This window comes from Nonomuraea sp. NPDC005650 (assembly GCF_040605375.1).
In the GTDB taxonomy this organism is placed as follows: domain Bacteria; phylum Actinomycetota; class Actinomycetes; order Streptosporangiales; family Streptosporangiaceae; genus Nonomuraea.
This window is the reverse complement of the sequence record NZ_JBEXCR010000064.1, coordinates 1-55,820: the sequence shown is the minus strand read 5'-3', so window position 1 is coordinate 55,820 and position 55,820 is coordinate 1. Positions and strand designations below refer to the sequence as shown.

The window sequence follows — 55,820 nt, the reverse complement described above, 5'->3', positions numbered from 1 at the left end:
CGGGTGCTGAGGCTCGACCGCATCGGTGAGCCGGTCTTCGACCGCAAATACCTGCTCACCGACCACGGAGGCACGCCGCAGCTCGCCCAGCCGCGCCAGCTCTACTGCGGCTTCAGCACCGTCACCTTCCTCGACGGCGCCGGCCGCGACGGGCGGGGGCTGGTGCGCCTGTCGAGCCTGCCCGACGTCTACTACGCGCCGCGCGTGGGGGCGCCGACGCCCGCGGAGTTCTACGACGACGAGAGCCTGGAGAGCAACCGGCTGTGGGGGCAGGGCATCTCGATCCAGGTCGATCACGTGTCCGTCACGCTCCGGCACGGCCACTGAGGGGGCGGCGATGTCAGACGTTCCGAGCACGACGGTACGAGCCCCCGCCACGACCGTCCTGCGGTTGCTGACCGACGTGGCAGCCTGGCCGCGGGTCTTCCCGTCAGTGGTACACGCCGAGCCGATCGACGGCGGGAGCGCCCGCGTGTGGTGGCTGCGCGACGACGAGATCGCCGAGGCCGTCGTCGGGTACGACCGCGGCACCGGCTCCGTGAGGTTCCAGAGTGACGGCCTCGGGCCGCCGATCGGCGGGACCTGGACGGCCGAGCCGCTGGGCGAGGGCGAGAGCAGGCTGCGCGGCGAGGCCGATCTCGAACCCGTCCGGATCGCGGCCGAGGAGGAGACCGGGCAGCCGGAGGTGCACCTGGAGTTCGCCGACACCGTACGGATCGCGGGCGCGGCGAGCGACGTCTACGCCTTCCTGCACCGGGTGGAGGAGTGGCCGCGGGTCGTCCCGCACGTCGCGGCGGCCTCCGCCCGGCCCGCTGGCCCGCACGGCCGGTTCGTCGAGATCGACAACGCCGGTCCCGACGGCCCGGTCCGCACCACCGAGGCGGTGCGGGTCGGCTTCCCGCACCGCGCCATCGTGGAGAAGCATCGGTTGCTGCCGCCGCTGGCCACGCTCCACGTGCTGCGCTGGACGATCGAGGAGTCCGGCGGGTCCGTGTCGGTGACCGCGGCGCACACGGTCGTGATCCGGCCCTCCGGCGTCACGGCCGTGCTCGGCGAGGGGACGACCGTGGCCGGCGCGCGGGAGTGGATCCGCAAGGCACTGGGCGGGAACAGCGTCGTGGTGGCCGAACGCGCCCGCGCCTACGCCGAGGAACGCGCGGGCACGGGGGTTCCTCGGCCTTGAAAGAACAGCGGGCCGGATGATCCGGCCCGTGGCGGCTACGGCTGCCCGGCCGCCAGATACTCGGGCACAACGAGCGTGGTGTCGCGGAAGGCGGGCAGCGCGTACAGGTCCTGGAGGTAACCGAGCAGCCGCGGCCACGACGGCAGCGGCCGCCCGGTGATGACCGACAGCGCGTTCGCGCCCTGGTCGAAGCGGACCAAGGTCGTGTAGAAGCGCAGATCCGCCTCGCTGATCGCGGCGCCGAGCAGGTAGCGGTGCGTCGACAGGCGCGCCTCGAACTGATCCAGCGCCGCGATCACCTGCGGGCGCACGTCCTCGTGGCGCTTGTCGGTGGCCGACAGGGCCAGCGAGATCTCCTCGTAGACGAGGGTGTTGATCGCGTCGATGCGCGCGGCGAGCTCCGGCGGGTACAGCCGGACCTCGCTCGTCGCGTACGCGCCGAACCGGGTGCCGAGGTCGCGAAGGATGTGGAAGTACTCGTTGCTCAGGATGCGTCCCTCGTGCCGGTCCCACAGCACCGGGACCGAGATGTGCCCGGAGTAACCGGGCTGGGTGGCCTCGTACGCCTGGCTGAGCAGGGTGAAGCCGTTGACCTCGTCGGGGCCCCGGCGCTCTCTGAAGGCCCAGCCGCGGCCGTCCCGCTCGTCGTCCACGACCGAGACGCCGATCACCTTCTCCAGGCCGAGCAGCAGCCGGGCGATCCTGGCGAGCTGGGCCACCGGGCATGACAGCGCCACGTAGAGGTGATACCTGCCGGGCTCGGCCCGGTGGGCGTCGTCGCCGATGCGGCCGTCGAAGACGTACACGGGGGGCGCGCTGCGGTCGGGCAGCCCGCGGAACGGGTCGTACCTGCCGTGAACGTCGAGGTCCACGGGGCTGGCGAACGCTGGGACGGAGGTCATGCGGGCTCCTCGATGGTCGGTTCTGCGGGGACGGGGACGGGGACGGCGTCGAGCAGCGTCCGGGTGTAGGCGTGCCGGGGCTCGCGCAGGACTTCGGCGGCGGGGCCGCTCTCGACGATCCGCCCGGACCGCATCACGGCCACCCGGTCGGCTATCTGCCGTACCACCGCCAGGTCATGGGAGATGAACAGGTAGCTGAGGCCGAGCTCGGCCTGCAGATCGGTGAGCAGGTCGAGCACCTGAGCCTGCACGGTCACGTCCAGCGCCGAGACCGGCTCGTCGCAGACGACCAGCTCCGCGCCGAGCGCCAGGGCACGTGCGATGGCCACCCGCTGCCGCTGGCCGCCGGACAGCTCCGCGGGCCGCCGCCGCGCGAGCGAGGCGGGCAGCGCGACCCGGTCGAGCAACTCGGCGACGCGAGCCCGGCGACCGGCACGGTCGCCCACACCGAACGCGCGCAGAGGCTCGGCCACGCTGTCGCCGACGCTCCGCCGCGGGTCGAGCGAGGAGTACGGGTCCTGGAACACCGGTTGCACCCGGCGGCGGAACCGCCGCAGGCCGGCGCGCCCGCCCGCGGCCACGTCGTCCCCGTCGAACACGATCCGGCCCCGCGTCGGCGGGAGCAGGCACAGCGCCATCAGCGCCAGCGTGGACTTGCCCGAGCCCGACTCGCCGACCAGGGCCAGCGTCTCGCCCCGCCGCACGCTCAGCGTCACGTCGTCCACGGCGACCACCGCCTCGCCGGGCGCGCCGAATACCTTGGTGACGCCCTCCACCGACAGCAGGGGCTCGTCAGGAGCGGAGGCGGCGGGCCGCGGCGGCGGGGGAGCGAGGCTCGGGGCGTTCGCGATCAGGCGGCGCGTGTACGGATGGTCCGGCGCGCGCAGGATCCTGGCCGCCGTCCCGCTCTCCACCGACCGCCCCTCGTGCAGCACGACCACCCTGTCGGCCCGCTCGGCCGCCAGCGCCAGATCGTGGGTGACGAGGAGGACGGCCGTGCCCGACCGGTGGGTGAGCGCGGTGAGATGGTCGAGGATCTGGCGTTGCACGGTGACGTCGAGCGCGCTCGTCGGCTCGTCGGCGATCAGCAGCCGGGGCCCGGCGGCGAGCGCGACGGCGATCAGCACACGCTGGCGCATGCCGCCGGACAGCTCGTGGGGATAGCGGCGGGCGCAGGCCGCGGGATCGGGCAGGCCGACCTCGCGGAGCAACTGCACGGCCCGCTCCCGCGCCTGCCGCCGCTCGGCCAGGCCGTGGACCAGCAGCGTCTCGGCGACTTGCGCGCCCACCCGCGTGACGGGGTTGAGCGAGACCATCGGGTCCTGCGGTACCAGGCCGATCTCCCTGCCGCGGATCTGACGCATCCGCCGATGACCGGCGCGGACCAGGTCCTCGCCGCGGAACAACACCCGGCCACCGCCGATCCGCCCTCCGGCGGGCAGCAGCCCGAGCACGGCGTGCGCCGTGGTGCTCTTGCCGGAGCCGGACTCGCCGACGACCGCGACGATCTCGCCCTCGCCGACGACGAGGTCGACGCCCTCGACGGCAGGGCCGCTCCGGTAGGAGACCCGCAGGTCCGTGACACGCAGCAACTCCTCCCCGCCGCTCACCTGGGCACCGCCGCGGTGCCCTCGGGACGGGTCTGGCTGAGCCCCGTCGCGGCCAGCACGGTGAGCACCACCATGAGACCGGGGAACGTCGTCAGCCACCAGCACGTGCCCACGAAGTCGCGGCCCGCGGCGGCCAGGGCTCCCCATTCGGCGTTCGGCGGCGGGGCGCCGAAACCGAGGAAGCCGAGCCCGGAGGTGGCCAGCAGGGATCCGCCGACGGCCAGCACCGCGTATGCGAGGACCGGCGCGGCGGCGTTGGGCACGACGTGGCGGAGCAGCACGACCGGCGTGCGCACCCCCGCGGCGATGGCGGCCTTGACGTAGAGCCGGGTGCGGACGCGCAGCACCTCGGCCCGCATGAGCCGGGCGAATGTGGGCACCGTGGCCAGCGCCACCGCGATGGCGATGTTGGTGGTGCCGCTGCCGAGCACGGCGATGACGACGAGGATCATCAGCATGGTGGGAACGGCCATCAGCACGTCCACCGCCCGCATGACGAGCCCGTCGAGCAGCCCGCCCACGTAACCGGCCACCAGCCCGAGCAGCACGCCGGCGACCAGCGCCAGTGCCGTGGCCAGCAGGCTCACCTGCAGCGAGGGGCGGGCGCCCCAGACGATCTCGCTGAGCAGGTCGCGGCCGAGCTGGTCGGTCCCGAACGGGTGAGCGCCGCCCGGGGGCAGGAGGGCCCGCACGGGGTCGCCCTCGTGCGGCCCGTAGGGCGCCACGACGGAGGGGAACAGTGCGCAGAACCCGATGGCGACGGCGGCCAGCGCGGACAGAACCGTCGCCGGCCGCCGGATGAACGACGGCATCAGGTGGTCCTCCCGGCCGGGCGGCCCGCGGTCACCCGCGGGTCGAGCCACGAGTAGAGCAGGTCGATGAGCAGGTTGAGCACGATGTAGGCGGCGCCGACGAAGACGACCATCGCCTGGACGACCGTCATGTCCCGGTGGGCGATGGCCGTCACCAGCAACCGGCCCAGCCCGGCCCGCCCGAACACGATCTCCGCCACGGTCGCGCCCCCGATCAGCCCGCCGGTCAGCATGCCGACGACAGTGACCGCGGGCAGGGCCGCGTTACGAAGGGCGTGGCGCAGGTTCACCCGGACCGGGCTCGCGCCCTTGGCGAGGGCGGTGGTGACGTACGGCTCGGCGAGCGCGTGGCGCAGGCTGCCGCGCAACACCTGGGCGATCATCCCCGCGCTGGGCACCGCCAGGGTGACGGCCGGCAGCACCAGGCTGCGCACGCCCTCGTTGCCGGTGGCGGGGAAGAGCGGCAGCCGGAACGACAGCCCCTCGATCAGCAGGATGCCCAGCCAATAGCCCGGCATCGATACGCCCAGCACGGCCAGCCCCGCGAGCGCGCCGCTCAGGACGCGCCGGCGCGTCAGCGTGGCGGCCACCGCGACGGCCACGCCGGCCAGCAGCGACAGCGGGAGCGCGAGCGCCAGCAGAGCGAGGCTGGCGGGCGCCGCCTCGGCGATGGCCAGGACCGCAGGCTGGCCGGAGGCGATGCTCCTGCCGAAGTCGCCGGTCAGCGCGTTGCCGAGGAAGGCCAGGTACTGCTCCGCGATCGGCCGGTCCAGCCCGAGCTCGTGACGCAGCGCGGCCTCCTGCTCCGGCGTGGCCTGCAACCCGCCGAGATTCCCGTCGAGCATCAGCTCCACGGGGTCTCCCGGGAGGAGGTGCACGAGTGCGAACGAGAGCGACACCGCGACGAGCAGGACCAGGGCCAGGGAGAGCAGGCGCTGAAGGAGATACCGGCTCACCGGCGCGGCGGAGAGGACAAGACGATCATGATCTCCACGTTAACAACGGCATCGCTCCCGCCACTCGAGTCGCGCTGGAGCGCCGGTGGAGTGCTGGCGGAGCGGCCTGGCTCGAACCGTATTCGAGCCCCGGCGGCGAAAATCCCCCCATCCGGCCGCCGGCCCCTGCCACGAGGAGATCACATGCCCGAAGGGACGCAGCTCTACCTGGAACTGCTCAAGAAGATCCTGACGAATGTCATCTACCAGGACCCGACCTTCCCCGACCCCGCCGCCGAGCACGGCATCTCGGGCTACCGCGACGACATCCGGGAGATCGGGCTCGACTGGCCCACCGTGGCCCACACGATGGTGGGCCGCAAGCGCCTGGACAACGTGCACTGGGCGGTGGAGAAGGTCCTTGAGGACGAGGTGCCGGGCGACTTCGTCGAGACCGGCGTGTGGCGCGGCGGCGTGTGCATTCTGATCCGCGCGATCTTGCAGGCCCACGGAGTCACCGACCGCACGGTGTGGCTGGCCGACTCCTTCGAGGGCATGCCGGTGACGGGGGAGGAGAGTCACGAGGCCGACCGCAGGCTGGCGGTGCACCGCTACAACCACGTGCTCGCGGTGTCGCTGGAGACGGTGAAGGAGAACTTCGCGCGGTACGGGCTGCTCGACGACAAGGTCAAGTTCCTGAAGGGCTGGTTCAAGGACACGCTGCCCACGGCGCCTCCCGGGCCGCTGGCCGTCATCCGGCTCGACGGCGACCTGTACGAGTCGACCACCGACGCGTTGGTGAACCTCTACCCGAGGCTGTCGCCCGGCGGCTTCGCCATCATCGACGACTATGCCATCGGAGCCTGCCGGGAGGCGGTGCACGACTACCGGGCGACGTTCGGGATCAAGGACGAGATCGTGCCGATCGACACCTTCGGCGTCTACTGGCGGCGGACGGACTGAGCGGGCCGTCGCCGGCCCGCACGGGCGGTCAGCAGACGTAGGGGCGGGCCGCCCGCGCCGCCCGCAGCGCCTCGCCCCACCAGCCGAGCTGGTCGAGCAGGAGCTTGGCGGCGGCGTTGACGCTCTCGGCGTCGTGCGGCCTGCCGGTCTCGTCGAACTGGGTGTAGGCCATGTGGAAGCTGACCGTCTCGCGGATCGTGGTGGCGTGCAGCTCGGCGAAGACGAGCCGGAGCTGCTCGACGGCGCGCAGGCCGCCCGCGTAGCCGCCGTAGGAGACGAAGGCCACGGGCTTGGCCCACCACTCGGGGTGGACGGAGTCGATGGCGAGCTTCAGCGAGGCGGGATAACCGTGGTTGTACTCCGGGGTGACCACGACGAAGGCGTCGGCGGCGCCGATGCGGGCGGCGAAGTCGCGTACTTCCCGCTCGGGGTACTCACCGGTGCTGACCGGGTGTTTCTGCTGGATGATCGGCAGGGACACCTCGGCCAGGTCGATGACGTCGAGCTCGAAGCCACCGTGATCGCGGACCTGGTCGACGAGCCACTTCCCCACGATGGAGCCGAAGCGGCCCTCGCGGGTGCTGCCGATGATCACGGCCAGTTTCAGGGGAGCGCCGGACAATGGGAATTCCCTTCTGGGCGGCGGATTGGAGGGCATCGTAACATTAAATGGAGCGGTGCGCTCCGTTCGGAGCGGATCGTTCCACATAGCGCGGTCCAGCGGCCGTGTAGCCGGAATCGAGCGGCCCCGCCCATGGTGACGGCATGACCGACACCACTTCACGGCCGCGCCGCTGGCTCGTCACGGGAGCCTCACGGGGCCTCGGCCGAGCGGTTGCCGAGGCGGCCCTGGCGGCCGGCGACACCGTGATCGCCACCGCGCGCAAGCCGGCCGCGCTCAACGACCTCGTCGCCGCTCACGGGGACCGCGCCGTCGTCCTGCCGCTCGACGTCACCGACCGGCAGGCCGTCTTCGCCGCCGTCGAACGGGCGATGGAGCCGGCGGACGGCATCGACGTCCTGGTCAACAACGCCGGTCACGGTCTGGCGGGGGCCGTGGAGGAGGTCTCCGAGACCCAGGCGCGCGAGGAGCTGGAGGTCAACTTCTTCGGCGCGCTGTGGTGCGTCCAGGCGGTGCTGCCGGTGCTGCGCCGCCAGGGCGGGGGCCACATCTTCCAGATGTCGAGCATCGCCGGCGTCACCACCTACCCCAACCTCGGCCTCTACTGCGCGAGCAAGTGGGCGCTGGAAGGGCTGAGCGAGACGCTGGCCCAGGAGGTGGCCGGCTTCGGCATCCGGGTGACGATCGTGGAGCCGGGCGAGTTCCGCACCGAGTGGAGCGCGGGCAGCATGGTCAGGGCCGTGCCGCTGGCCGCCTATGACGACGTGCTGGCCAAACGGCGGCACGGGCTGTCGGGGGCGTACGCGTACCTGCAGCCAGGCGATCCGGCCAGGCTCGGGCAGGCGCTGCTGGAGGTCCTCGACGCCGACCCGCCGCCGCTGCGCCTGCTGCTCGGCCGCGGTGCGGCCGAGCTCGCCCCGCGCGTTCTGCGCGAGCGCGTCGCAGGCTGGGAACCGTGGCGCGAGCTGGCCGAGAAGGCGGACTTCGATGCATGAGACCGGACGCGGGCGGTCTTGGATTCGTGAGGTGACGTGCGGCGTGGAGAAGGGAGCAGGAGCATGAGGGTCATGGTCGTCGTACTGCCGGCGCTCGGTCACCTCTTCCCGGTCGTGCCGCTCGCCTGGGCGTTGCGCGCGGCGGGGCACGATGTGCTGGTGGCCACCTCGGACGGCGCGGTGGACGCCGCGGTCCGCGCCGGGCTGCCGGTCGTGGACGCGGCGCCCGGCGTGGACATCGCCGCCACGGTCTTCGGGCAGGGTCAGGGCACCCAGGAGGAACGCGCCCGCACCCTGCGCGAGCGCGGCAAGAAGATCGCCGAGGCCGGCGCCACCACGCCCGACCTGGTCTTCGAGCGCTTCGCGCGGGTCTCCACGCTGATGGCGGACGAGACCCTGCGGGTGGCCCGCGACTGGGGCCCCGAGCTGGTGGTGTACTCCCGGCTGCAGGGGGCGGGCCTGCTCGTCGCCGCCGCGCTGGGCGTGCCGGCCGTCGAGCATGGCTTCAACTTCGTCGCCGAGCCCGGCTTCGCCCGCCGCTACCTGCCGCACCTCGCCGAGCTGTTTTCCCGCAACGGCGTGCCGCCACGCGAGCCGCGCGTCCAGCCGGTCCACGTCGCACCGCCGGAGCTGATGATCGGCGGCGGGGAGGGCTGGTCCGCGCGGTACGTCCCGTACAACGCGGGTGGTGAGCTGCCGGGCCGGCTCTGGGAGCCCGCCGGGCGGCCCCGGGTGCTGGTCACGCTGGGCACCGTGGTGCCGAAGATGGCCGGGCTCGGCGGGCTGGCTCCGCTGCTGGCCGCCGCGGCGGAGACGGACGCAGAGTTCCTGCTGGCGCTGGGCGGTCAGCCGGAGCCCGGCGCGCTCGGGCCGCTGCCCGCCAACGTACGGGAGGTGCCCTGGGTGCCCCTGCATCTGGTGCTCACCCGCTGCGCGGCCGTCGTCCACCACGGCGGGTCGGGCACGACGCTGACCGCCCTGGCCGCCGGGGTGCCGCAGCTCGTCCTGCCGCATGGCGCGGACCAGTACCTCAACGCGGGCGTCGTCGACAGCGCGGGGCTGGGGCTGCGCCGCGAGCCCGCGGAGGCCGACCAGAAGGTCCTGGCCGAGCTGCTGGAGGACGGCCCCGTACGCGCCGCCGCGCGGGCGGCGGCGCGGCGCGTACGTGAGCTGCCCGCCCCGGCCGCGCTGGTGCCGAGGCTGGAGGCCCTGGCCGCGGCGGAGGGCTGAGCGCGGCTCACCCCTGGGGCTTGCGCGCGGGACCGGGCTCGTCGTTGTAACCCTTCTCGATGAACGCGATGTTGTGGTAGAGGTGCACGCCGGTCACGTGGGCGTCGGTGTAAGACGGCTCGTGACCGGGCCCGTGGTCGTACTCCTTGTGGTGCAGGCCGTCGATCAGGGACCTGAGCAGGCCCATCGTGGTGCCCGGTGCGGAGGGGCCGCCGCCGTAGGAGGGCCAGTAGGAGGTCTGCAGGTCCTCGATGACGTACCAGCCGCCCGGGCGTACGTGCGGGAAGAGCGCCGCGAACGAGGTCAGCACGTGCCCGTTGACGTGACTGCCGTCGTCGATGACGATGTCCAGCCCGCCGAGCCCGGAGCCCAGGCGGTCCAGGAAGGCGCTGTCGCTCTGGTCCCCCCTGATCGTGCGGACGCGGGGCTCGTCCAGCCGCTTGTCGTGCACGTCGAGCCCGTAGATCAGGCCCCGGCGGAAGTACCGCTGCCACATGCGCAGCGAACCGCCGCCGGCGCGGGGGTCGTCGTAGCCGCCGATGCCGATCTCCAGCAGGTGCACCGGAGCGTCGCGCAGCGGCGCGAAATGGCGTTCGTAGTGCGGTGTGTACCAGTGCACACCTCCCCACTTGTCGGAGCCGAAGGTCACGGCCAGGTCGTCGAGGGCCGGGGGCACGGGCCGGAGCTCGCGCAGCAGCGCGTGGCCGGCTCGCACGCCGCGCCGCCTGCGCGCCAGCAGCGGCGGCACCTCCGCAGGGTCGGGGTCGTCCGGCCAGCGGGCCAGCAGCTCGTGCTGCCTGCGCAGCCCGGTGGCGCGCGTGCCGTACAGCGCCCGCGCCAGGTCGGCGATCGGGTACGTGATCCGCACGTCGGCCCCGCTCGTTTCACCCTCCACCACGGCCGCGCCCTCGGGCCCGAAGCCGATGTCGAAGGCAATACCGGAGACCGGGCCGGTGTCGTCGGCGTCAGGACCGGTCAGCTCCAGCCGGACCACCGACTCCTCGGCGGCGGGCCCGCAGCGGCTGAGCAGCTCGGTGACCAGCACGCCTGCCACCTTCTCCGGCCCGATCTCCGCGATCACGCGCTCGTGGCCGCCGTCCAGGTCGCTCGCTCCGACCAGCGACGCCACCACGCCCCACGGTTCCGCATCCGTCATTCGAAGCACCCCTTTCTCGTCCCGTCTACCGGCCGAGAGTGGCCGGTGGGCGCGGAGGCGGCGTCCACGCGTGCTGGAGAAGGACTGGAGACGGCCCGTCCCCGCCGCCGGCACGGGCGGCCGGATCCGCCCGCGCTTGAGCGCCGGTAGAGGGACGCCGGTGACAGTGAGTTCGGCGCGCCCCGGCGGGTGCGCCGCGAGACGGAGGTGACCGGAATGAACGTCAGGACACCCGGGCCGGCCGCGGAGCCTGCGGCGCGAGGCGTTGCGGCGGGCGAGCGGGCCGTGCGCGAGCTGGCCGAAGTCGCCGGGCGGCACGCCGAGCGGGCGGACGCGTCGGGGGAGCCGGCCCATGAGGCGGTGTCCGGCATCGTGGCCGCCGGTTTCGCCCGCCACTTCGTCCCCGAACGGCACGGCGGGGCGGCGGGCGGGTTCGCCGCGCTGCTCGGTGCTGTCGCGGACGTGGGGGAGCGGTGCGCGTCCGTCGCATGGTGCGCCTCGCTGGCGGCGGGGTCCGCGCGGCTCGGGGCGTACCTGCCGGAGCGCGGGCAGGCGGACCTGTGGGGCGGCGGGCCCGACGTGCTGGTCGCGGCGGGGCTCATTCCCTCCGGGCGGGCGGTGCGGCAGCGCGACGGCTGGAGGCTGACCGGGGAGTGGGCCTACACCAGCGGCGCCGATTTCTCCGACTGGGTCCTGCTGTGCGCGCCGACCGGTCCGGGCGACGGCGACGGCGTCGGAGGCAACGCGGCGCGGTTCTTCGCCGTCCCGCGCGCCGGGTACACGGTGCGGCGTACCTGGCGGGCGCTCGGCATGCGGGCCACCGCCAGCGACACGGTGGCGGTGACGGACGGGTTCGTCCCGGAGCACCGGTCGGTGCCGCGCGAGCGGATCTACCAGGGCGCGGCGGCGCACCCGGCGGCGCACCCGGCGGCGCACCCGGCGGCGCGGTGTCACGCCGTGCCGCTGCGGCTGGTCAGCGGGCTTCTGTTCGCCGCGCCCGCGCTCGGGGCCGCGACGGCCGCCGTACACGCCTGGAGGGAACGCCTGCGCGCGGAGGCGGCCGCGGGCGAGAGCGCCCGGCTGGTGCTCGCGCGGTCCGCGACCGAGGTGGAGACGGCCCGGCTGCTGCTGACCCGGGCCGCCGAGACGGCCGATCGCGCACCGCTGGGCGGCCCGCAGGATGCCGCCGCGGACGAGGCACGCAACGCGCGTGACTGCGCGTACGCCGTCGAGCTGCTGCGGGAGGCCACCGATCGGCTGTTCCGCGCCGCGGGCACCCGCGTCCAGGCCGCCGGGAATCCCCTCCAACGGGCCTGGCGGGACGTCTCGTGCGTGGCCGGCCACGTGGCCCTGCGCTTCGAGCCCGCCGCCCTCCAGTACGCCGCCCATCTGCTCACCTCCTCCCCCGAGGACCGGTTCGAGCGCGAGTCGAGCCAGGCGGCAGCCGGGCTCCAGGCCCGGGTGTGACCGTCGGGGTGGGACAGCGCGAAAGCGAGGAGACGGCATGACCGAACAGCACAGCACCGGGGACGCGGGGGCCACGGTCGCACGGCGTGGGCTGGCGCTGGTGACCGGCGGGACCAGCGGCATCGGCCTGGCCGTGACCAGGTCGCTGGCCGCCACCGGCTACCAGGTCTTCATCTGCGCCCGCAGGGCGGACCAGCTCGCTCTGGTGGTCAAAGGGCTGCAAGAGGAGGGGCTGGCGGTGGACGGAGTCCCGGCCGATGTGCGCGATCCCGGCGACGTGCGCACCTTCGTCGAGACCGCGGTGCGGCGCCACGGCCCCGTGGACGTCCTGGTCAACAACGCCGGGCGCAACGGCGGCGGCGTGACCGCCGAGATCACCGACGAGCTCTGGTTCGACGTCATCAACACCAACCTGAACAGCGTCTTCCTGGTCACGCGCGAGGTGTTGACCAACGGCGGCATGGCGGCTCGGGGGCAGGGCCGGATCATCAACATCGCCTCCACGGGTGGCAAGCAGGGCGTCGTCCTCGGTGCCCCGTACTCGGCCTCGAAGCACGGCGTGATCGGCCTGACCAAGGCGCTCGGCCTGGAACTGGCCAAGTCCGGCATCACCGTGAACGCCGTCTGCCCCGGGTACGTCGAGACCCCGATGGCCGAGCGCGTCAGGAACGGCTACGCCGAGGTCTGGGGGACCACGCCGGACGAGGTGCTCACCAGGTTCAACGCCAAGATCCCGCTGGGCCGTTACTCCACCCCCGGCGAGGTGGCCGGTCTGGTCGGCTATCTGGTCACCGACACGGCGGCGTCGATCACCGCGCAGGCGCTGAACGTGTGCGGCGGCCTGGGCAACTACTGAGAGGAGAGTGAGATGGCCAACCCGCGCACCCACCGGGCCGAGCACCGCGTCACGGTGCGGGCTCCGGCGGAGAAGGTCTACGAGCTGATCGCCGACGTGACCGCCTGGCCGCGCGTGTTCCCGCCGACCGTCCACGTCGAGCGGCTGGAGTCGGACGGAGCAGCCGAGCGGCTGGGGACTGACGGGGCCGCCGAGCGGATCACCATCTGGGCGACCGCCAACGACACGGTCAAGTCCTGGACGTCCCGCCGCGAGCTGGAGCGGGCCGGGCTGCGGATCTCGTTCCGCCAGGAGGTGTCGCAGCCTCCGGTCGCCGAGATGGGCGGCCGGTGGGAGATCGAGCCGCTGCCGGGCGGCGAGTCGCTCATCCGGCTGCATCACGACTACCGGGCGGTCGGCGACGATCCGGACGGAGCCGAGTGGATCGCGCGAGCGGTCGACCGCAACAGCGAGGCGGAGCTGGCCGCGCTCAAGCGGGTCGCCGAGCGTGAGGCGGCCCAGGACCGGTTGCTGCTGGTCTTCGCCGACAGCGTCGAGATCGCCGGCTCCGCCCAGGACGTCTTCGACTTCATCGACCAGGCGCAGCACTGGGCCGAACGGCTGCCGCACGTGGCCCGCGTCTCGCTGCGCGAAGTGCAGCCCCACGTCCAGGTGCTCCGCCTGGACACGCGTACGGCCAAGGGCGACCTGCACACCACCGAGTCCGTACGGGTGACCTTCCCCCATCGCTCCATCGTCTACAAGCAGCAGGTGCTCCCCGCGCTGCTGTCGGTGCACAACGGCCGGTGGACCTTCGCCGAGCACGACGGCCGCACCACCGCGACGAGCGAGCACACGGTGGTCATCAAGGAGGAGGCCATCGCCTCCGTCCTCGGCGAGGACGCCGACGTGGAGACGGCCCGCGCATGGGTCCGGCGGGCGCTGAGCGGCAACAGCCTGGCCACGCTGGAGCACGCGAAGAAGTACGCGGAGACCACCGTGGGAGCGGCGTCGTGAGCCGTCCCCTCTCCCCGGGCGGCCTGTACGGCGAGATCCAGGCGTTCTACGCCAGGCAGACCCGCCTGCTCGACCGCGGCAGGACCGACGAATGGGCGGCCACCTTCACCGAGGACGGCGTCTTCGAGGAGGTCGTCAAGGGCGAGCGGCTGGAAGGCCGCGAGGCCATCGCCGCCTCCGCCCGTAAGCGCGCCGACGCCACCGCCGCGGAGGGGGTGCAGCGCCGGCACTGGTTCGGCATGCTGGAGGTCGATCACGAGGCCGACGGCAGGCTCGGCGCCACCTACTACGCCCTGGTGATGTCCACGCCGACCGGCGGCGGGCTCGCCGTCTACCTCAGCGCGGAGGCGCACGACGTGCTGGTCCCGCACGACGACGGCTGGCTGGTCAGCCACCGGAGCATCCGTCACGACGCGGCCGGGCCGCTGGAGAGCGAGGCGCCGTGGAGTTCGGCGTAGTCTTCTTCCCCACCGTCGGTCCCGGCGACAAGCCGGCCTCGCAATACTTCGACGAGTGCCTCTACCTCGCGGAGCTGGCGGAAGATCTGGGCTTCCTGCACGTCAAGACGGTCGAGCACTACTTCTTTCCCTACGGCGGCTACAGCCCCGACCCGGTGACCTTCCTCGCCGCCGTGGCCGCCCGCACCAGCAGGATCCGGCTCGGGACCAGCGCGGCCATCCCCGCCTTCACCCATCCGGTCAAACTCGCCGGCAAGCTCGCCATGCTGGACAACCTGTCCCACGGGCGGCTGGACGCCGCGTTCGGGCGGGCGTTCCTGCCGGACGAGTTCGCCGCCTTCGGCATCCCGCTGGACGAGAGCAGGGACAGGTTCACCGAGGGGGTGACGGCCTGCGTACGGCTGTGGAGTGAGGAGGACGTACGGTTCGAGGGGCGCTTCCACCAGTTCGGCCCCGTCACGCTGCTGCCCAGGGTCGTGCAGCGGCCGCACCCGCCGGTGTTCGTCACCAGCGCGCGCAGCGCGGAGTCGGTCGAGCGGGCCGGCACCGACGGCTACAACCTGCAGACGGTGCCGAACGTGATGTCGCGCGAGGTGCTCCAGGAACGCCTGTCGATCTACCGGGGCGCCTGGGCGGCGGCCGGCCATCCTGAGGGCGCGGCGCGTGTCCACTTCAGCTATCCCTGCGTGGTGGCGGAGGACGGCGCTCAGGCCGTCCTCAAGGGGCGCTTCGACGAGGAGCGGAACACCGCGGCCATCGCCGCCGCCGTTCGCGCCTGGAGCGGCACCACCAGCGCGGCCTACCCGGGCTACGAGAAACTGGCCGACCTCGCCACGCGGACGACCTTCGACGACCGGCTCAAGGACGACAAGGTGCTGGTGGGCGACCCCGAACAGGTCCGCGGCCAGCTCGAGCGCATCGCCGGCTGGTACGGCGACGACGTGACGATCAGCCTGGGCATCCATTCCGGGCACCTGGACGTCCAGGACGCGGCGCGCACCCTGCGCCTGCTGGCCGACCGGGTGCTGCCCAAGCTGCATGCCTGACGAGGCGGCGCCGCAGGCCGGCCCGCCCCGCGTGGACGGCCGGCTGCTGCGCGTCGGGCTGATCCTCCAGCTCGGCGCGCTGGCACCGCTGCTGGACACCACGATCGTCAGCGTCGCGATCCCCGACCTGGGCCGGGCCTTCGGGGCACCGGTCGCCGCCATCCAGCTCGTCAGCACCGGTTACCTGCTGGCCTTCGCCATGGTGGTGCCGCTCGTCGGCTGGGCGATCGAGCGCTATGGTGGGCGGCCCGTCTGGACGGTGTCGCTGCTGCTGTTCCTGGCCGGGTCGGTGCTGTGCGGGGTGGCCTGGTCGCTGCCCGTCCTGGTGGCGGCCAGGGTGGCGCAGGGGGCGGCGGGCGGGATGATCTTCCCGGTCATGCAGACAGTCCTGGCCCAGGTCGCGGGGGAGCGGCGGGCCGGGCGGGCCATGGCGATCCTGGCGGTGCCTGGCCAGCTCGCCCCCATCGCGGGGCCCACACTCGGCGGGGTGCTCGTCGCGACGCTCGGGTGGCGCTGGATCTTCTTCGTCAACCTGCCGATCTGCCTGGTCGCGCTGGTGGCCGGCCATCGCGGGCTGCCACGGGGCGTCCGCGATGCCGGGCGCCGGCTCGACGTGGCCGGTCTGGTGCTGCTCGCGCCCGCGATGGCGCTGCTGGTCTACGGCCTGACGCGGGTCGGCGAGGCTCCCGAGGGCCTGGACGTGGTGGCGTCCGGGTGCGCCGGAGCGGGGATTCTCCTGCTGCTGGCCTTCGTCATCCGCGCGTGGCGCCGGCCCGCGTCGCTCGTGAACGTGCGCCTGTTACGGGTGCGCTCGCTGTCGTCGGCCTCGGCCGTGGTCTTCTGCACCCAGGCCGCGCTGCTCGGGACGATGTTCGTGCTGCCCCTGTTCTACGAGCGGATCCACGGGGCGGACGCGCTGCGGGCCGGGCTGCTGCTGGCTCCCCAGGGGATCGGCGCGATGCTCGCGATGCCGCTGGTCGGGCTGCTGGTGGACCGGATCGGCCCGCGGCCCCTCGTGCTGGCGGGGATCGCTCTGGCCGTCGCCGGCACGCTCCCGTTCGCGCTCGCCGGCCCGTCGGCCGGCCCGGCGGTGCTGGAGCTGGGCCTCGGGGTGCGCGGGCTCGGACTGGGGGCGGCGGTCATCCCCGTCGTCTCGGCGGCCTACTACGGGGTCCCGGAGCGGGACTATCCGGGCGCGACGACCGTGTTCAACATCGTCCAGCGGCTCGGCGGGTCGTTCGGCACCGCCGTGCTCGCGGTGGTGCTGCAGTGCCGGCTGGGCAGTTCGGGCGGCGCCGCCGACGCCTACTCCGGGACCTTCTGGTGGGCCGTCGGGTTCACCGTGCTGACGCTCCTGCCGGCACTCCTCATGGCAGGCCGCCGCCGTTCTGAGTGATCTGTCCTGGTTCGTCCCGGACTTGAGCGCACCGCGAGGAGAGCCGGTGATGCTGACGGGTGTACAGCAACCGAAACGATCGGGGATGGTGACGGCCCATGGCCGCTGAGGCGACAATCATCGGCGCGGGGACCATAGGGCTCGGGTGGACCGCCCTGTTCCTCGCCCGCGGGCTCCGGGTACGCGTGAACAGCCGCCGCGCGGACGCCGAGCGCGTCGTACTTGAGGGCCTCGAACTCTTCGCGCCCACGATCCCGGGCGGCGGCGCCGACCCGGAGGAGCTGGTCACGCGGCTGCGGATCGAGCCGGACCTGGACCGCGCGCTCGACGGCGCCGACGTCGTGCAGGAGAACGCGCCGGAGAACCTGGAGCTCAAGCGGGAGCTGTTCGGCAAGATCGCCGCGGCGGCGCCGCCCGACGCACTGCTGCTCAGCTCCACCTCGACCTTCCTGCCCGAGGACATCGGCGCCGACCTGCCCGACCCCCGCAGGGTCCTGGTCGGCCATCCGTTCAACCCGGCGCACCTCATCCCGCTGGTGGAGGTCGTCGCCGCGGAAGGGGCCGATCCCCGACTCGCCGAGCGGGCCGTGGCGTTCTACCGGGAGCTGGGTAAGACGCCGATCGTGCTGGACCACGGCATCAACGGGTTCGTGGCCAACCGGCTGCAGTCGGCGCTGCTGCGCGAGAGCATCCACCTGGTCCGCTCGGGTGTGGTCACGGTGGAGCAGCTCGACGCCGTGGTGGTCAACTCGATCGGGCTGCGCTGGTCCACCGTCGGGCCCTTCCAGTCCTTCCACCTCGGCGGCGGTCCCGGCGGACTGCGCCACTGGCTCAGCCATCTGGGCGCGGGGCTGGAGAAGGGCTGGGCCGGGCTCGGCCACCCGCCGATGGACGAGCAGACCGTGCGAACGCTCATCGACCAGGCCGATCAAGCGTTCGCGGGCCGGACGTACGAGCAGCTCGCCGCCGAGCGGGACACCAGGCACACGGCGGTGCTGCGCGCGCTGGCCGAGCTCGGCGAGGGGGACGCGACCCAATGAGCCGCACCGCCGTGATCACCGGCATCGGCGTCGTCTCACCCGGCGGCGTCGGCGTCAAACCCTTCTGGGACCTGCTCGTCTCCGGCCGCACGGCCACCCGGACGATCACGCACTTCGACGCCTCGCCGTTCCGCTCCACCGTCGCCGCCGAATGCGACTTCGACGGGGTCGCCGAGGGCCTGACGCCGCAGGAGCTGCGCAGGATGGACCGCGCGACCCAGTTCGCCGTCGTGTCGGCTCGCCAGGCGCTGGCCGACAGCGGGCTCGCGCCGCAGGAGCTCGACCCGTTCAGGACCGGCGTCGCCATCGGCAGCGCCGTGGGGTGCACCACCAGCCTGGAACGTGAGTACGTGGTCGTCAGCGACGGCGGACGCGAATGGCATGTGAATCCCGACTACGCGGTGCCGCACCTTTACGACTACTACGTGCCGAGTTCGATCGCGGCGGAGGTCGGCTGGGCGGTGGAGGCGCAGGGCCCGTGCACCGTCGTATCCACCGGCTGCACCTCGGGCCTCGACGCGGTCGGTCACGCCGTCCGGCTGATCGAGGAGGGCTCCGCCGACACCATGATCGCCGGCGCGTCGGACGCCCCGATCTCCCCCATCACCCTGGCCTGCTTCGACGCCATCAGGGCCACCACCCCGCGCAACGACGAGCCCACCACGGCCTCCAGACCCTTCGACAACACCCGCAACGGGTTCGTCCTGGGCGAGGGCTCGGCGGTGTTCGTCCTGGAGGAGCGCGAGCGGGCCCTGGCCAGGGGCGCTTACGTGTACGCCGCCGTCGAGGGGTTCGCCTCCCGCTGCAACGCCTTCCACATGACCGGCTTGCGACCCGACGGCAAGGAGATGGCGGCGGCGATCAGCGCCGCGCTCGACGAGGCCCGGGTCGCGCCGGACGAGGTCGGTTACGTCAACGCCCACGGCTCCAGCACCCGCCAGAACGACCGGCACGAGACCGCCGCCTTCAAACGCGCCCTCGGGGACTCCGCCTACCGGACGCCGGTCAGCTCGATCAAGTCCATGATTGGCCACTCCCTCGGCGCGATCGGCTCGCTGGAGATCGCCGCCTGCGCGCTGGCGATCGAGCACGGCGCGATCCCGCCCACCGCCAACCTCCACGAGCCCGATCCCGAGTGCGACCTCGACTACGTCCCGCTGGTCGCCAGGAACGCCGCCGGTCTCGACACCGTGCTCACCGTGGGCAGCGGCTTCGGCGGGTTCCAGAGCGCGATGGTGCTCACCGGGCCGCAGCGGGCGGGCCGCCGATGAGGGGGACGACGGCCGCACCGGCGACCGGCACGACGGAGAGGACGGTGGCGGGGACGGTGATCACCGGCATCGGCGTCGTCGCGCCGATCGGCCTGGGCATCGCCGACTACTGGGCCGCGACCCTGGCCGGCCGGTCCGGCATCGGGCGCGTCACCCGGTTCGACCCCGCCGGATACCCCGTGGTCCTGGCAGGCGAGGTCTCCGGGTTCGTCCCCGCCGACCACCTGCCCGGCCGGCTCATCCCGCAGACCGACCACATGACCAGGCTCTCGCTCGTGGCGGCCGAGGAGGCGCTGGACGACGCCGGCCTCACCCAGGAGACCCAGCCCGAGTACGGCGTCGGCGTGGTGACCGCAGCCGGAGCGGGCGGTTTCGAGTTCGGCCACCGAGAGCTGGAGAAACTGTGGCGCGACGGCCCCGGGCACGTCAGCGCGTACCAGTCGTTCGCCTGGTTCTACGCCGTCAACACCGGCCAGATCTCGATCAGGCACGGTTTCCGCGGCCCGAGCGGCGTGCTCGTCTCCGACCAGGCGGGCGGCCTGGACGCCATCGCCCAGGCCCGCAGGCACGTGCGCGGCGGTGTGCCCGCGGTCGTGACGGGCGCGGTGGACGGCTCGCTGTGCCCATGGGGCTGGATCGCCCAGGTGAGCACCGGGCAGCTCAGCCGGGCCGCCGACCCGGCCGACGCCTACCGCCCCTTCGACGCGGCCGCCTCGGGGTTCGTGCCCGGCGAGGGCGGCGCCATCCTGATCGCCGAGGACGCCGCCGCGGCCGCGGCCCGCGGCGCCCGCGTCTACGGGCGCGTCCTCGGTCACGCGGCCACCTTCGACAGGCGGCCCCGTCCCGGCGCGCCCGCCGACTCGCTCGGCCTGCGCCGGGCGATCGAATCGGCCCTGGCCGAAGCCGGCCGCGCGCCCGGCGACATCGATGTGATCTTCGCGGACGGGGCCGGCGTCCCGGACCTCGACCGCGCCGAGGCGGAGGCGCTCGTGGCCGTCTTCGGGCCCCGCTCGGTGCCCGTCTCCATCCCCAAGACCATGACCGGACGGTTGTGCGCCGGCGCGGGACCGCTCGACGTGGCGGCCGCGCTGCTGTCGATCAGGGACGGCCTCGTCCCGCCCGCCGTGCACGTCCGGCCGAGCCCCGACTACTGGCTCGACCTCGTCGTAGGTGAGCCGCGTCCGCGGCGCGTCCGCACCGCCCTGGTCGTGGCCAGGGGCCTGCGCGGCTTCAACACCGCGATGGTGGTGGGCGGGCCGGTATGAGCCGCGCCCGACAACATTCCAGGATTCCAGGAGGGATTGTCATGAAACCGCTCACGCTGGCCGGCCTGGCCACGATCCTGCGGGAAGTCGCGGGCGAGGACGACGCCGCGCCCCTGGAGGGTGACTTCGCCGACGTCCCGTTCGCCGAGCTGGGCTACGACTCCATCGCCGTTCTGGAGATGGCGGCGTGCCTGAGCAGGGACTACGGCGTGCACCTGTCCGACGAGGACGTTCTCGGCACCGGCACGCCCAGGAAGGTACTGGAGCTGGCGGGCGCCGAGATCGCGCCGGCGCCGTGACCGCGACCACGTTCCGCCCCGCCGCGACCGCCTCATGGTGGCGTTGCGACGGCTGCGGTTACCTCCTCTACGCCAAGCGGCTGGCCCGCTCGCACGGTGTGTGCCCCGAGTGCGGGCACCACCGGCGCGTCCCCGCCAGCGAGCGGGTCGAGCTGCTGCTGGATCCGGGCACGGCCGAGCCGATGGACGTGCCATACCCGGCCGACGACCCGCTTGGCTTCGCCGACACGCGGCCGTACCGGGAGCGGCTGGCCGAGGCGCGGGCCCGTACCGGGCTGAGTGAGGCGGCCATCGCGGCGCGCGGCCGGATCGGCGGCGTGCCCGCGATGCTCGTCGTCATGGAGTTCGACTTCCTGGGTGGCAGCCTGGGCGGCGCGGTGGGCGAGCTGATCACGGTCGCCGCCGAGACCGCACTCGCCGAGCGGCGGCCGCTCGTCATCGTGGCCGCGTCCGGCGGCGCCCGCATGCAGGAGGGCGCGCTCGCGCTCATGCAGATGGCCAAGACCAGCCAGGCGCTGCTGGCGCTGGACCAGGCGGGCCTGCCGACCATCTCAGTGATCACCGACCCGACCTACGGCGGCGTGGCAGCCTCCTTCGCCACCCTCTGCGACGTCATCGTGGCCGAGCCGGGGGCGCGGATGGGGTTCGCCGGGCCGCGGGTGATCGAGCGCACGATCGGCGAGCGGCTGCCACCCGGCTTTCAGACGGCGGAGTTCCTGCTGCGCCACGGGCAGATCGACGCCATCAGGTCCCGCGACGAGCTGCGCCCCACCCTCCGCCGCCTGCTCCGCACTCTCGGCCCCGCGCAGACCCGGCCGTCCCTCGCGGAGGCGATCGCCCGGCCGTCCCCCGGCGAGCTCTCCGCTCTCCTGACCGACCCGGACCGACTGGCCACCACCGACCCCTACCAGGTCGTACGCCTGGCCAGAAGTCTCGACAGGCCCACCGCGCTCGACTACGTGCACTGGCTCGTGGACGACTTCGAGGAGTTGCGCGGCGACCGCCTGGGCGGCGACTGCCCCGCCACGGTCGGCGGCATCGGCACTCTCGACGGGCAGCCCATCGTCGTGATCGGCCAGCAGAAGGGCCACGACGCCGCCGAGCTCAGGGAGCGCAACTTCGGCATGCCCGCCCCCGCCGGGTACCGCAAGGCCGCCCGGCTCATGCGGCTGGCCGCCAAGGTCGGCATCCCCGTTCTCACGCTGGTGGACACAGGAGGGGCGTACCCGGGAGTTTCGGCGGAACGCGAGGGACAGGCCGTCGCGATCGCCGAGAACCTGCGCCTCATGGCCGGGCTGCCGGTGCCGATCGTGTCCGTGGTGATCTCCGAGGGCGGCAGCGGCGGGGCGCTGGGACTGGCGGTCGCGGATCGCGTCCTGATGCTGAGCAACGCCGTCTACTCGGTGATCAGCCCCGAGGGCTGCGCCGCGATCCTGTGGCGCGACGGGGCGGCTGCGCCGAGCGCGGCCCGTGCGCTGGGTCTGGACGCGCGCGAGCTGCTGGCCCGCGGCGTGGTGGACGCGGTCCTGCCCGAGCCCGACGGCGGCGCCCAGGCCGACCCGGAGGGAACGGCACGCCTGCTGGGCGAGGCCGTCGGCGCGACCCTGGCCGAGCTGCGCGCGTTGCCCGCCGCGGAGCTGACGGCCCGCAGGAGAGCCCGGTTCCGACGGCTCGGGTCCCGGGCGGTGGTGGGGTGAGACGGGAAGGGGACACGTTCGACGGCGTGCTGGTCACCGAGCGTCGGGACGGGCCGTCGGACGAGCGGCGAGATGCCCTCCTGGACGGGCGGCGCAACGGTCTGCCGGAGGACGTGCCGCCGGAGGGGCTGCCTGATCTGCTGGCCGCGGCGCGGGCCGGCGTACTCGACCTCCTGGCCGGCCTGCCCCGGCAGCCGCGTACGCTGCGGCTGGCCGTGGGACCGGTGACCATCGAGCTCGACTGGCCCGAGGGACCGGCACCACCCTCGCCGTCGCCGGCCCCCGCGCCCGCCCCGGCCGGCGCACCGCGGGACGAGGAGACCGTCCCCCTCGTCGCGCCGTCCGTGGGCGTCTTCTACCGCGCGCCAGAGCCGGGCGCCCCACCGTTCGTGGCCGAGGGCGACACCGTCGTACCCGGCCAGAAGGTGGGGCTGATCGAGGCCATGAAGCTCATGATCCCCGTCGAGGCCGACCGGCACGGCCGCATCGTCGCCTGCCTCCAGCCGGACGGGACCGCGGTCGAGTACGGACATCCGCTGTTCGCCGTCGCACCGGCACAGGGCGGGTGAGCGGCATGTTCGACACCGTCCTCATCGCCAACCGCGGCGAGATCGCGCTGCGCGTCGCGCGGGCCTGCCGAGAACTGGGCGTCAAAGTGGCCGTCGTGTACTCGACCGAGGACGCCGGCGGCGAGGTGGTCCGCTACGCCGACCGGGCGGTGTGCGTCGGCCCCGGAGCCGCCAAGCACAGCTACCTCAACATCCCGGCGGTGCTGGAGGCCGCCCGCATGGTCGGCGCGGACGCCGTGCATCCCGGCTACGGCTTCCTGTCGGAGAACGCCGACTTCGCCGAGCTCTGCGCCGCAGAGGGGCTGACGTTCATCGGTCCGCCGCCCCACGTCATCGAGGCGCTGGGCGACAAGTCGTCCTGCCGCTCCCTCATGGCGCGGGCGGGCCTGCCGATGCTGCCCGGCACGCTGGAACCCGTCGAGACCCTGGCCGATGCGCAGGAGGCTGCCGCGGCCATCGGCTGGCCCCTGGTGGTCAAGGCCGTCGCGGGCGGCGGCGGACGCGGCATCGGGGTGAGCCGTACGCCCGAGGACCTGTCGTCCGTCTACCGCGAGACCAGGCGGCACGCGAGCGCTCTGTTCGGCGACGGACGCGTCTATTTGGAGCGCTACCTCAGCCCCGCCAGGCATGTCGAGATCCAGGTGCTGGCCGACCGGCACGGCAACGTCCTGCACCTCGGCGAACGCGACTGCTCGGTGCAGCGCCGCCACCAGAAACTCGTGGAGGAGACGCCGGCGCCCGCGCTCGGCCGCGACCTGCTCGACGAGATGGCCGCGCACGCCGTGCGAGGCGCCAGGGCCGCGGGTTACGTCGGTGCCGGCACCTTCGAGTTCCTCGTGGACGCCGCGGGCCGCTTCTCGTTCATGGAGGTCAACTGCAGGATCCAGGTCGAACATCCGGTCACCGAACTCGTCACGGGCATCGACCTGGTGCAGGAGCAGATCCGGATCGCGGCGGGTCATCCCCTGCGGCTGCGTCAGGAGGACGTCGTGCCGCGTGGGGTGGCCATCGAGTGCCGGGTCAACGCCGAGGACGCCGTGCGTGACTTCGCGCCCACGCCGGGCCGCCTCGAACAGTTCGCCGTGCCCGCGGGCCCCTTCGTCAGGGTGGACACGCACGCGGGCGCGGGCGGTACGGTGTCGGCCTTCTACGACTCCCTGCTTGCGAAGGTGTCGGTGTGGGCGCCCGACCGTGACGGGGCGCTGGCCAGGATGCGGCGGGCGCTGGGCGAGGTCCGGATCGCGGGCCCCGGCGTGCGCACCACGACCGCCTTCCTGGAATCGGTCCTCGCCAGCCCGGACTTCCGCGCCGGACGCTATGACACCGGCCTGGTCGAACGCCTGCGGCAGGAGGACCCGCGTTGAAGGCTCTCTTGCTCGCCGGGGGGTCGGGCACCAGGTTGCGGCCCATCACGCACACCTCGGCCAAGCAGCTGGTGCCGGTGGCGAACAAGCCGGTTCTCTTCTATGGTCTGGAGGCCATCGCGGCGGCGGGGATCCGGGAGTTGGGCCTGGTGGTGGGGGACACGCATGCGGAGATCGAGGCGGCGGTGGGTGACGGGTCGGCGTTCGGGCTGCGGGTGACGTACCTGCGACAGGAGGCGCCGCTGGGGTTGGCGCACGCGGTGCTGATCGCCCGGGAGTTCCTGGGTGACGAGGACTTCGTGATGTATCTGGGTGACAACTTCATCGTGGGTGGGATCAACGAGGTGGTCGAGCGGTTCGTGAGGGAGCGGCCGGCCGCGCAGATCATGCTGACGAAGGTCGCGGAGCCGCAGGCGTTCGGGGTGGCGGAGTTGGACGCGGGTGGCCGGGTGGTGGGGCTGGAGGAGAAGCCGGCGCGGCCGAAGAGTGATCTGGCGCTGGTCGGGGTGTATCTGTTCAGCGCGGCGGTGCACGCGGTGGTGGGGGAGTTGAAGCCGTCGTGGCGGGGTGAGCTGGAGATCACGGATGCGATTCAGGGGTTGATCGAGGCGGGGTTGCGGGTGGAGTCGTCGGTGATCTCCGGTTATTGGAAGGACACCGGGAACGTGACGGACATGCTGGAGGTGAACCGGCTGGTTCTGGAGTCGGTGGAGCCTCGTGTGCTGGGGCGGGTGGACGGGGCCAGTGAGCTGATCGGGCGGGTGGCGGTGGAGGCGGGGGCGGTGGTCGAGCGGTCTCGCGTGGTGGGCCCGGCGATCGTGGGCGCGGGGGCGAGGGTGCGCGACAGTTATGTCGGTCCGTACACCTCCATCGGGGCTTCGTGTGTCATCACGGGCAGTGAGATCGAGTATTCGATCGTGCTGCCGAGGGCTTCCATCGCCGGTGTCGGGCGCATCGAGTCGTCGCTCATCGGCCGGGACGTGGAGGTCACCCCTGCGCCGCAGACGCCCAAGGCGCATCGCCTGCTGCTGGGCGATCACAGCAAGGTGCAGATCGGGTCATGAGCCGCATTCTGGTAACCGGGGGAGCCGGGTTCATCGGCTCGCATTTCGTCCGGAGCCTTCACGAAGGGTTTGTCACGGTTCTCGACAAGCTGACCTATGCCGGGAATCGGGCCAATCTGGATGGGGTGCGGCACGAGTTCGTGCGTGGAGACATTTGTGATGCCGGTCTGCTGGCGGAGGTCGTACCGGGTCATGACCTCGTGGTGAACTTCGCGGCCGAGTCGCACGTGGACCGGTCGATCGCCGGTGCGGGGGAGTTCGTACGCACCAACACTCTCGGGACGCAGACGCTGCTGCAGGCGTGCCTGGAGGCGGGGGTGCCGAAGGTGGTGCAGGTGTCGACCGACGAGGTGTACGGGTCGATCGACGTGGGCTCGTGGGACGAGGCGGCCCCGCTGCGGCCCCGCTCACCGTACGCGGCGTCCAAGGCGGGCGGTGACCTGATCGCCCGCGCGTACGCGATCACGTACGGGCTGGACGTGTCGATCACGCGTTGTGGCAACAACTACGGGCCGCGGCAGTATCCGGAGAAGCTGATCCCGCTGTTCGTCACGAACCTTCTGCGGGGCAGGAAGGTACCGCTCTATGGCGATGGCGGCAACGTGCGGGATTGGATCCACGTCGAGGATCACTGTGCGGGCATTCGCCTGGTCGCGGAGAAGGGCGAGCCGGGCGAGGTCTATCACATCGCGGGCACGGCGGAGCTGACGAACAAGGAGTTGACGGCGCGCCTGCTCGAAGCCTGCGGCCGGGATTGGGAACTGGTCGAGCACGTGGCCGATCGCAAGGGCCACGACCGCAGGTATTCCCTGGACGACTCGAAGCTGCGGGCGCTGGGCTACCGCCCCCGGGTGCCGTTCGAGTGGGGGCTGAAGGACACGGTCCGCTGGTACGCCGAGCATCGGGACCGGTGGAGGACATGAGCTGGCTGATCACGGGAGCGGGCGGGATGCTGGCCGCCGACGTGCTCGATCGCACGGCGCTGACCGGCGAGCCGGTGCACGCGCTGGGCCGCGCCGAGCTGGACGTGCGCGACCGGCGCGCGGTGCGCGACCACATGGCCGCCCACCGGCCCAAGGTGGTGGTCAACTGTGCCGCATGGACCGCGGTGGACGACGCGGAGGCGAAGGAGGACCAGGCGCTGGCGGTCAACGGCACCGCGGTGCGCTGGCTTGCCGAGGCGTGCGACCTGGCCGGAGCCCGGCTCGTGCACATGTCCACCGACTACGTCTTCGACGGGACCAGCGCCGAGCCCTATCTGGAGGACGCGCCGACCGCACCGCTGAACGCCTACGGCCGCACCAAACTGGCCGGAGAACGGGCCGCACTTGAGCACGGCCACTATGTGGTGCGCTCCGCCTGGCTGTACGGGACACATGGCGCCGACAACTTCGTGCGCACGATGATCCGCATGGCGGGTGAACGGCCGTACCTCGACGTCGTGGACGACCAGCGCGGCCAGCCCACCTGGACCGCCGACCTGGCCGACTACCTGGTCCGGTTGGTGCAGTCCGACCTGCCGCCGGGCGTCTACCACGGCACCAGCGCGGGCGAGACGACCTGGCACGGATTCGCCAGAGAGATCTTCACTCTGCTGGGCGAGGACCCCGCCCGGGTACGCCCCGTGCCGACCTCCGCCCACCCCCGCCCGGCGATGCGCCCCGCCAACAGCGTGCTGGCCCACACGCGCTGGGATCCGATCCGCCACTGGCACACGGCCCTGCGAGCCGCCTGGCCCGCCCTCGCCCGCCCCGCCGAAACCCACGACCACGGCACCATCGGCGTGACCCCGCACGTGCGGCCATGATGGTGCCGCCTCTCCCCCTTCCGCGAAGTACGGCACAGAAGCCGTTCGCCTCGGACGCCCGCTTCGTCACGCGTGGCGGCGATGAACGCCTGGCGGACCTGCTCCTGCCGCGGGCCTTCCCGGCAAGTGGCCTCCTCCCGTAGGCCCTCCGAACTCGAGCAGATCTTCATCGGCTCTCCAGCCGGATGGCGGACCGTTGTTGTTCACACCCTGAGGAGGTACGGCCATGCGACAGACGGTCGCCGAGCCCGAGGTGCACGAGGTCGCCGACGGCGTCTTCGCCTATGTCCAGCCCGACGGCGGCTGGTGCCTGAACAACGCCGGGCTGGTGGTGAGCGAGTCCGGTGCGTTACTGGTCGACACGGCGGCGACCGAGGCACGTGCCCGCCGGTTGAAGGACACGGTGAGCCGCATCGGCGGCGGCCCGCCCCGCCTGGTGGTCAACACCCACCATCACAGCGACCACACCTTCGGCAACTTCGTCTTCGCGCCGGACTCCCTCATCCTGGCCCAGGAACGGTGCCGGGAGGAGATGTCCGCCTCCGGTTTCGGGCTGTGCGGGTTGTTCCCCGGCGTCGATTGGGGCGACCTCGCGCTGGCCCTGCCCGAGGCCACTTACCAAGACCGGCTGACCGTGCACCTGGGAGAGCTGCGGGTGGAGCTCATCCATCCGCCGGTGCCCGCGCACACCACCAACGACACCGTGGTGTGGGTGCCGGAGCGTGGCGTGCTGTTCACCGGGGACGTGGTGATGTCGGGGGTGACGCCGTTCTGCCTGATGGGCTCGATCGACGGGTCGCTGCGTGCGCTGGAGTGGCTGCGCACGCTCGGAGCCACTGTCGTGGTGGCCGGGCACGGGCGGGTGGCCGGACCCGAGGTGCTGGACGAGGCCGAGGCGTACCTGAGGTGGGTGCGGAAGGTGGCGGCGGAGGGCGTGCGTGCGGGCCTGCCGCCGCTGCTGGCCGCCAAGGAGGCCGACCTCGGCGGCTTCGGCGCGCTGCGCGACTCGGAGCGGCTGACGGCCAACCTGCACCGCGCCTATGCCGAACAGCTCGGCGGTGCCCCTGGCGTCCCGCTGGACGTGCTGGACATCTTCCAGGAGATGGTCGCCTTCCACGGCGGGCCGCTAACCTGCCACGCCTGACGATCGCCCCGATACCTGGGATCAGCCGGGGGTCGAGCCTTCATGGAGGGCGCCCGGAAAAGGCGGGATCGGCCGCGCCCGGCCGGCGTGACCGTGAGGCCGCCCCCGCGTGGCACGGGGGCGGCCGGTGGGTTCGGCCCGCTGACCGAGGCGACCGCGGCGGTGGGGCGTCAACAGCCGATGAGCCCGCAGGCCGGGCGGCAGGAGTCGCGCCAGCGCGGCGAGGACGGCCCCTCCACCGCCTCCGGCAGGCAGGGACGGGCCGTTCCCTTCAGCGGGGGGACGACGGCCCGAACGGCCGGTCGCCGCGCAGCGTGATGCGGTGCATGACCCGGTGGGCGGTGCCGTAGTCGCGGTTGGCGTAATGGGCGGTCGCGCGGTTGTCCCACATGGCCACGTCGCCGAGGCGCCAGCGGTGGCGGATGACGTGCTCCGGCTTGGTCAGGTGGGCGTAGAGCAGGTCAAGGATGTTGCGGCTCTCGGCCTCCGAGACACCGACGATGTGCGAGGTGAAGCCGGGGTTGACGAAGATGCCCCTGCGCCCGGTCTCGGGGTGGACGCGTACGACGGGGTGCTCCACCGGGTCCAGCCGGGTCACGACCTCGCCCTCCCAGACGCTGCCCTGGCCGCCGCGCCGCTGGGCCAGGTAGTAGCCGAACTCGCGGTTGCCGTCGTGCACCGCGGTGAGCTGGTCGGCCAGTTCCCGTACGGGCGCGGCCAGTGAGTCGTAGGCGAGCTGGCTGTCGGCCCAGCTGGTGTCCCCGCCGGTGGGAGGCAGCACCACGGCGCGCAGGATCGAGCCTAGCGGCGGGCGCGGCATGAAGGTGACGTCGGTGTGCCAGACGTCGGCGAAGCCGTTGTCGGCGCTGTCGAGCGCGTAGATCTCCGGGTGCGCCTCGTCCACGCCGCCGACGACGGGGTGGGAGGCGGTCAACTCGCCGAGGCGGCGGCCCAGGGCGACCTGGCCGTCCTCGTCGAGGCTCTGCCCGGAGAAGAATAGTGCCTTCCACTCGACGAGGGCGGCTCGTACCGCGGCCAGCTCCTCGTCGTCCGCGGTGGCCAGGTCGAGCCCGTCTACCCGGGCGCCGAAGTGCGGTCCGAGCGGGCGCAGGGTGAGCGTGGCGGCCAGGGGTGTGGACATGTGCGCTCCTGTTCTGTGGTGGTCATCCGGCGGCCTCGCGGACGGCGTGGCTGACGGTGGCACGCAGGGCCGTGTACTCGGGGAGGGCGCGGAGTTCGTCGGGCTCAAGGCCGGTGCGGGGCAGGGGGATGTCGAGGTCGAGGGCGATCTGGCCGGGCCTGCTGGTGAGCACGACGACGCGGCTGCCGAGGAAGACGGCCTCTTCGACGCTGTGGGTGACGAACACGGAGGTGCGGCCCGTCTGCTCACTGACCCGGCGCAGATCCTCCTGCAGCCGTTCGCGGGTGAGCGCGTCCAGGGCCGCGAACGGCTCGTCGAGCAGCAGCAGCAGCGGATCGTCGCCCGCCAGCGCCCTGGCGATGGCCACGCGCTGTTGCTGACCGCCGGACAGCTGCCAGGTCCGGCGGTGGGCCACGTCGTGCAGGCCGACCCGTTCGAGGAGCTCCGGCACCCGGCGGGCGCGCTCCTCGCGGGGGACGCCGGCGTAGCGCAGGGCCAGCTCCACGTTGCCGCCCACGCTCTTCCAGGGGAACAGCCGGGGCTGCTGGAACACGATCCCGGCGCCGGTGCCGGGCACCGGCGCGGCCCCGGCGGTGCGGACGACGCCGGCGCTGGGCCGTTCGAAGCCGGCGATCAGGCGCAGCAGCGTGCTCTTGCCGCAGCCGGACGCTCCGACGATCACGAGGAACGAGCCGCGGGGGACGTCGAGCGAGATCGGGCCGAGCGCGGTCACGATGTCCGTGCCCGTCCCGTACACGTGCACGACATCCTTCACGTGGACGGCGGTCTGCGTGCCGGTCTCAAGGGGTGAGGACACTGGGTAGCCCCTTGTTGTAGATGGCGTTCCGCACGGTCGCCAGGTCGGGTACGGCTTCGATCTTCTGCTGGTCCTTGAGGAACTGCGCGGCGCTGACGAGGTTCTGGGCCAGGGCGCCGGGCCGCTCGGGGGTGCCGAGCCACTCGGGGGAGGCCAGGTCGGCGGGCTTGAGGAAGACGCCCTGGGTGAGCTGGTCCGCGGCGTCCTCCTTGGTGAGGTTGAGCTCGGTGGCGACGGCGGCGGCGGCCTCGGCGCGGTTGTCGGCGATGAGCTGCAGGGCCCTTGCCTCGGCCTTGCGCCAGGCGTCCACCGCCTCCGGGTGCGCCTTGAGGAACGCGGTGGACACCACTCCGAGATCTAGCGTGGGCTTGCCGGCCGTGGCCAGTTCCCGGCTGGCGATCAGAACCTTGCCGTTCTTCTTCAGCTCCTTCAGGGTGGGCAGCCAGGTGTAGGCGGCGTCGATGTCGCCGCGCGTCCAGGAGGCGAGGATGTCCTGCGGTTCGAGGTCGACGATGGTCAGCTCCGACTCGCGCACGCCCGCCTGGCCGAGCGCGGCCAGCAGGCTGTAATGGGAGGTCGAGGCGAACGACGTGGCGACCTTCTTGCCGCGCAGGCCCTCGATCGCCGACACGCCGCTGTCGTTCCTGACGACCAGGGCCTCGTTGTCGCCGGCCACGTCGAGCACGAAAGCCACCTGGTACGGGATGTTCAGCGGGGCCGACAGCCCGCGGGCCACCGGGCTGGAGCCGATGGCGGCGATGTCCACGCTGCCGGCCACGAAGGCGGTGTTGATGCTGGCGCCCGAGTCGAACTTCGTCCACTGGATCTGGTAACCGGGCAGCGCCTCCTCCAGCCACCTGTTGTTCTTGACGATGAGGTCGCCGCTGGGGAAGGCCTGGTAGGCGAGGCGGATGCGGTTGGCCGCCGTGCCGGTACCGCCTCCCCGGGACGCGGTGCCGTCACCGCAGGCGGCCAGGACCGCGATCAGCACGAAGGACAGCAGGAATCTCAGACGCATGGCGGCTTCCTCATGAGGGACGTGCGGCGGGTCACGAGCGGCCCCGCCAGGGGATGAGCCGTTTCTCCGCGACCCGCAGCAGACCGTCGATGAGCAGGCCTGACAGTCCGATGGCCAGCAGTCCCAGCACCACGACGTCGGTCTGCAGGTAACGCTGGGCGTCCCGGACCATGCCGCCGATGCCGGGCACGCCGTTGACCGTCTCGGCGGCGACCACGGACGAGTACGCGATGCCGACGGCCAGGCGGACGCCGGTGAAGATCTCCGGCAGCGCGTTGGGCAGCACCACGTCCCGGATGACGTCCCGCCGCGAGGCGCCCAGCGCCCTGGCCGCCTCGACCAGGTGGGACGGCGCGCCGTGCACGGCGGCGGCGGTGGCCACCGCGACCGGTGGCAGCGCCGCGATCGCCAGCAGCCACAGCTTGGGCGTCTCGTCGATGCCGAACCAGATGATGAGCAGGCTGAAGTACGCCAGCGGCGGCAGCGCCCGGACGAACGTGACCACCGGCTCGGCCACGACGCGGATCCACGGCACGGTGCCGAGCACGACGCCCACGACGAGCCCGCCGGCCACGCCGATCGCGGATCCGATGAGGATGCGCCGCAGGCTGATGCCCAGGTGCTCGACGAGCAGGCTGCCGCTGTAGCCGCGGATGCCGTCGTGCGTCGTGGACAACCGCAGGAACTGCTCCCACACGGCGCCGGGGGAGGGGATGAAGGAGGGATTGGCCGCCGCGGCCGCGGCGAGTTGCCACAGGCCGAGGAGCGCGGCCCCGGCGAGCACGCGCACCATGATCCTGCGGGTCGCCGGCCGCCATCGCCGGGTGACGGACGCCGGTCCGCCGTCGGGAACGGCGGTCGAGGGGGCGGCCGTCGAGGTGGGCGAGGTCACCGCCTCGGACGCCTGGTCGGGGGGCTCATGACCACGAAGCTACGGCGACGCTCGCCTAAAGTCAACATTTCCTACTAGCTATATCGGATATACGTAGCCGGGCGTCGGTGACGTCCCGGTGCGCCCGTCACCGGAGCGATGGCCAGGATCCGCTGATCGTCGGATCCTGGCCGGGCCGCCGTGCGCGCTCAGAACCCGATCGGCTCACGCACGAGCACGACCGTGGCCCGCTCCGGCAGGGCCTCGCGCTCCACGATGAGGATTTTGCCGATGAACGATGACTGCCTGAACTCCTGGAGGCGCCGGTGCTCGCGCGGCAGGCTGTAGGAGCGGACCCGCCGCAGCGCCGTCTCCAGGTCCGGCACCACCTTCTGGGCGCCGGCCACCCAGACGACCTTGCGCGCCCCCGACGCGTACGGCGCGAGCTGGCTGCCGCTGGCCGAGGCGATGACCAGGTGGCCCTCCTCCGTCACCGCGTGCACGCTGCCCACGACGTACTCGGCCGTGGCGCCGAGGCGGATGACAGCCTGCACGTCTCCCTTGGGGTCCTCGGCTGCGGCCCGGACGGAGGCGAACCGGCCCGACTCGTCGAGGTCGGCGGCGATGCCGGACAGCCGGAGAGTCTCGCTGGACGTGGTGAAGACGCTCTCGTCGCCGGGGATCAGCCCGGTGACGAGCTCGCGGGCCTCGGCGGCGCTGTCCACGACGTGCACGATGAAGCCGTTGTCGCGCAACGCGGCGGTCGCGCGGTCCAGTTGCGTGGCGGGCGCGGGGGCGGCGAACGTCTCGTCGGGCACGACAGTTTGCACGGACATGATGTATCCCCTGAGATGAGAGGTGGTTCCGACTGGTAACCGGCACCATTCTGAGTAACGCTGAATCCCTACCGGAAGTAGGCACTTTTTCCTGCCTCAGTGAAGTGGAGGGAACCCTTGCACGTCGACAGACCCGCCAGCGGCGCGAGCTCCGTGCTCAAGGCGCGCGACGAGATGACCTGCCAGGTCCGCGACATCCTGAACCGCGTGGGGGACAAGTGGACCCTGTCGGTCGTCAACGAGCTCGGAGCCGGCCCGCGCCGCTTCAACGAGCTCAGGCGAGCCGTTCCCGGTATCAGCCAGCGCATGCTGACCGCCACCCTGCGCCTGCTCGAACGCGATGGGCTGGCCACGCGCAGCGTCTACGCCGAGGTGCCGCCTCGCGTCGACTACGAGCTGACGCCGCTCGGCCGCACGTTGCTCGAGCGCGTCTGGGGACTGGTCGACTGGGCCGTGGAGCACCACGACGACATCGAGGGCGCCCGCGGCCGCTACGATGCCCGGCGCCCGCCCGAAGTGCGGCTCGGCCTGGCCCAGGGCCCGCTGCCCCTCGCCCAAGATCCCGGGTGACGAACGGCGTCAGGCGACCGCGCGCAGCGGGACCGCGTTCACCTCGTCGGCCAGCTCGCGAAGCCGGGGCCGCAGCTCCTCGGCCAGCGGGGTGATCTGCGTGTCCAGCACGAACAGCCCCCGCGTCACGTGCCGCGCCCCCAGCACGCTGAGCACCGGACGCAGTGCGTAGTCCACCGCCAGCAGATGCGCCTGCGTGCCCCCGGTGGCGATGGGCACCACGGTCTTGCCGGCGAACGCCTTCTGCGGCAGCCCGTCGAGGAAGGCCTTGACCAGGCCGGTGTAGGCGGCCTTGTAGATGGGCGTGGCCAGGACGATCACGTCGGCTTCGGCCACGGAGCGCTCCGCCGCCACGATGTCCGGATGGTCGCGGCCGAGCAGGAGCGGCTCGGCGGGCAGGTCGCGTAGGTGTAGCAGGGAGACCGCGCCGTTCAGGAGCTCGGCCACGTGGTCGAGGAGTCGTCCGGTGCGGGAGGTCGCGGAGGGGCTGCCCGAAATCAGAAGCACGGGGGTCATGACGGAGGAATCCCTTTCAGAACAGGCCGTTCAGCGGCGGCTGCGTGCCGGTGAGGTGGTAGGCGCCGACCACGGCGGCCTTCCAGGCGCGGGGGTTGTGGTTGGCGACGGTCCTGGCGTTGCGCCAGTGCCGGTCGAGGTTGTGGCGGCGCGCGACCGCGGAGCCGCCGCCCACGTCGAACAGCAGCTCGGCGGCCTTCAGCGCCGACTCCGCGGCGACGAACTGCGCCTGGGCCACCTCGACGGCCGCGTCTGTGAGCAGGCCAGGCTCCAGGTCGCCGCCCCAGGCCCGGTCGATCGTGACGGCGGCCCGCAGGACCGCGGATTCGGCGGCGTAGGCGCGGGCGGCGATCTCGCCGACGGCGTGGCGCACGTACGGGTCGTCCACGGAGCGGGCGGCGCTGCTGTGCTGGATGGGGCGGGCGCGCTCGCGGGTGAAGGCGACGGCGTCGGTCAGGGCGCCCCGCGCGATCCCGGCGAGCACGGCGGCCAGGTAGAGCTGCATGAACGCGCTGACGGGGGAGCGGGCGCCGTTCCCGGGACGTTCGGCGATCTCCTCCTGCAGCACCTTGACCCCGTTCAGCCGGGTCGTGCCGCTGGCCGTGAGCCGCTGCCCGATCCCGTCGAAGTCGTCGAGCAGTTCCAACCCCTCCCGGTCGCGCGGCAGCGTGAAGAACACCCGCTCGCCGGAGTCGTCCACGGCGGACGCGCTGACCCAGTCCGCGTACAGCGCGCCTGTGCTGTAGTACTTGCTGCCGTTCACGACGCCGTCGCGGTCGATGCGGGTGCGCACCTCCCCGCTGGCGCCGCCGATCTCCCAGCCCGCGTTGCCGAACACGTCCCCGGCCAGGAAGCGCGGGAACCAGCGTTCGCGTTCCTGCTCGGAGGCGGTGAGCAGGTGCTCGACCCGGCCGAAGCCGGGGCGGACCGCCTGGGCGATGTTGGAGTCGGCGGCGGCCAGGGAGATGAGGAAGTCGAACACCTCGGCCACGCTGGAGCCGCCTCCGCCGTACGAGGTGGGAATGCGGAAGGTGAGCAGGCCCGCGGCGGCCAGGGCGCGGATTTCACCCTTTGGGAGCTCGCGGGCGAGCTCCCGCTGCCCGGCCCCGGCCGCCAGCTCGGGAAGCAGCTCGGCGGCGCGCCGCCGCAGCTCCGTCAGCGTGCTCACTGCGCTCCCGCCGTGGCGAACGGGATCGAGGCCGGTTCGGCGGACGCCGGCTCCGCGGGATGCCGCCACAGGCCGCGCTCGCGCAGTATGGGAAGGACGCCTTCGCCGAACCAGTACGCCTCCTCCAGGTGTGGATAACCGGACAGCACGAACTCGGTGAGCCCGAGCCGGTGGTACTCCTCGATGCGGTCGGCGACCTCGGCGTGGCTGCCGACCAGCGCCGTGCCCGCCCCGCCGCGCACCAGGCCGACGCCCGCCCACAGGTTCGGGTAGATCTCCAGGTCGTCGCGCCTGCCGCCGTGCAGGGCCAGCATGCGCTTCTGCCCCTCGGACTCGCTACGGCCCAGGCCGGCCTGCACCTTCTCCAGAGTCGCCTGGTCGATGCCGTCGAGCAGTCTGCGCGCCTGCGCCCACGCCTGCTCGCTGGTGTCGCGGGTGATGACGTGCAGCCTGATGCCGTGCCTGAGCGTGCGGCCCTCGGCGGCGGCCAGCCCGTTCACCCACGCGATCTTCCGGGCCACGGCGTCCGGCGGCTCGCCCCAGGTGAGGTAGGCGTCCACGTGCCGCGCGGCCACCCGGCCCGCGGCGGGAGAGGAGCCGCCGAAGTACACGTCGGGCACCGGATCGGGCAGCCGGTTGAGCCGGGCGTCCTCGACCTGGAGATGATCACCGGACAGGCTCACCGTCTCGCCCCGCCACAGCGCCCGTACCACCTGCAGGAACTCGTCGGTACGCGCGTAGCGGGCGTCCTTGTCCAGGAAGTCGCCGTACGCGCGCTGCTCGTGGCTCTCCCCGCCCGTCACCACGTTCAGCAGCAGCCGCCCCCGCGAGTGCCACTGGAAGGTGGCCGCCATCTGCGCGGCCAGCGTGGGGGAGACCAGCCCGGGGCGGAAGGCCACCAGGAACTTCAGCCGCTCGGTGGTGTCGGCCAGCATCGCGGTGGTCAGCCACGCGTCCTCGCACCACGCGCCGGTGGGCGTCAGCGCGCCGACGAAGCCGACCTGTTCGGCCGCGTGCACGATCTGGCGCAGGTAGGACAGGGTCGCGGGGCGGGCGCCGGACGCCGCGCCCGCCGGGAGCCCGTGGCCACCGCCCACGACGTCGCGGCTGTCGCCGTACGTGGGCAGGAACCAGTGGAACGTCAAAGTCATCGTCTCTCCTAGAGCAGGCCGTGCCGGGGCGGAAGCTGGCCGTTGAGCACGTAGCGGCCGATGTGCTGGAGCTTCCAGCGAGCCGGGTCGTGCAGGGTATGGGTGCGAGCGTTGCGCCAGTGGCGGTGCAGGTTGAGCCTGTCGAGGCTGGACCGGGTGCCGCCCAGCTCGAAGATCGCGCCGCCCAGCTCCACAGCCACCGGGTCGGCGAACGCCTTGGCCGCGGCCACGGCGATGGAGGCGGCGGCGGCCGTCTCGTCGGTCAGGTCGTCCCGGGCGGCGTCCACGGCCTGTGCGGCCCGGTCGAGCAGTGCCTCGGCGGCGCGTACCTTGACGACAAGCTCGCCGGCTCGCTGGATGACGAGCGGATCGTCGGCCGCGCGGTCCTGACCGCTCTCGAACCACGGCCTGGCCTTGGTCCGGACGAACTCCAGCGCCTCCTCCAGCGCTCCGCCTGCGATGCCCACGTCGATCGCGGCGTGCAGGAGCTGGGCGTACGCCCCGTGGAGCTGCGGACCGGTGAACGTGAGGTGGTGCGGCACCACCCGGTCCTCGGGCACGCGCACGTCCTCCAGCCGGACCGTGCCGCTGGCGGTGGTGCGCTGGCCCATGCCGTCCCAGTCGTCCACGACGGTCAGGCCGGGGGCGTCTCGCGGCACGTACGCCACGTGCAGCGTCCGGTCCTCCCGCCGTGCCAGCACCGGGATCCAGTGCGCGAACAGCGCGCCCGTGCTGTAGTGCTTGATGCCGTTCAGCAGGAAGCCCCCTGCGGGGGCGGTGGTCAGTGAGGTCCGGTAGTCCTGGACGTGCTTGGTGCCCGCCTCGGACTGCGCGTTGCCGAAGCGTCTGCCGTCCAGCACCTCGCCGAAGAAGAACTTGCGCTGCATGTCCGTGCCCTGCTGCCGCAGGACGTTGACGTAGACGAAGTGGCTGTGCGGGATCTGCGCGAGGTTCGGGTCGGCCGCGGCCAGCAGCCGGAACACCTCGGCGAGGGTGCGCGCGCTCACGTCGGCACCGCCGTACGCGCGCGGCACGGTGATGGCGAGCAGACCGCTGGCCGACAGCCTGTCGAGCTCGGGCTCCGGCAGGCGGCGTTCGGCGTCGCGGGCCGACGCCTCCGCCGCGAACCCGGCGGCGAGCTCGCGCGCCGCCGCAAGCGCCTCGGCGTCGCCGGCGATCACGTGGGTCATGTGTTTCGTCCGTTCTGCGTGTTACGTTATGGTTCACCGTAATCCCTGCAATGCAGGTAGGCAATACCTGTTTAAGGACCCCCATGCTGACCCGCTTCACAATGCTGCTCGTCACGGCCCTGCTGGTGGCCGGTTGCGGCGCTGACGCCACGCCGCAACCGGTCGTCGGCGACGCCGGCCCGAAGTCCGGAGGCACGCTCGTGCTCGGGGAGAACGCCGACGAGCCCGCCTGCCTCGACCCCCACCAGCTGTCCACCACGAACACCACGGTCGTGGGCCGCCCGATCTTCGACTCCCTGCTGTGGCAGGACGCCGAGGGCAACCTGAAGCCCTGGCTGGCCTCCGCCTGGAAGATCTCCGACGACGGCCTGACCTACACCTTCACTCTCCGGAACGGCGTGACGTTCCACGACGGGTCGGCCTGGAACGCCGAGGCACTGAAGCTCAACCTGGAGCACATGCGCGACCCGGCGACCAAGTCGCCGCTGGCCGCCTCGTACATCGCGCCGTACAAGGACGCGAAGGTCGTGGACGAGCACACCTTGGAAGTGCGCCTGAGCTCGCCGTACTCGGCGTTCCTGAACGTGCTCGCGCAGTCGTACCTGGCCATGATCTCGCCCAAGCAGCTCAAGGAGGACCCGGCGAGCACCTGCGAGCACCCGATCGGCTCCGGCCCGTTCGTCTTCGGCAAGTGGGCCAAGGGGCAGAGCATCACCTACCGCAAGAATCCCCGCTACGCGTGGGGGCCGACCGGCCGCACGGGTCCCGCGTACCTGGACGGTCTGGAGATCCGCTTCCTGGCCGAGGACGCGACCCGCTACAACGCGCTGCTCGCCGGCGAGGTCAATGTGATCGACAACACCCCGCCGACCAGCGCCGAGGACGTCAAAGCCAACCCCGACCTCGCCTTCACCACCATCGACCGGCCGGGACACCCGTTCTCGGTCTGGCTCAACACCGGCCGCGCCCCGTTCGGCGACCAGAAGGTACGCCAGGCGCTCACGCTGGCCGTGGACCGCAAGGCCATCATCGACAGCGTCTCCTTCGGACAGTGGAGTGTGGCCACGGGCTTCGTCACCCCCTCCACCCCCGACCACGCCCAGGCGGGCCAGATCTCCTACGACCCCGCCAAGGCTGCACAACTCCTCGACGAGGCCGGCTGGATGCAGAAGGACAAGGACGGCATCCGGCTCAAGGACGGCAAGCGCCTGACCGCCGTCGCCCTCGACACGGGCGTGAACCCGCAGAACACGCAGATCCTGGTCCAGACCCAGGCCGCCGCCGCCAAGGCGGGCATCGAAATCAAGATCGAGAACGTCACGGCGCAGGAGTCCCAGGACCGCACCGGCAAGGGCGACTTCGACGTGTCCGTCGGCATCTGGACCACGAACACCGCCGACGTGCTCTGGATCCAGTACTCCTCCAAGAACATCACCACCGCCGAGCGGCGCGGCCAGAACACCACCAGGCTCTCCGACGACGACCTCGACAAACTGCTCGAAGAGGCCAGGGCCAGCACCGACCCCGCCCAGCGGGCCGGACTCTACGGCAAGGCGCAGGCCCGGCTGCTCCAACTGGCGCCCGCCATTCCGCTCTACAACAGGCCCAGCCTCGTCTCCTCGCAGAAACGGGTGCACGGCCTGACCTGGGACTACGCCTACGGCGCCGTCACCTTCCACGACGCATGGGTGAGCTGACACATGACCAAGACACCCCTCGCCGTCCTCACCCTCGCGCTGCTGCTCGCCGGATGCGGCAGCGCGGCCGGGACCTTGGGCGGCACCACGAACACCCCCAAGTCCGGCGGCACCCTAATCCTGGGCGAGAACGGGCAGGAGCCGACCTGCCTCGACCCGCACGGCAACGCCAGCTCCGACGGCCCGGTGAGCACGGTCCCGGTGGCCGACTCGCTGGTGTGGTTCGACGCGGACGGGACGATCCAGCCATGGCTGGCGGACAGCTGGGAGATCTCCAACGACGGCAGGACCTATACGTTCAATCTCCGCCAGGGCGTGAAATTTCATGACGGGGCGGTCTGGAACGCCGAGGCCCTCAAGGTCAACTTCGAGCACATGCGCGACCCGGCGACCAAGTCACCGCTGGCCGCCTCGTACATCGCGCCCTACAAGGACGCGAAGATCGTGGACGACTACACGCTCGAAGTGCACCTGAGCTCGCCGTACCGGCCCTTCCTCGACATCCTCGCCCAGGGCTACCTCGGCATGATCTCCCCCAAGCAGATCAAGGAGTCACCGCAGACCATCTGCGAGCACCCGATCGGCTCCGGCCCGTTCGTCTTCGACAATTGGACCAAGGGCCAGAGCATCGCCTACCACCGCAACCCCGACTACAACTGGGGCCCGAAGAGCGCCAGGCACACCGGCCCCGCCTACCTGGAGAAGCTGGAGATCCGCTTCCTCGCCGAGGACGCCACCCGCTACAACGCGCTGGCCGCCGGCGAGGTGCACGCCATCGACTTCACCCCGCCGCAGAACGTCGAGGACGTCAAGGCCAACCCCGATCTCGGCTTCCTCACCGCGATCCGGCCCGGCCACCCGATGTCGTTCTGGCTGAACACCGCCCGCCCGCCGTTCGACGACGTCCGGGTGCGCCAGGCGCTGCTGGCCGCCGTGGACCGCGAGTCCATCATCAAGGGCATCTCCTTCGGCCAGTACCAGGTGGCCCAGGGCTTCGTCACCTCCTCCACGCCCGGCTACGCCCAGGGCCTGGCCGGCACCATCGCCTACGACCCGGCCAAGGCGAACAAGCTGCTCGACGAGGCCGGCTGGACGGCCAGGGACAAGGACGGCATCCGGCTCAAGGACGGCAAGCGGCTGACCGCCTACTTCCCGATCGCGGCGAACTTCCCGGCCCAGCGCATGCAGATTGCCGTGCAGACGCAGGCCACGGCCAGGAAGATCGGCCTGGACATCCAGATCCAGACGCCGCCCGAGCAGGAGCTCACGGACCGCTCGATCAAGGGCGACTACGACCTGTCCTCGGGCCTGTGGGCCACGAACACGGCCGACGTGCTGTGGATCCAGTACTCCTCCAAGAACATCACCACCGCCGAGCGACGCGGCCAAAACGTCGCCCGCCTGTCCGACTCCAAGCTCGACGACCTCCTGGAGAAGGCGAGAGGCACCGAGGACCCGGCCGAGCTGTACAACCAGGCGCAGGCCAGGCTGCTCGAACTCGTCCCCGCCATCCCCTTCTACGACGACCCGCGCCCGGTCGCCTACCAGAAGAAGGTCCGCGACCTGGCCTTCACGCCCGCCTACCCGTCGCCGTACTTCTACGACACCTGGCTGGACGAATGAAGACCCTGAAGTTCATCGGATGGCGCCTGCTGGCCGGGGTCGGCGTGTTGTGGGGTGCGGCGACCCTGACCTTCCTGGTGGTGCACTTCACCCCCGGCGACCCGGCCGAGGCCGTCGTCGGGGGTGAAGGCGCCGCGCCCACCCCGGAGGTGCTCGCCCAGGTCAGGGCCGAGTACGGGCTCGACCGCCCCTGGTACGAGCAGTACGCCGCCCACCTGTGGCGCATCGCGCACGGCGACTTCGGCACCTCCTACCGCCTGCACACCCCGGTCACCCGGGCCATCGGCGAGCAGGCCGCCGCCACCGTGGAGCTGGCCGTGGCCGCCGCCGTCACGGGGCTGCTCCTGGCGATCGCGGTCGCGCTGGCCACCGCCGGGCGCCGCCGGTGGCGCGGTCTGGCTTCGGCGGCGGAGCTGGTGGCGGCCTCGACGCCGACGTTCTGGCTGGGCATCGTGCTGCTGACCGTCTTCTCCTTCGGTCTGGGACTGTTCCCCTCGACCGGCGGCCAGGGCCTGGCCTCGCTGGTGCTGCCCGCGCTGTGCCTGGCGTTGCCGATCGCGGGCGTGCTCGGCCACGTGCTGCGCGAGGCGCTGGAGGAGGTGCTGGACGAGCCGTTCATCGTCAGCGCCCGCGCCCGCGGCCTGGGCGACACCTCCGTGCGGCTGCGTCACGCGCTCCGGCACGCCTTGACCCCGCTGGTCACGATGACCGGCTTCTGGCTGGGCGCGCTGCTCGGCGGCGCCGTCGTCACCGAGACGCTCTTCACCCGCCAGGGCATCGGCCGCCTGCTCGTCTCGGCCGTGAACGCCAAGGACCTGCCGCTCGTGCTCGGCGTGGTGCTGCTGTCCGCGCTGGTCTACGTCCTGGTCAACCTCCTGGTCGACCTGCTCTACCTGGTCATCGACCCCCGTCTGAAGGAGGCCGCGTGAACCGGCTCGGCGTATGGCTCGCCGCGGCGGTCCTGGCTGTGCTGGTGCTGTCCGCGCTGGCGCCGGGCCTGTTCACCGGCCAGGACCCGCTCGCCGTGGACAGCGGCGCCACCCTCCAGGCCCCCAGCGCCGCGCACCTGCTCGGCACCGACGAGAACGGCCGCGACGTGCTGGCCCGCATCGTGCACGGCACGCGCGCCTCGCTGCTGCTCGGCTTCGGCGCGATCGCCGTCGCGCTCGTCTTCGGCGGGCTGCTCGGCCTGGCCGCCGGGCTGGGCAACCGGCTCGTCGAGAACGTCATCATGCGCCTGTCCGACGTCGGCATGGCCTTCCCCGAACTGCTGCTCGCACTCGTCGTCATCACCGTGGCGGGCGGCGGCACCGCCAACGCCATCCTCGCCATCGGCGTGGCCAACATCCCTTCCTACGCCCGCCTCGTCCGCGCTCAGACGCTGGCCATCCGCCGGTCGAGCTACGTCGAGGCGGCGTACGCGCTGGGACTGTCCGGGCCGCGCGTGATCCTGCGCCACGTGCTGCCGAACGCCGTCAAGCCGGTGCTGGTCCTGGCCACCATCGGCGTCGGCACGGCCCTGGTGGCCGGCTCCGCGCTGAGCTTCCTGGGGCTCGGCACGCCGCCTCCGGAGCCCGAGTGGGGCTCCATGCTGTCCACCGCCCGCAACTTCATCTCGCGGGCCTGGTGGTACGGCGTCTTCCCCGGCCTGGCGATCACGCTGACGGTGATCAGCGTGACCGTGGTCGGCCGGGCACTCAGATTGCGATCGGAAGGGAGGACCGGATGAGCCTGGTCAAGGTGGACGACCTGCGCGTCGCCTTCGGCGCGACACCGGTCGTGCACGGGGTGTCGTTCGAGATCGGGGCGGGAGAGTGCCTGGCCCTGGTAGGGGAGTCCGGCTCCGGCAAGAGCGTCACCGCACGCACCCTGGTCGGCCTCACCGGAGGCGGCGCTCGCGTCGCCGCCGGCGAGCTGACCTTCGACGGACAGGACCTCACCCGCCTGCGCGAGCGCGGCTGGCGGCGCCTGCGCGGCGGCCGGATCGGCTTCGTGCTCCAGGACGCCCTGGTCTCGCTGGACCCGCTGCGCAAGGTCGGCAAGGAGATCGAGGAGGTCCTGACGGCCCACACCGGCCTGTCCGGCGCGCGCCGCCGGGCCCGGGTGGTGGAGTTGCTGACCGCCGTCGGCGTACCGGAGCCCGAGCTGCGCGCCGGGCAGCTCCCGTACGAGCTGTCGGGCGGGCTGCGGCAGCGCGCGCTGATCGCCGCCGCGCTGGCCGCCGACCCCGAGCTCGTCATCGCGGACGAGCCCACCACGGCCCTGGACGTCACGATCCAGGCGCAGGTGCTGGACCTGCTGGCCGGGATCAAAGCCGAGGGCAGGTCGCTGCTGGTGATCAGCCACGACCTGGCCGTGGTGGCCCGGCTGGCCGACCGGGTGGCCGTCATGAAGGACGGAGTGATCGTCGAGCAGGGGCCGACCGGCGAGGTGCTCACCCGTCCTGCTCACGGGTACACCCGGCGCCTGTTGCGGGCGATCCCGGCCGAGCACACCAAGGGCACCCGCCTGTCCAGCACCGCCCCCGCGGGCCCGCGCCCCGCCCCCGGCGAGGTCGTGGTGCGAGCCGACAGCGTCGGCAAGTCATTCGGCGGCCGGGTCGCGGTGCAGGGGGTGTCGTTCGAACTGCGCGCGGGCGAGACCCTGGGGATCGTCGGCGAGTCGGGCTCAGGCAAGACCACCACCGCCCGCATCGCCCTCGGGCTCACCAGGCCCGACACCGGCACGGTCGAGGTGCACGGCCGCCCCTGGACCGGACACGACCCGGGCCTGCGCCGCGATGTCCAGGTTGTCTACCAGGACACCCTCGCCTCCTTCGACCCCCGCTACACCGTTGCCAAGGTGCTCGCCGAGGCCCTGGCTGTGGCGGGCGTGCCGCGCGAGCGCCGCCGCGCCCGCTCCGTCGAGCTGCTGGAACTGGTGGGGCTCGGCGAGGAGCACCTGGCGCGCCGGCCGCTGAAGCTGTCCGGCGGGCAGCGGCAGCGCGTGGCCATCGCGCGGGCCCTGGCCCCGTCGCCGTCGATGATCGTGTGCGACGAGCCGGTCTCGGCGCTCGACGTGTCGGTGCAGGCGCAGGTCCTCGACCTGCTGGAGGACGTGCAGCGGGAGACGGGCGTGGCCTACCTGTTCATCTCCCACGACCTGGGCGTGGTCCACCACCTGTGCGACCGGGTGCTGGTCATGAAGGACGGGAGCGTGGTCGAGGAAGGGCCGGTCGGGACGGTCTTCCGCGGGCCCGCGCACCCGTACACGAAGGAACTTGTGGCGGCGATCCCGAGACTGGCGGCGGCGTGACATGGCACATGTGATCAAAACCGACGAGGAGGCGATCGCGGTCGCCCGCGATCTGGCCGCGAGCTTCGGGGCAGGGGCGGCGCGGCGTGACACCGAGCGCGTCCTGCCCGTGGCCGAGATCGAGGCGCTGTCGGACAGCGGCCTGCTCGGCATCACCGTCCCCGCCGAGCACGGCGGCGCCGGGGTGCGCACCGCCACGCTCGGCTCCGTCATCAGGGAGCTGTCGGCCGCCGACGCCAGCATCGGGCAGATCCCCCAGAACCACTTCTGGTACCTCGACTCGCTGCGCGAGCACGGCACCCCCGGCCAGCAGGCGTTCTTCCACGCCGAGGTCCTCGCCGGGCGCCGCCTCGGCAACGCCGCGGTGGACGCCCGCGGCCCCGACGGCGAACGCGAGCGCGCCACCCTGCGCCCGCACGACGGCGGCTACCTCATCTCCGGCCGGAAGATCTACTCGACCGGGGCGCTGTTCGCCCACTGGATCCCGGTGACCGCGCTCGACGAGGACTCGCACAGTGTGGCGTTCGTGCCCCGCGACACCCCCGGCCTCACGGTCGTGGACGACTGGGACGGCTTCGGCCAGCGCACCACGGCCAGCGGCACCGTCCTGCTTCATGACGTGTTCGTGCCCGCCGACCGCGTCATGCCGGTGCGGCGCGATGACGTCAGCACGTTTCGCAGCTTCGGCCTGCTCATCCACGCGGCCATCGACACGGGCATCGCGGAGGGGGCGCTCGCCGACGCCGCCGCCTTCCTGCGCGGGTACGTCAAGGGCGGCTGGCCAGGCGCCCAGGCGGAGAAGGTGGTCGAGGACCCGGTCGTCGTACAGCTCTTCGGCGAGCTGGCCGTGCTGACCAGGGCCGCCCGCGCGCTGCTGGAGAGTGCCGGCGACGCCGTGGACCGGGCCAGATCGGCCCCGCCCGAAGAGCTGCCCGCGCTCGCGGCGGAGGCGGCCGTCGCGATGGCCGCCGCCCGCGCGCAGGCCGACCGCGCCGCCAACCGGGTGAGCGCCGAGTGGTTCGAGCTGGCCGGGGCCAGCGCCGCTCGGCTCCCGCTCGGCCTGGACCGGCACTGGCGCAACGCCCGCACCCACACCGTCCACGACCCGCGGCGCGCCAAGGTGCACGACGTCGGCGACTACCACCTCAACGGCATCGCCCCCGGGAGCTTTCCTAGATGAGCGGCATCATCCACTTCAACCTGTTCGAGATGAACTGCGTCGGCCACATCCAGCACGGCCTGTGGACCCACCCCGCCAACAACCGCCACCGCTACACCGACCTGGAGTACTGGACGGACCTGGCCAGGCTGCTGGAGCGCGGCCTGTTCGACGCCGTCTTCCTGGCCGACGTCGTGGGCGCCTATGACCGCTACCGCGGTGGCCCCGAGACCGCCATCCGGGAGGCCGTGCAGATCCCCGCCAACGACCCGCTGCTTGTGGTGCCCGCCATGGCCGCCGTGACCGAGCACCTGGGGTTCGCGGTGACGTTCTCGACCACGTACGAGCCGCCGTTCGCGCATGCCCGCCGCATGTCCACCCTCGACCACCTCACCAAGGGCCGCGTCGCCTGGAACGTCGTCACCTCCTACCTGCGCGGCGCCGCCCGTAACTTCGGGCTCGACGACGAGATCGAGCACGACCTGCGCTACGAGATCGCCGAGGAGTACCTGGAGGTGCTCTACAAGCTGTGGGAGGGCAGCTGGGAGGATGACGCCGTGGTCCGCGACCGGGAGCGGCACGTCTACACCGATCCCGACAAGGTGCACGCCATCGACCACGTGGGCAAGCACTTCAGGGTGGCCGGGCCGCACCTGTCGGAGCCGTCGCCGCAGCGCACGCCCGTCCTCTACCAGGCGGGCAACTCCGACCGGGGCAAGGACTTCGCGGCCAGGCACGCCGAGGCCGTCTTCACCGGCGCCGCGTCCCTGGAGGCGCTGCGCGACGACATCGCCGACACCCGCCGCCGCGCTGCGGCGTACGGCCGCGATCCCTCACACATCACGTTCTTCCCCAGCGCGTCGGTGATCGTGGCGCACACGCAGCAGGAGGTGGACGCCAAGATCGCCGACCTGCAGCGGCACATCCGCCCCGAAGGCTTCCTCGCGCAGCGGGGCAGCGGCATCGACCTGGCCGCCTACGACCCGGACGAGCTCATCGACGACATCGTGGCCCGGGGCGGCGACTTCACCGAGCGGGCCGTGCGCCCGCTGGCCGGCCGTGGCCTGCGGGTGCGCGACGTGCTCGACTCCGTGGGCCGCATCGGGCAGGGCGGCCCGTTCTTCGTCGCGGGCACGCCCGAGCGGGTCGCGGACGAGATCGAACGCTGGGCCGACGAGACCGGCGCGACCGGGTTCAACCTCATGCAGTACCTGTCACCGGGCACCGCCGAGGACTTCATCGAACTGGTCGTGCCCGAGCTGCAGCGCAGGGGCCGCTACCGGACCTCCTACGAGGACTCGACGCTGCGCGAGCGGCTGCTCGGCCCGGGCGTCCACCGGTTGCCCGTCACCCATCCGGGGGCCGCCCACCGCCGAGGTTGACGGGCCGGGGTTGTCGGGGCGGACCGCCGTATTCGGCGATCCGCGCGCCTGCTCGTTGATCACCCCGAACTGGCACCAGAATCGCCGCCGACGGCAAGCCCACCGTCGGCTTCAGCGCTGGCGGCTCGCCCCCCGCTGGTGTCCCCGGCCACCGACGACCCGCCGACATCGCCGGGCTGCGCGTGTCTGTCGGCTCCGGCACCAACCAGGAGATGTTGCTCGACCGGGACCGGCAGAACCGCGCCGCTGCCATGACCAAGAAGGGCAACGGTCTGGTCCAGCCGCCGCAGGAGGTGCTGACCACGCGAGCGCGCCCCTGGCGCAAGGACCGTGCGCGCGCCCGCGGCGGCGTAGGCGCGCAGGAAGTGGCCTGTGCCGGACGGCATCTCAGCCACCGTCGTCCCCGGGTGCAGGAGCCCGTCCAGCAGGCGTGGCGGCGCTAGCGACGCAATCTCCGCCGCGTAGGCGGCGGCCCGTTCCTCATAACCACTTTCGGCCAGGCCCCGACCGGCCATAACGGCGGCGGCGGGGGCGGTGCTGGTGGCGGTCATGGCTGCATCCCGTAGAAGCGGGCGTGCTGGAGGAGCACCGGGTGCGTCAGCTATCCGGCGCGGGAGATCTGCGCGGCCTGGACGACCGGGTCCTCTTCTCCCAGGAGCACAACGCGGGCGAGCCTTACCAGGTATGGGGCAGCGTTGCTGGTGTAGGCGGCGGTAGCGGTCACCGGCACCAGCGCTGGCCACGTGTCGACCTTGATGTGGAGGATGCCTCCCACCAAGCGGGGTTCATCGCCAGGCCGCTGGACCGGCCCCGCGGTCGGCAGGTAGCCGGGCCCGTAGCCGCAGGTGGCGTCGACGATGACCGCGCCGGGCCGCATCAGCCCCAAGTCCGCTTCAGTGATCATGGGCGAGGTGTCGTAGGTGGAGACCAGGACCGCGCCCACCAGCAGGTCGGCGTCCTTTAACTGTTCCAGCAAGTACGTCGCGGCAGTTGACCAGCACCCGGACCCCGGCCGGGGCTTTCCGCTCGTAGTCGACGTGTGAGGCTTCGCATCTGGCCAGCACAACGACCTGCGCGCCGAGCGCGGCGGCGGTGCGAGCAGCGGCAGCACCCACGTTGCCGCTGCCGATAACGACGATGCGGGCCGCCTCGGCGCCGTCCACGCCGCCGAGCAAGACGCCGCGCCCGGCCGGGTGCTGCAGCGCCTGGGCGCCGGCCAGCACCGCCTGGATACCGGCGATCTGCCCGCCGGCCTTGCTGAGCGGGAAGCGGCCGCCCTCGGCCATGAACTCGTAGCTCCACGCGGTCACCTTGCGCGCCTGCAGAGCGGCCAGCAGGTCGGCGTCACCTTCGGCGTGGAAGAGCGCGCCGATGTGCTGTCCCGGACGGAGGCGAGCCAGATCGGCAGGGTCGGGCGACTTGTAACGCAGCACCAGCGGCGCCGACCACACCCGGTCGGCTCCGGCCAGTCGGACTCCGGCCGCGGTGTAGGCGTCATCGGTGATGCCGACGCCCGCTCCGATACCGGGCTCGGCGATGAGACCGAATCCAGCGTGCGCCAGGTCGGCGGCGAGCGCGGGCGTGCAGATGGTGCGACGTTCAGGTCCCGTTTCACGCGGGAACCCGATCGTCAGATCAGGGGGACGATGCTCCACGCGACCTCCCAGGTGATGGTGGTGTTGCTTGCACCATCGCCCGGAGCATGGCGGCCGACCAGCGCACCGGTTGGTGGCCGCTTGTCTGCCACTTGTCGGCCAGTTGTCGACGCGGAGCGCGTCGTCCCAGTTCAGGCGGGATGCAGGAGGGTGAGCAGCGCGTGATGGTAGGCGGCTTGGACCGGCGGGATCGAGTCGAGGCGGACACGTTCGTCGGTGGCGTGGAGCCCGATGTAGTCGACGCCGAACCCGGCGGTAGCCTCGATCCCGAGGCCTGCCAGGTAGTTGCCGATGTTCGATGGGCCGGCCACTTTCGCTTCGGTGTCCAGCCCGGCGGCCGAGGCCGCCTCCAGCAGCGCGGCCTTCAGCGGCGACGCGTCGTTCAGCCGGTACGGCGGCCAGCGGGTGGTGATCTCCACGTGGGACGGCTGGGTGCCCGGCCACCCGGCGTCCACCCGGGTCACGCAGCCGCGCAGCAGATCCTCTGCGGCGCTGTCGTCCAGGGACGGGGTGAGCCGTATATCTACACTGAGTATGCACAGATCCGGCGTGACCGAATAGCCGTCACCACCGCGGATCGCAGTCACCGTCAGCTTCGCAGCCGGCGGGAATCCTTCCCCGTCTCCGGCGGGCAGGGGGACCTGGCCCAATGCGCTGACCAGTTCGGCGGCCTTGGCGATGGCTGACGGAGTGGTTCTGCTGCCACCGGAATGGCTTGCCACCCCGTGCACGTGCACGCGGGCGCGCAGTACTCCCCGCCCGCCGATCACCAGGTGGTCGATGCCGGGGTAGCCGATCATGACGCCGTCTACACGGTCGGGCGCGGCGGGTCCCTCGAAGTAGGTTTTCGCGCCGCCGAATCTGCCGGTGTGCTCGTCCACGTCCAGCAGCAGCACCACACTGCCATGCAGATCGTGTCGTGCCTGCTGGAGCCTGGCCAGAACATGCGCGAAGATCGCCGCACCCGCTTTGGAGTCGGCGCTGCCTCGCCCATGCAACCACCCACCGGTGATCTCGCCGGAGGCCGGCGGGTACGACCAGGCCGCCTCGTCACCGTACGGCGCGGTGTCCAAGCACGCGTCCAGCACGTAGCGGGGGCCAGGGTGGGCGCCCGCAACCTCGCATATCAACGCGACCGTCGCCCCGGACTCGGTCAGCCGGCGCGGATGCAGGCCGTGCCCGGCCAGCCACGCCGCGGTGTAGTCCAGTACCGGATCGTAGGAGTCAACGCCACCGCGGCTGGGGATGCGCACCAGCTCGCGGGTCAACTTCACCACCGCCTGATGATCGTCGTGGGCGCCGTGGAGCGCGATCGTGTGCATGGTGGCGTTCATGGGCGGTCCTCTCGCATTCGCAGCACCGGCAGGTCGCTCACCTGCTGGCGTGTCTCGACCCGGCGGGAAGCCGCGTACGCCTGCCGACCGTGGTCCAACAGCCGTCGTGCCTCGGCCGTGCCCAGCTCCACGCCGGAGTCGAACGCCTCATGCGAGGTCAGGCTGGGGATGGGCACGACCGCCTGGCGCTCGCTGGCCACGAAAAACCGCTCGGGCGCCATCGGGCCCTTCACAACCCCCAGATGCAGCCGTTTGACCCCCAGACTACGGTCTTCGGGATCACGCAGCTCCAGCAGCCGCAGCAGATGCGCGGTGAGCACCCGGTGATGTGGCGGCCCGTACAGAGCCTGTCGCGCAGAGGAGCTGCTCCTGCTGGAGATCTCCGTCGCGGTGCCGTTCACCGGTTGTGAGAGCCGTTCGGTCGGTCGCGGCGGATCAGGGCGATGTCCTCGCTGCAGAAGAGGAGGTCGCCGGTGCGGATCTTCGCGCGGGCGAAGGGAGCCGGATCTGTCATGCGGGCAGTATTGCCCTGCGCATGCCCGGGGAGGCGGTGAACGCCGAGCCTCCTCAGGCGAGCGTAGGGTCGTTCCCGTCTTAGACCGCGGGAAGCAGATCTGGCAGGGCCATGGCGGCGCGGTCCTGCCGGAGGGATTGGTGCTCTACCTCGACTCCGGTCAAGGTGCTTCCTCACGCTGGACCGGGAGATCCAGACGGGTGGGCGGCAAGAACCGAACGTGCGGCCCTCACAGAGCTTGAAGGCCGTGATGCGGCTGAAGAACGTGGAATCGGCACCACAGCCCCATCGCAGCCGTTTCTGTCGACCAAGGTCCACTTTTGCAGGTAGGAGGTGGCGTACTCGACCCGGATGGCTCGGCCGTCGTTGCTGAGATCGCACACCTTAATGTGCTTGCGGTCGGCCGAGACGGTGACAGAGCCCCAACTGGCCTCGTCATACCAGCCGTCCGAAGCATCAGCGGATGCCGGAGAGGCCGCCGATAGGACGGCGCAGCTGTGCTCTGGCCTCTGCGAATGTTTCTGCCTGCCGAGTCCAGTCCCCGCCGTCAAGGCTGAGCCCGACCATGTCGGCTCCAGCCTCCGAGTAGGCGTGGAGACGTTCCGCAACCTGCTCCGGGCCGCCGATGACCGGGACGTCCTCAGCTTCCTCCGGCGCCATGCGATGCACGTCCACCAGCACGCGGGTGAAAGATTCGATGGCAGCCGGGGCATCGACGGGAATCGCATGACCTCCCACGGAGATCGACGGGACCGGGCGTCCGAGCTCGTGGGCGATCCCGCGTAGCTGGACCACCTTCTTGCTCGGAGCCGCAGGGCTGATCAAGGAGGGTACCCAACCGTCACCATGAAGGATGGTGCGGCGCATTGCCGCCTTGGAGTTCCCGCCGATGAGGATGGGCGGGACCGGAGCGGCGGGGCCGAGGGTGACCTCCTCCTCGCCCAGCTTCGTTGCCTCACCACGAATAAGGCCAGGCAACGCTTGCAACGCTTCATCGGTCTGAAGTGGCGCCCCGACCGCACGCCAGAACGGCGAGCCCGGGAAGCCCCCGATCCCGACGCCAAGGGCGACTCGGTTGCCTGACAGGTGCTGAAGGGTTTGGATCTGCGTAGCGACCCAAGCGGTAGGGCGCAGCGGGAGGCTGAGCACGCCGAACTCCAGTCCGATCTTGTCGGTCACGGTTGCGGCGGCTGCCAGGACGAGTGTGGCGTCAAAGCCCAGCGTCCTATCTCCGACGATGAGATCAGCCATGCTGATCGAGTCATAGCCAAGGTCTCGGGGTGCCGCGCCATCGCGATGTCGGGTACGCCGGCCTGCGTCATGGGCAAGGTCGTGCTGATCCGCATCATGATCCTCCTAAACGTTCGAATCGGAGTTGCAGACCACGCTAGGAACTCAAGCAAAGTTGAGGTCAAGTGCGTTGGCTAACACCTCCCAAGACCATGCACAGCGGCGGACGCGCTGGAAGAACGCCGGAATCCTCGAATTCCCGGGATGCGGTCGAGTGCAGCGACGGGCTCGACCCGGCTCGGCGATCGCCGCACGCCCCGCGGCTGCACCCTCAATTTGCAAAGAGCTCGAAATCGTGTGCCGTAGTTGGTTGCTCGGGCTGCTTGGTACGGAATCCGATGCCGGTTTGACCAAAAGTTGGCCTATCGCACTGTCCTAACTCGTCCTTTCTAGCCGGTATTTGAATAAATGACAGGGATGAGTTCGCCCGCCAGATCGGGGCGCCTGATGGTGACCATACAGTCCAGCCACTTCGTCGAATCTCGATGCCATACCTTCCGCGCCGGTTGGGGCTGCCGCCATGCGATCAGAGCGGGGTCCTCGGGGGGAGGCCGGCGTCCTGCGGCTGGGACAAGCACCAGCACACCCACGTCCGGCCAGAGCGTGGGCCGGGATATGTGACCAGCGGATATCGCTTGACGCGGGCGGTGAAGGTGGGCGTCGATACCGACCGCCCCGGCCAACCGGTGCCCCGACCGTCCCGCTGCAGCCCGCCCATGGGCCTGTGCGGCCGGCAGGGGCCACCATCCGGCCGGAGACACGGCACACCCCACCCCGGGGCTGCCGCGCGGCGATTGGCCCAGTGAGCACGGCCGCCGGTGGCGTTTCGCTTCGGCGATACCGCATCGACGGCATTCGGCGGGGCGGGGCGGGGCGGGGTGGGCCGCAGGAAGTGCGGCGTCGAGCAAGCGGCGACGCGAGGTCAGCGAACAAGAGGAAAGGCGCGACAGCGACGATGAACGGAACCACCTTCAAGACATGTTCCTGCCGGGATGAGGCGACCGGGAGGAGACTGGGCAAGGCCTGCCCGAAGCTGCGCCGCGCGGGCGGCGGGGAACGGTGGAGCAGCACCCACGGGCGGTGGGCCTACCAGTTGGAACTGCCCGCGCACGCCGACGGGCGGCGGCGTAATCCGCTGCGCCGCCGGGGCTTTGCCACGCTGGAGGAGGCTGAGGCCGAGCTGGAGCAGGCCCGGGCGCTGCTGGCGCTGGATGAGGACCCGCAGATCCAGCGGAAGATCGCTGAGCTGATGCTGTCCACGCTCACCGGCACCAAGGCGCTGCCGCCGATCGAAGAAGTACGGCGCAAGATCCGCACCCGCCAAGACCTCAACCCCACCGTCACGGTCGCCGAATGGATGGCCGAGTTCCTGCGCCGCAAGCGGAAGATCGACGCCACCACCCGCCGCTCCTACGAGGCGCACATCCGCCTGTACTTCACCCCCTACCTCGGCGATATCCGGCTGGACCGGCTGCGGGTGTCCGATGTCGCGGGCATGTTCGATGCGATCGAGGAGTTCAACGACGTCATCACCACCGCCCACGCCAGCGGCAATCCCGAGGAGCGAGCCAAAGTGCGGTACCGACGGCCGGTCGGCCCGGCGACCATGCACCGCATCCGGGCCACCCTGCGGCACGCGCTGAACATCGCGATCAAGCAGGACCGGCTGATCGACTTCAACCCGGCCGCGGTGGTCGAACTCCCCGACGCCGAACGCCCCAAGGCGCTGGTGTGGACCGACGAACGGGTCGCCGCCTGGAACCGCGACCTGCAGCACAGGCTCGACGTCGAGCAGCGGCGGCGTGGGGCCCGGCTCAGCCGGGCCACCATGATCAAAGTGTACGCGTCCGTGCCGCGACCGTCGCCGGTGATGGTGTGGACGCCCTCGCACACCTTCGCCTTCCTCGCCCAGGCGGCCACGCACCGGCTGTCCGCGCTGTACAGGTTGATCGCCTTGCGTGGGCTGCGCCGGGGCGAGGCGGTCGGGCTGCGCTGGGAGGACGTCGACCTGTCCGCCGGGACGGCCGGGGTGCATTGGCAGATCACCCAGCTGGGTTGGGAGCCGGTGCAGGGCAGGCCGAAGACCGAGGCCAGCGACCGTACGATCGCGTTGGATGCCGACACCGTCACCGCGCTGCGTGCGCATCGCAAGCGTCAAGCCGCCGAGCGGCTGGCCGCGGGCGAGGCGTGGATAGACAGCGGGTTCGTCTTCACCGACGAGATCGGCCGGCCGCTGCATCCGCAGCCGGTCAGTGACCGGTTCTACCTGTTGGCCTTCCAGGTGGGGCTGCCGTCGGTGCGGCTGCACGACCTCCGCCATGGCGCGGCCTCGCTCATGCTCGCTGCCGGGGTCGACCTGAAGGTCGTGCAGGAGACCCTTGGCCACGTCTCGTCCATCTTCACTCGCGACACCTACACCAGCGTCTATCCCGAGGTGGCCCGGGCCGCGGCGGAGTCCACCGCTGCCCTCGTCAGCACCGCAGCCGGGGGAGCTCGGGCGGCCCGGCTGATCACGCTGCCGCCCCAGGTCGGCGACGCCACCACCTGAACCACCGCACCCAGCAGGCCCGCCGACCCTCCGGCGGGCCTGCGTCTTTATCCCGGCAATCACGCAGATGGCGCAGTAGTCGATCCCGGGCCTGCGCTGTAAACGGGCCGAGAGAATCCCCGTGAGAAGCAGCGGACCTTTTATCTGCTGGTCACGAACGGCCTGGTAGGCGTGACGAGCTGGCTTGGACAACGCTTGACCGTCCATAAGGCGATCGCTGACCGGCGACGCTGCGCAGACCTTCTCTCTTGATCTTCTGATGGTCATCGCTGGGGTCTGAGTTGACGGTGACCGCCTTAATGATCTACCGCGATACACGGCCCGTACACAAGAGCAACCCCCGAGCAACCAATCATGATCAACAACGAGAGCCGAGGCTGGCGAGAACCGAGAAACCCCAGGTCGAACGCGGTATTGAAGAGTAGGGCGGGTGGGACTTGAACCCACGACCCACGGATTATGAGTCGGTTCGATTGGTATCGCTCGGTGTCGCGGGATGACGTTTTCTGTCGCTGTGTCCGAGATCATCCCTGTCATCGTGCCGGGAAGTTACGGTGGACGCCGCGCCGTATCGCGTACACGCGAGCAACCACCGAGCAACCATACGTTCTTGACCGTCGCCATTATGTGCCCATTTGTCCCTTATCTCGACACCGCTGTGTAGGGTCAGGATTTCGTGACGAGGCCCCAGCCCCGCGGCAGATCGAACGCGTACGAGCAACCACCGAGCAGCCATCCGCCTGCTCGCCGCTCATCAACCTGTGAGGCTCGAATGCTTCAGTCGTCGCGTTCGATCTATGGCTTTGAACGCGCTGGTCTCCAGCTTCCCGGTTTAAGCGGTTGCTCAAGCAGATTTGAGCAACCGCTCAGACGGCAATACTCAAGAGCGGCAAGCCTGCTAAAGGCTGTAGGTCGGCGCACGGATTGAATATTCGAGCCCTACAGGATCCGATCACTGACCCAGAGCGATTCATCGACTTGGTCAATCATCCGACGTGACCGCCTTGGCGGGCTGATCCACGAATACGGGCAGGTCGCGTAGGATGGCCGACTTCTTGGCACCCATAGGCTCCCGGGATACGGTATCTTCCCTGCCCACGCCGACCTCGCCATCCTGCAGGGCGATTCGGAGGAGAACCACTTCGTCGCCGGATACGGGGTGGCCGGGGTGTTCGGCTGAAACAGCCTGCGGGAACTGAGCTCGCTGCGCCGCCTGGTGGCCGACCGGGCGCCGTGGCTGCTCGAAAGCGCGCGGCTCTCCTGACCAGAGGCTCATCTCCGAATGTTGACGGTCGCGTCCCGGATGCGGTGTAAATAGATCACGAGCGTAGGTTCCGTGTTGAACCGCCAAGTTCTGCACGAAAGAGGTCCCACGCTCGTGACCCGTCGAGTATCGCCTATCCAGGCCATCCGTGCCGAGATCGACGCCCTGTTCACCTCCGATCGTGATCTGGTCGAGGTCATCGAGGACGCCGCGCGGCTCGGTGCCCGCTTGATCATTCAGACCGCCGTCGAGGCCGAGGTGGACGCGTTCCTCGGCCGCGCCCGTTGCCAGCGCACCACCACCGCCTCCGTCGCCGGCAACAGCGGGGATGCGGAAGAGACAGTGGTGCGGCCCGGCCATCGCAATGGCCACTGCCCGACCACCGTCAAGACCACCAGCGGCCCGATCACCGTGGCCCGGCCCAAGCTGCGCGGCACCACCGAGAAGTTCGCCTCCCGCCTGTTCGGCACCGGCGTCACCCGCACCCACGCCCTCGAGACGCTGGTCATCGCCTCCTACGTGCGTGGCCTGTCGACGCGTGACGTCGAGGGCGCGCTGGCCGACGCGCTCGGCCCCGAAGCCGCGCTGTCCAAGTCGACGGTCTCGACGATCTGCCAGGCCATCGTCGCCGAGTA

General features: G+C 71.7%; 54 protein-coding genes (1 of these 54 running past the window's edge). 33 read left to right on the top strand and 21 right to left on the bottom strand.

Annotated features, from left to right (window positions below; translation table 11 throughout):
• Both ABZS69_RS60220 and ABZS69_RS60215 read left to right on the top strand, forming a co-directional pair.
• Positions 1 to 327: the end of a DUF6081 family protein gene (locus tag ABZS69_RS60220; RefSeq protein WP_355391819.1), read on the top strand. It extends 699 nt beyond the left edge of the window; only the last 327 of its 1,026 coding nucleotides appear in the window; the start codon falls outside the window, past its left edge; its stop codon occupies positions 325 to 327.
• A gap of 10 nt (positions 328 to 337) precedes the next feature.
• The gene (locus ABZS69_RS60215) at positions 338 to 1,183 is read left to right on the top strand and encodes an SRPBCC family protein (protein ID WP_355391816.1); all 846 of its coding nucleotides are present in this window, start codon (positions 338 to 340) and stop codon (positions 1,181 to 1,183) included.
• A gap of 35 nt (positions 1,184 to 1,218) precedes the next feature.
• On the opposite strand, the gene ABZS69_RS60210 is transcribed toward ABZS69_RS60215, so the two are convergent.
• Genes ABZS69_RS60210 through ABZS69_RS60195 form a run of 4 tightly spaced genes read right to left on the bottom strand, consistent with a single transcriptional unit; the run spans position 1,219 to position 5,463 of the window.
• Entirely contained in the window at positions 1,219 to 2,085 is an 867-nt protein-coding gene (locus ABZS69_RS60210; RefSeq protein WP_355391813.1) for a glutathione S-transferase C-terminal domain-containing protein, read from the bottom strand.
• Positions 2,082 to 3,695: an ABC transporter ATP-binding protein gene (locus tag ABZS69_RS60205; RefSeq protein WP_355391811.1), complete on the bottom strand. Its 1,614-nt coding sequence runs from the start codon at positions 3,693 to 3,695 to the stop codon at positions 2,082 to 2,084. The genes ABZS69_RS60210 and ABZS69_RS60205 overlap by 4 nt, the downstream gene beginning before the upstream one ends.
• Positions 3,692 to 4,507, bottom strand: coding sequence for an ABC transporter permease (locus tag ABZS69_RS60200; RefSeq protein ID WP_355391808.1), 816 nt, complete (start codon positions 4,505 to 4,507; stop codon positions 3,692 to 3,694). The genes ABZS69_RS60205 and ABZS69_RS60200 overlap by 4 nt, the downstream gene beginning before the upstream one ends.
• Entirely contained in the window at positions 4,507 to 5,463 is a 957-nt protein-coding gene (locus tag ABZS69_RS60195; RefSeq protein WP_355391806.1) for an ABC transporter permease, read from the bottom strand. Before ABZS69_RS60195 ends, ABZS69_RS60200 begins: the two co-directional genes overlap by 1 nt.
• A 183-nt stretch (positions 5,464 to 5,646) precedes the next feature.
• Here ABZS69_RS60195 and ABZS69_RS60190 point away from each other — a divergent pair, with 183 nt between their 5' ends.
• Entirely contained in the window at positions 5,647 to 6,405 is a 759-nt protein-coding gene (locus ABZS69_RS60190) for a TylF/MycF family methyltransferase (RefSeq protein WP_355391803.1), read from the top strand.
• A 28-nt stretch (positions 6,406 to 6,433) separates the two neighbouring features.
• Here ABZS69_RS60190 and ABZS69_RS60185 read toward each other — a convergent pair whose 3' ends face one another.
• On the bottom strand, positions 6,434 to 7,027 hold the full coding sequence (locus ABZS69_RS60185) for an NAD(P)H-dependent oxidoreductase (RefSeq protein ID WP_355391800.1): 594 nt from the start codon (positions 7,025 to 7,027) through the stop codon (positions 6,434 to 6,436).
• A 143-nt stretch (positions 7,028 to 7,170) separates the two neighbouring features.
• On the opposite strand from ABZS69_RS60185, the gene ABZS69_RS60180 reads away from it, so the two are divergent.
• Entirely contained in the window at positions 7,171 to 8,022 is an 852-nt protein-coding gene (locus ABZS69_RS60180; protein WP_355391797.1) for an oxidoreductase, read from the top strand.
• Between the two features lie 63 nt (positions 8,023 to 8,085).
• Entirely contained in the window at positions 8,086 to 9,252 is a 1,167-nt protein-coding gene (locus tag ABZS69_RS60175; protein ID WP_355391794.1) for a nucleotide disphospho-sugar-binding domain-containing protein, read from the top strand.
• Between the two features lie 7 nt (positions 9,253 to 9,259).
• Here the strand turns inward: ABZS69_RS60175 and ABZS69_RS60170 are convergent, their stop codons facing one another.
• Positions 9,260 to 10,408: a class I SAM-dependent methyltransferase gene (locus ABZS69_RS60170; RefSeq protein ID WP_355391792.1), complete on the bottom strand. Its 1,149-nt coding sequence runs from the start codon at positions 10,406 to 10,408 to the stop codon at positions 9,260 to 9,262.
• A gap of 216 nt (positions 10,409 to 10,624) precedes the next feature.
• Here ABZS69_RS60170 and ABZS69_RS60165 point away from each other — a divergent pair, with 216 nt between their 5' ends.
• The 17 genes from ABZS69_RS60165 to ABZS69_RS60085 all read left to right on the top strand — a co-directional run bounded on the left by ABZS69_RS60165 (position 10,625) and on the right by ABZS69_RS60085 (position 28,147).
• Positions 10,625 to 11,875 carry an acyl-CoA dehydrogenase family protein gene (locus tag ABZS69_RS60165; protein WP_355391789.1) on the top strand — a complete coding sequence of 417 codons (1,251 nt, stop codon included), beginning with the start codon at positions 10,625 to 10,627 and terminating at the stop codon, positions 11,873 to 11,875.
• Positions 11,876 to 11,912: 37 nt separating this feature from the next.
• Complete coding sequence (locus ABZS69_RS60160; RefSeq protein ID WP_355391786.1) at positions 11,913 to 12,731, top strand: SDR family NAD(P)-dependent oxidoreductase; 819 nt, start codon at positions 11,913 to 11,915, stop codon at positions 12,729 to 12,731.
• 12 nt (positions 12,732 to 12,743) lie between these two features.
• On the top strand, positions 12,744 to 13,727 hold the full coding sequence (locus tag ABZS69_RS60155; RefSeq protein ID WP_355391783.1) for an aromatase/cyclase: 984 nt from the start codon (positions 12,744 to 12,746) through the stop codon (positions 13,725 to 13,727).
• Positions 13,724 to 14,185 (top strand): nuclear transport factor 2 family protein, encoded by a 462-nt coding sequence (locus ABZS69_RS60150; protein WP_355391780.1) that lies wholly within the window; start codon positions 13,724 to 13,726, stop codon positions 14,183 to 14,185. Before ABZS69_RS60155 ends, ABZS69_RS60150 begins: the two co-directional genes overlap by 4 nt.
• On the top strand, positions 14,170 to 15,231 hold the full coding sequence (locus ABZS69_RS60145; protein ID WP_355391777.1) for an LLM class flavin-dependent oxidoreductase: 1,062 nt from the start codon (positions 14,170 to 14,172) through the stop codon (positions 15,229 to 15,231). Before ABZS69_RS60150 ends, ABZS69_RS60145 begins: the two co-directional genes overlap by 16 nt.
• The gene (locus ABZS69_RS60140; RefSeq protein WP_355391774.1) at positions 15,224 to 16,627 is read left to right on the top strand and encodes an MDR family MFS transporter; all 1,404 of its coding nucleotides are present in this window, start codon (positions 15,224 to 15,226) and stop codon (positions 16,625 to 16,627) included. The genes ABZS69_RS60145 and ABZS69_RS60140 overlap by 8 nt, the downstream gene beginning before the upstream one ends.
• Before the next feature lie 98 nt (positions 16,628 to 16,725).
• On the top strand, positions 16,726 to 17,667 hold the full coding sequence (locus ABZS69_RS60135) for a 3-hydroxyacyl-CoA dehydrogenase NAD-binding domain-containing protein (protein WP_355391771.1): 942 nt from the start codon (positions 16,726 to 16,728) through the stop codon (positions 17,665 to 17,667).
• On the top strand, positions 17,664 to 18,938 hold the full coding sequence (locus ABZS69_RS60130) for a beta-ketoacyl-[acyl-carrier-protein] synthase family protein (RefSeq protein ID WP_355391768.1): 1,275 nt from the start codon (positions 17,664 to 17,666) through the stop codon (positions 18,936 to 18,938). The genes ABZS69_RS60135 and ABZS69_RS60130 overlap by 4 nt, the downstream gene beginning before the upstream one ends.
• Before the next feature lie 44 nt (positions 18,939 to 18,982).
• Positions 18,983 to 20,203 carry a ketosynthase chain-length factor gene (locus ABZS69_RS60125; RefSeq protein WP_355391765.1) on the top strand — a complete coding sequence of 407 codons (1,221 nt, stop codon included), beginning with the start codon at positions 18,983 to 18,985 and terminating at the stop codon, positions 20,201 to 20,203.
• A gap of 41 nt (positions 20,204 to 20,244) precedes the next feature.
• A complete protein-coding gene (locus ABZS69_RS60120) occupies positions 20,245 to 20,502 on the top strand; it encodes an acyl carrier protein (RefSeq protein ID WP_355391762.1) in 258 nt (85 codons plus the stop codon).
• Positions 20,499 to 22,199, top strand: coding sequence for an acetyl-CoA carboxylase, carboxyltransferase subunit beta (gene accD / locus ABZS69_RS60115; RefSeq protein ID WP_355391759.1), 1,701 nt, complete (start codon positions 20,499 to 20,501; stop codon positions 22,197 to 22,199). Before ABZS69_RS60120 ends, accD begins: the two co-directional genes overlap by 4 nt.
• Positions 22,196 to 22,768: a biotin/lipoyl-containing protein gene (locus ABZS69_RS60110; RefSeq protein WP_355391756.1), complete on the top strand. Its 573-nt coding sequence runs from the start codon at positions 22,196 to 22,198 to the stop codon at positions 22,766 to 22,768. The genes accD and ABZS69_RS60110 overlap by 4 nt, the downstream gene beginning before the upstream one ends.
• 5 nt (positions 22,769 to 22,773) lie before the next feature.
• Positions 22,774 to 24,132, top strand: coding sequence for an acetyl-CoA carboxylase biotin carboxylase subunit (locus tag ABZS69_RS60105; protein ID WP_355391753.1), 1,359 nt, complete (start codon positions 22,774 to 22,776; stop codon positions 24,130 to 24,132).
• On the top strand, positions 24,129 to 25,196 hold the full coding sequence (locus tag ABZS69_RS60100) for a glucose-1-phosphate thymidylyltransferase (RefSeq protein ID WP_355391750.1): 1,068 nt from the start codon (positions 24,129 to 24,131) through the stop codon (positions 25,194 to 25,196). Before ABZS69_RS60105 ends, ABZS69_RS60100 begins: the two co-directional genes overlap by 4 nt.
• Entirely contained in the window at positions 25,193 to 26,119 is a 927-nt protein-coding gene (gene rfbB, locus ABZS69_RS60095) for a dTDP-glucose 4,6-dehydratase (RefSeq protein ID WP_355391747.1), read from the top strand. Before ABZS69_RS60100 ends, rfbB begins: the two co-directional genes overlap by 4 nt.
• Positions 26,116 to 27,003 (top strand): dTDP-4-dehydrorhamnose reductase, encoded by an 888-nt coding sequence (gene rfbD / locus ABZS69_RS60090; RefSeq protein WP_355391744.1) that lies wholly within the window; start codon positions 26,116 to 26,118, stop codon positions 27,001 to 27,003. The genes rfbB and rfbD overlap by 4 nt, the downstream gene beginning before the upstream one ends.
• A gap of 226 nt (positions 27,004 to 27,229) precedes the next feature.
• Complete coding sequence (locus tag ABZS69_RS60085; protein ID WP_355391741.1) at positions 27,230 to 28,147, top strand: MBL fold metallo-hydrolase; 918 nt, start codon at positions 27,230 to 27,232, stop codon at positions 28,145 to 28,147.
• A gap of 271 nt (positions 28,148 to 28,418) precedes the next feature.
• On the opposite strand, the gene ABZS69_RS60080 is transcribed toward ABZS69_RS60085, so the two are convergent.
• The 5 genes from ABZS69_RS60080 to ABZS69_RS60060 form a co-directional block, all read right to left on the bottom strand.
• On the bottom strand, positions 28,419 to 29,288 hold the full coding sequence (locus tag ABZS69_RS60080) for a TauD/TfdA family dioxygenase (RefSeq protein WP_355391738.1): 870 nt from the start codon (positions 29,286 to 29,288) through the stop codon (positions 28,419 to 28,421).
• 22 nt (positions 29,289 to 29,310) lie between these two features.
• Positions 29,311 to 30,105, bottom strand: coding sequence for an ABC transporter ATP-binding protein (locus tag ABZS69_RS60075; protein ID WP_355391735.1), 795 nt, complete (start codon positions 30,103 to 30,105; stop codon positions 29,311 to 29,313).
• Complete coding sequence (locus tag ABZS69_RS60070; protein ID WP_355391732.1) at positions 30,089 to 31,123, bottom strand: ABC transporter substrate-binding protein; 1,035 nt, start codon at positions 31,121 to 31,123, stop codon at positions 30,089 to 30,091. The genes ABZS69_RS60075 and ABZS69_RS60070 overlap by 17 nt, the downstream gene beginning before the upstream one ends.
• Before the next feature lie 31 nt (positions 31,124 to 31,154).
• Positions 31,155 to 32,015, bottom strand: a complete 861-nt coding sequence (locus ABZS69_RS60065) for an ABC transporter permease (RefSeq protein ID WP_318787474.1) — start codon at positions 32,013 to 32,015, stop codon at positions 31,155 to 31,157.
• Positions 32,016 to 32,203: 188 nt separating this feature from the next.
• Complete coding sequence (locus tag ABZS69_RS60060) at positions 32,204 to 32,830, bottom strand: lactate utilization protein (protein WP_355391729.1); 627 nt, start codon at positions 32,828 to 32,830, stop codon at positions 32,204 to 32,206.
• A 117-nt stretch (positions 32,831 to 32,947) separates the two neighbouring features.
• Between ABZS69_RS60060 and ABZS69_RS60055 the strand changes: the two genes are divergently transcribed.
• A complete protein-coding gene (locus tag ABZS69_RS60055) occupies positions 32,948 to 33,400 on the top strand; it encodes a helix-turn-helix domain-containing protein (protein WP_355391726.1) in 453 nt (150 codons plus the stop codon).
• Positions 33,401 to 33,409: 9 nt separating this feature from the next.
• Here ABZS69_RS60055 and ssuE read toward each other — a convergent pair whose 3' ends face one another.
• Genes ssuE through ABZS69_RS60035 form a run of 4 tightly spaced genes read right to left on the bottom strand, consistent with a single transcriptional unit; the run spans position 33,410 to position 37,425 of the window.
• Positions 33,410 to 33,916 carry an NADPH-dependent FMN reductase gene (gene ssuE, locus ABZS69_RS60050; RefSeq protein ID WP_355391723.1) on the bottom strand — a complete coding sequence of 169 codons (507 nt, stop codon included), beginning with the start codon at positions 33,914 to 33,916 and terminating at the stop codon, positions 33,410 to 33,412.
• Positions 33,917 to 33,932: 16 nt separating this feature from the next.
• A complete protein-coding gene (locus ABZS69_RS60045; RefSeq protein WP_355391720.1) occupies positions 33,933 to 35,084 on the bottom strand; it encodes an acyl-CoA dehydrogenase family protein in 1,152 nt (383 codons plus the stop codon).
• The gene (locus ABZS69_RS60040) at positions 35,081 to 36,235 is read right to left on the bottom strand and encodes an LLM class flavin-dependent oxidoreductase (RefSeq protein WP_192791839.1); all 1,155 of its coding nucleotides are present in this window, start codon (positions 36,233 to 36,235) and stop codon (positions 35,081 to 35,083) included. The genes ABZS69_RS60045 and ABZS69_RS60040 overlap by 4 nt, the downstream gene beginning before the upstream one ends.
• A gap of 8 nt (positions 36,236 to 36,243) precedes the next feature.
• Positions 36,244 to 37,425 (bottom strand): SfnB family sulfur acquisition oxidoreductase, encoded by a 1,182-nt coding sequence (locus tag ABZS69_RS60035; RefSeq protein ID WP_355391717.1) that lies wholly within the window; start codon positions 37,423 to 37,425, stop codon positions 36,244 to 36,246.
• 83 nt (positions 37,426 to 37,508) lie between these two features.
• Between ABZS69_RS60035 and ABZS69_RS60030 the strand changes: the two genes are divergently transcribed.
• The 8 genes from ABZS69_RS60030 (at position 37,509) to ABZS69_RS59995 (ending at position 47,023) form a co-directional block, all read left to right on the top strand.
• Positions 37,509 to 39,122, top strand: a complete 1,614-nt coding sequence (locus ABZS69_RS60030) for an ABC transporter substrate-binding protein (RefSeq protein ID WP_355391714.1) — start codon at positions 37,509 to 37,511, stop codon at positions 39,120 to 39,122.
• Positions 39,123 to 39,125: 3 nt separating this feature from the next.
• Positions 39,126 to 40,745: an ABC transporter substrate-binding protein gene (locus tag ABZS69_RS60025; RefSeq protein WP_355391711.1), complete on the top strand. Its 1,620-nt coding sequence runs from the start codon at positions 39,126 to 39,128 to the stop codon at positions 40,743 to 40,745.
• The gene (locus ABZS69_RS60020) at positions 40,742 to 41,674 is read left to right on the top strand and encodes an ABC transporter permease (protein WP_355391709.1); all 933 of its coding nucleotides are present in this window, start codon (positions 40,742 to 40,744) and stop codon (positions 41,672 to 41,674) included. The genes ABZS69_RS60025 and ABZS69_RS60020 overlap by 4 nt, the downstream gene beginning before the upstream one ends.
• Complete coding sequence (locus ABZS69_RS60015) at positions 41,671 to 42,474, top strand: ABC transporter permease (protein ID WP_355391706.1); 804 nt, start codon at positions 41,671 to 41,673, stop codon at positions 42,472 to 42,474. Before ABZS69_RS60020 ends, ABZS69_RS60015 begins: the two co-directional genes overlap by 4 nt.
• Complete coding sequence (locus ABZS69_RS60010) at positions 42,471 to 44,039, top strand: ABC transporter ATP-binding protein (protein WP_355391703.1); 1,569 nt, start codon at positions 42,471 to 42,473, stop codon at positions 44,037 to 44,039. The genes ABZS69_RS60015 and ABZS69_RS60010 overlap by 4 nt, the downstream gene beginning before the upstream one ends.
• Position 44,040: 1 nt before the next feature.
• Positions 44,041 to 45,219, top strand: coding sequence for an SfnB family sulfur acquisition oxidoreductase (locus ABZS69_RS60005; RefSeq protein WP_355391700.1), 1,179 nt, complete (start codon positions 44,041 to 44,043; stop codon positions 45,217 to 45,219).
• Positions 45,216 to 46,580, top strand: a complete 1,365-nt coding sequence (locus ABZS69_RS60000) for an LLM class flavin-dependent oxidoreductase (RefSeq protein WP_355391697.1) — start codon at positions 45,216 to 45,218, stop codon at positions 46,578 to 46,580. Before ABZS69_RS60005 ends, ABZS69_RS60000 begins: the two co-directional genes overlap by 4 nt.
• A 182-nt stretch (positions 46,581 to 46,762) precedes the next feature.
• A complete protein-coding gene (locus ABZS69_RS59995) occupies positions 46,763 to 47,023 on the top strand; it encodes a hypothetical protein (protein WP_355391694.1) in 261 nt (86 codons plus the stop codon).
• A 158-nt stretch (positions 47,024 to 47,181) separates the two neighbouring features.
• Here ABZS69_RS59995 and ABZS69_RS59990 read toward each other — a convergent pair whose 3' ends face one another.
• The 5 genes from ABZS69_RS59990 to ABZS69_RS59970 all read right to left on the bottom strand — a co-directional run bounded on the left by ABZS69_RS59990 (position 47,182) and on the right by ABZS69_RS59970 (position 51,334).
• Positions 47,182 to 47,523 carry a hypothetical protein gene (locus tag ABZS69_RS59990; RefSeq protein WP_355391844.1) on the bottom strand — a complete coding sequence of 114 codons (342 nt, stop codon included), beginning with the start codon at positions 47,521 to 47,523 and terminating at the stop codon, positions 47,182 to 47,184.
• Complete coding sequence (locus ABZS69_RS59985) at positions 47,474 to 48,235, bottom strand: hypothetical protein (protein ID WP_355391691.1); 762 nt, start codon at positions 48,233 to 48,235, stop codon at positions 47,474 to 47,476. The genes ABZS69_RS59990 and ABZS69_RS59985 overlap by 50 nt, the downstream gene beginning before the upstream one ends.
• A gap of 131 nt (positions 48,236 to 48,366) precedes the next feature.
• Complete coding sequence (locus ABZS69_RS59980; protein ID WP_355391688.1) at positions 48,367 to 49,569, bottom strand: M20/M25/M40 family metallo-hydrolase; 1,203 nt, start codon at positions 49,567 to 49,569, stop codon at positions 48,367 to 48,369.
• Positions 49,566 to 49,889 carry a hypothetical protein gene (locus ABZS69_RS59975; RefSeq protein ID WP_355391685.1) on the bottom strand — a complete coding sequence of 108 codons (324 nt, stop codon included), beginning with the start codon at positions 49,887 to 49,889 and terminating at the stop codon, positions 49,566 to 49,568. Before ABZS69_RS59975 ends, ABZS69_RS59980 begins: the two co-directional genes overlap by 4 nt.
• A gap of 650 nt (positions 49,890 to 50,539) precedes the next feature.
• Positions 50,540 to 51,334 (bottom strand): LLM class flavin-dependent oxidoreductase, encoded by a 795-nt coding sequence (locus ABZS69_RS59970; RefSeq protein WP_355391682.1) that lies wholly within the window; start codon positions 51,332 to 51,334, stop codon positions 50,540 to 50,542.
• Between the two features lie 994 nt (positions 51,335 to 52,328).
• Between ABZS69_RS59970 and ABZS69_RS59965 the strand changes: the two genes are divergently transcribed.
• Positions 52,329 to 53,921, top strand: coding sequence for a tyrosine-type recombinase/integrase (locus ABZS69_RS59965; protein ID WP_355391679.1), 1,593 nt, complete (start codon positions 52,329 to 52,331; stop codon positions 53,919 to 53,921).
• A gap of 982 nt (positions 53,922 to 54,903) precedes the next feature.
• Here ABZS69_RS59965 and ABZS69_RS59960 read toward each other — a convergent pair.
• Positions 54,904 to 55,197, bottom strand: coding sequence for a hypothetical protein (locus ABZS69_RS59960; protein ID WP_355391676.1), 294 nt, complete (start codon positions 55,195 to 55,197; stop codon positions 54,904 to 54,906).
• 102 nt (positions 55,198 to 55,299) lie between these two features.
• Between ABZS69_RS59960 and ABZS69_RS59955 the strand changes: the two genes are divergently transcribed.
• Positions 55,300 to 55,820 (top strand): transposase (locus tag ABZS69_RS59955; protein WP_355391673.1); only part of this gene is annotated, 521 nt, incomplete at its 3' end.

What these genes read in the sequence shown, in the direction of transcription:
- ABZS69_RS60215 (WP_355391816.1), top strand. Translation starts at nt 338, where the DNA reads ATGTCAGACGTTCCGAGCACGACGGTACGAGCCCCCGCCACGACCGTC.
- ABZS69_RS60210 (WP_355391813.1), bottom strand. Translation starts at nt 2,085, where the DNA reads ATGACCTCCGTCCCAGCGTTCGCCAGCCCCGTGGACCTCGACGTTCAC.
- ABZS69_RS60200 (WP_355391808.1), bottom strand. Translation starts at nt 4,507, where the DNA reads ATGCCGTCGTTCATCCGGCGGCCGGCGACGGTTCTGTCCGCGCTGGCC.
- ABZS69_RS60190 (WP_355391803.1), top strand. Translation starts at nt 5,647, where the DNA reads ATGCCCGAAGGGACGCAGCTCTACCTGGAACTGCTCAAGAAGATCCTG.
- ABZS69_RS60180 (WP_355391797.1), top strand. Translation starts at nt 7,171, where the DNA reads ATGACCGACACCACTTCACGGCCGCGCCGCTGGCTCGTCACGGGAGCC.
- ABZS69_RS60175 (WP_355391794.1), top strand. Translation starts at nt 8,086, where the DNA reads ATGAGGGTCATGGTCGTCGTACTGCCGGCGCTCGGTCACCTCTTCCCG.
- ABZS69_RS60170 (WP_355391792.1), bottom strand. Translation starts at nt 10,408, where the DNA reads ATGACGGATGCGGAACCGTGGGGCGTGGTGGCGTCGCTGGTCGGAGCG.
- ABZS69_RS60165 (WP_355391789.1), top strand. Translation starts at nt 10,625, where the DNA reads ATGAACGTCAGGACACCCGGGCCGGCCGCGGAGCCTGCGGCGCGAGGC.
- ABZS69_RS60160 (WP_355391786.1), top strand. Translation starts at nt 11,913, where the DNA reads ATGACCGAACAGCACAGCACCGGGGACGCGGGGGCCACGGTCGCACGG.
- ABZS69_RS60155 (WP_355391783.1), top strand. Translation starts at nt 12,744, where the DNA reads ATGGCCAACCCGCGCACCCACCGGGCCGAGCACCGCGTCACGGTGCGG.
- ABZS69_RS60140 (WP_355391774.1), top strand. Translation starts at nt 15,224, where the DNA reads ATGCCTGACGAGGCGGCGCCGCAGGCCGGCCCGCCCCGCGTGGACGGC.
- ABZS69_RS60135 (WP_355391771.1), top strand. Translation starts at nt 16,726, where the DNA reads ATGGCCGCTGAGGCGACAATCATCGGCGCGGGGACCATAGGGCTCGGG.
- ABZS69_RS60130 (WP_355391768.1), top strand. Translation starts at nt 17,664, where the DNA reads ATGAGCCGCACCGCCGTGATCACCGGCATCGGCGTCGTCTCACCCGGC.
- ABZS69_RS60120 (WP_355391762.1), top strand. Translation starts at nt 20,245, where the DNA reads ATGAAACCGCTCACGCTGGCCGGCCTGGCCACGATCCTGCGGGAAGTC.
- ABZS69_RS60105 (WP_355391753.1), top strand. Translation starts at nt 22,774, where the DNA reads ATGTTCGACACCGTCCTCATCGCCAACCGCGGCGAGATCGCGCTGCGC.
- rfbB (WP_355391747.1), top strand. Translation starts at nt 25,193, where the DNA reads ATGAGCCGCATTCTGGTAACCGGGGGAGCCGGGTTCATCGGCTCGCAT.
- rfbD (WP_355391744.1), top strand. Translation starts at nt 26,116, where the DNA reads ATGAGCTGGCTGATCACGGGAGCGGGCGGGATGCTGGCCGCCGACGTG.
- ABZS69_RS60085 (WP_355391741.1), top strand. Translation starts at nt 27,230, where the DNA reads ATGCGACAGACGGTCGCCGAGCCCGAGGTGCACGAGGTCGCCGACGGC.
- ABZS69_RS60080 (WP_355391738.1), bottom strand. Translation starts at nt 29,288, where the DNA reads ATGTCCACACCCCTGGCCGCCACGCTCACCCTGCGCCCGCTCGGACCG.
- ABZS69_RS60070 (WP_355391732.1), bottom strand. Translation starts at nt 31,123, where the DNA reads ATGCGTCTGAGATTCCTGCTGTCCTTCGTGCTGATCGCGGTCCTGGCC.
- ABZS69_RS60060 (WP_355391729.1), bottom strand. Translation starts at nt 32,830, where the DNA reads ATGTCCGTGCAAACTGTCGTGCCCGACGAGACGTTCGCCGCCCCCGCG.
- ssuE (WP_355391723.1), bottom strand. Translation starts at nt 33,916, where the DNA reads ATGACCCCCGTGCTTCTGATTTCGGGCAGCCCCTCCGCGACCTCCCGC.
- ABZS69_RS60040 (WP_192791839.1), bottom strand. Translation starts at nt 36,235, where the DNA reads ATGACTTTGACGTTCCACTGGTTCCTGCCCACGTACGGCGACAGCCGC.
- ABZS69_RS60035 (WP_355391717.1), bottom strand. Translation starts at nt 37,425, where the DNA reads ATGACCCACGTGATCGCCGGCGACGCCGAGGCGCTTGCGGCGGCGCGC.
- ABZS69_RS60030 (WP_355391714.1), top strand. Translation starts at nt 37,509, where the DNA reads ATGCTGACCCGCTTCACAATGCTGCTCGTCACGGCCCTGCTGGTGGCC.
- ABZS69_RS60025 (WP_355391711.1), top strand. Translation starts at nt 39,126, where the DNA reads ATGACCAAGACACCCCTCGCCGTCCTCACCCTCGCGCTGCTGCTCGCC.
- ABZS69_RS60020 (WP_355391709.1), top strand. Translation starts at nt 40,742, where the DNA reads ATGAAGACCCTGAAGTTCATCGGATGGCGCCTGCTGGCCGGGGTCGGC.
- ABZS69_RS60010 (WP_355391703.1), top strand. Translation starts at nt 42,471, where the DNA reads ATGAGCCTGGTCAAGGTGGACGACCTGCGCGTCGCCTTCGGCGCGACA.
- ABZS69_RS60005 (WP_355391700.1), top strand. Translation starts at nt 44,041, where the DNA reads ATGGCACATGTGATCAAAACCGACGAGGAGGCGATCGCGGTCGCCCGC.
- ABZS69_RS60000 (WP_355391697.1), top strand. Translation starts at nt 45,216, where the DNA reads ATGAGCGGCATCATCCACTTCAACCTGTTCGAGATGAACTGCGTCGGC.
- ABZS69_RS59980 (WP_355391688.1), bottom strand. Translation starts at nt 49,569, where the DNA reads ATGAACGCCACCATGCACACGATCGCGCTCCACGGCGCCCACGACGAT.
- ABZS69_RS59970 (WP_355391682.1), bottom strand. Translation starts at nt 51,334, where the DNA reads ATGGCTGATCTCATCGTCGGAGATAGGACGCTGGGCTTTGACGCCACA.
- ABZS69_RS59965 (WP_355391679.1), top strand. Translation starts at nt 52,329, where the DNA reads ATGAACGGAACCACCTTCAAGACATGTTCCTGCCGGGATGAGGCGACC.
- ABZS69_RS59960 (WP_355391676.1), bottom strand. Translation starts at nt 55,197, where the DNA reads ATGAGCCTCTGGTCAGGAGAGCCGCGCGCTTTCGAGCAGCCACGGCGC.